The following is a 49,747-nucleotide window of genomic DNA, read 5'->3' as shown; positions in this document are numbered from 1 at the left end:
AGTTTTGCAAAAAGCATTTTTTTTATTATAGTGCGAGCGTCCCCGCTCGCGTATTCTACAAATCGCGAGCGGGGACGCTCGCACTATAAATGCAAAACTGAGATGCTCCCCAGAAAAGCCTGTCAATGGGGGGCAGGGTGCCTAACCCCTAATCCCCACAGTTTCTGGAGAAATCTACCGCAGGGCCCGGTGGTGAAAATAAACCCCGAAGCGGATAAAAATACCAAGTAGCGGTTGAAAAAATCGGAAATTGTGTTATAATTTTAGAGGTAACTATTTTACAAACCTTGTAGTTTCAGTGGCTGTTCGCGCGATGACCTCTTCACCAACCATAGCACCCGTTCGATCGAGTCAAGTTACCCGCAAACCTTATCCCAACTATCGGGTAATAGTCCTCAACGACGATTTCAACACATTTCAGCACGTTGTGGAATGTTTGACGAAATACATTCCAGGGATGACGAGCGATCGAGCTTGGAAACTCGCCAACCAAATCCACCACGAAGGCCAGGCCACCGTCTGGGTTGGCCCGCAAGAGCAAGCAGAACTTTATCATATGCAATTGAGCCGTGCGGGACTGACAATGGCTCCGCTAGAGTCAGCCTAACATTTTTTAACTGACAGTTATAATCAGTTACAATACTTACTTTGAAACTTGCCAAAATGGCAACATCACTTCATCCTCTTGATTTAGATTATGGGTAAACAAGCCTAATCTTTTACTCAAGTAGGAGAATTTTATGAATCATCCTTTTGATCTAGATATTGCTGATCTCGAAGCAATTGATTTGGATTTTGAAGAGACGCTAACTGATGAACAGGCCACCCGCATCGGAGGTGGATTAATGGCTACCACTCTAGCCATAGGTGAAGAAGGTGGGGGTGGCCCGATACAGTGTATCTCAGCTCCCTGTCCGGGAAGTGAAGGAGGAGGAGGATTTCCTCCCAAGCCTATTCCCATTGACCCTCCGCTGACCACTCTGGCTATAGGTGAAGAGGGTGGAGGATATTACACGAAAGCTTGGTTTGAAGGCGGTGGAGGCCCTCTTCATTGGTAATCTCATTCGTGCCGACAATGGTAGAGATTCTGCCTAATTCCTGAACTATTCCGATTGCTTCTGTAATAAGACTTTCAAAGATTCAGCCTCATTCGAGTGTTTTTTTTCAATATATAAAAAGTTGCAACACTCTCAAAACAAGTGATGCGACTTTTCATATTTGTAGTTGATTTTAGCACATTTTTAATTTTCAAATTTCCCATGAACATTTTAATTCTGGGTAATGATTCAGATGCTCATGCTGCTCATATAAAAGATGCTCTCACCCAAGCCGGTGCAGAAGTAGATTACTTAGATACCTATCTGTTTCCCAGACAGTTACGTCTGTCTTGGCAACCTGATACCCTAGTAGGGTGCTTGACGCTACCCGGAGGTCGCCAGTTGAATTTTCAAGATATTCACAGTGTATTTTGGCGCAATTTTTCCGGTGTTGGCGTTGCACCTTTAAAAGATGCAAATCAACAGCAAGTTGCATTGAATGATTCCATGAGTACAGTGCGATCGCTAATGCAAGCTTGTCCGGCTCGCTGGATTAATTCCTGGCAGGCATACCAGTTTCATAAAGAAAAACCCCTACAACTGAGTCTGGCAAAGCAAATAGGAGTGACGATTCCTGCAACTTTAATCAGTAACAATCCAGAGCAAGTTAGGGAATTTGTCCAATCTCAGAAAAAAGTAATTTTTAAGCCAGTTTATGGTGGCGCCCATACCAAGTTGGTGACAGAGGCACATTTAGAACCTAATCGGCTGGACTTGGCTTTGAGTATTTCTCCAATCACAATACAAGAGTATATTCCTGGCACAAACATTCGCAGTTATGTCATTGGTGAATCAGTCTATTCTGCCGAAATTCGCAGTCAAGCTTTGGATTTTCGGGAAGATTTAGAGTCCGAGCTAGTTCCGATAGATTTGCCCGAATCAGTTCACCAACAATGTTTAGCAATATTAAAGGCATTTATGCTGGATTGGACTGCTATTGATTGGCGTCTCAAGCCAAGCGGTGAGTATGTATTTTTAGAGGCCAATCCTAGTCCGATGTTCAGGCATTTTCAGCGTCAGACTGGTTTTCCGATTACACAAAAATTAGTCAATCTGTTAATGTATTAATAGGCGATTGCTATATTTGGATGTAGGACTATTGACGCTTAAAAAGAGGTATCCAGCCATTGGAATCTGACCATAAAATTGGAAGGGTATTATTAGGACAAGCGTCAGGAAATACAACGGCTGCTTGGCAATCTCCGTAACCAAGTGGATAATGTTTAGCTATGCTAGAACCATGCTTATAAGCAACATTTTTTGCTGGCTCTAAATCACGAGGGTTAGAGAATACTTTAGATCGATCGCTAAAAACTTTAGCTGACTCATCAAGAGGATCGCATATATGCACCTTGACATTAACATTAAGTTCAACAAGCTTAGCTTCCAGCCGTGTTTTAGCTTCCTGGAAACCAGACACCGAGATAAAAAATACTATTAATTTGGGATTTCTAAGAAGTTCTCCACATTCATTGGCTAACTCCTCGAAATATTGACAGGCTGATCCCCCTGTACCTATAAAATCATCAATAAACACAAGAGCTTTTATTTTTTGCATTTGTGTTTCGTCTTTTAAAGTTTTAGCAATTTTTCCTCGCTCAATAACATTACGATCATAAACTTCATTTTCATCAGAAAAAAGCTTCGCACAAGAGCCTCCACTTTTGCTGGGGTTATCTAGATAACTAACAAGTATATCCGATCTTTTCTTTTGCTTCTCTGTTTCATATTTACGTACTGAATGCCCTCCCCTAATGATAATTCCATGAGCTTCTTTCATCTTAGTTCTAAGATTATGACCATTGTAGAATTTGAGATGTTGAAGAATTTGGAACATCAACCTTTGTTCTGTATTTTCAGGAAACTGCTTTAACCAAGCTCTCACCTTATCTTCTGTAATAGGCATACTTAAATAAGAACAATCTCTCCACTTCTCTGTTAATTTGACAATTTCTTCAGAACGAACATAAGCTTCTTCCTCGTGTTTTTTTCTTAACAAAAGAGCATCTAAATCAGTAAAAGTTGTAATAATTTCATTAATTCCTTTTTCTTGTAGCCATTTTCCAAACAAAGGAACTTTATATTTATAAAAAGTATCATCTTCACTTACAATTATTTGACGACGTTCAAAATCTCGCAGTTCGGATTTCACACTAGGTTCATTTAATCCGTATTTAATAGCCTGTTCTATAACTTTTTCTTTGTTTATTTTAGGATCTCTTCGACTTATTTCAGCTAAGGCTAAAAAAACTTTTCTGCGATTCATGGAAATTTCTTCGGCGCGATCTCCTGTCTCGAATATGCCGTCTTCCCAAAAATGCAGGAAACTATTACTCGCTAGTTTACTTATAGTTATCTTAGTAGCTTCTTCCACTTCGTTTGGTGTAATATGTCCATCTCGACGATTTACGATAAGTTTAAAGAGTTCACCGCATATTTGCTTAGTGAAATAAGGATTACCACCTGTTTGTTGGTAAAGTTCATATATTGCTCGCTCCGAAATTTCAAGGTTCCACTCAGCTACTGGCTTTCTTACAAGCTCTTTAAAGTCAGATTGAGGATTTTCAAAGTAATCTATTATCAAAGGTTCAAATTTATTAAGCTTATCGCCTTGCGTGCTTATTATAAATTCCATTTTTTCGCCTCCTACTAGAAGAAAGCCAACATTTGTTTTTCCACTAATTGCTCTCAAGCTTAAAAAAAATGTATCTCCAATAGGACCTCTTTTGTAAACTTGAATTGGCAGTTCATCAAATTCATCCAAAATAAAAAGAATTTTATATTCAGGCACAATTCTTATAACTGACTCTAAAAAGCTATTCAGAGAGGCTAATGCACCATTGAACACAGGTATCTTCAATTCATAAAACCGAGAATTACTTTGTTTTATTTGTTCACATATTTTTATACCTAAATTTTCTATAGTGATTGCCGGATTTGGGTGAACGTAATCGCCACCTTCTAAATAAATTACAAGATAATTACTGGGAAATAGCCTGGTTAAGCGTGCTTTCAAAGTTTGCGCTATAGATGTTTTACCAACACGCTTTTGTCCCCTAATATAAGATGAACCTATACTTTTTGGTTTGCTTCTTGCTATTAATTTATTGAGTTGTTCGGTTCGGCCAACTAACTCCTCCTCGGTTATGGCTGGTTCTAGACTGTATGGCTCTTCTATAGCTAAACTATCCCAATCAATATTAGAACTTTGGCTTTCAAACTCCAGGCAAAATTCTTTTTTGCTTTCTGATTTATCGAAGTTTTTCCAAACCAGCTCTCCTAATAATATAGCCTGTTTTTCTGAACGAGTTACTTCACAGGGAATGGGAACTGTAATAGATATCAATTCTAAATGCCCCAAATAACGCTCTGAACTATCTACACGAATGTTATCACTTATATCTGTTAGCTTAAAACTGACATCAAATGCCTGACCTGGACCATCATTACGCACCACTAAGTTTAAATCAAATTTATTATTTTTTATTAAAAAAGGGTACTTTTTCTCGGATTGGTAAATATCTAATTCGGCAGGTTTACTAAGGGGATTATTGTGAAAGTCTTTCTCTAAAAGTTCTAAAATTTTGACGGCAAATCCACCTAAGTAATTACGGCTATATTTCGTGCCAAAATTTTGAGCCGAATCTAAATAATCGGTCATAATTTTCTTTGTTTCGGCAAAAATCTGAACTTTTTTTCCTCCTTGTTCTTCCAGGTACTGCTCTATGGATTGAAAAATTTGCGTTAACCTTGCATTCTCAACTAATTGTCTTGGAGAAAAAGGCCAAATTATAGCTTTGGATATTTTATTATTGAGTTTTTTGGGAAAATCGTTACGAAAACTTTTAATTAAATTAAGATCGTTTAAAGAATCGAGCAAATCCTTAAATTCTGCCTCTAGTTTTCGTACAATGTCTTTTAGCTTATTTTCTTTTTCATAGGTTTGAGATTTTAGCTCTATGTTAAATTGATCGTACAAATCTTTTGCAAAGACTTCATCAAAAAGCTCTATAATTTTATGTTTAATGGTAGAATCAAGTATATTCACATAACAATTTAATAGCCTTAGTAAACAAATGCCTATAAACCGTTTTTGATTAGGCAGTAAATTTTTGTAAAAAAGCTGGTCTACTAAATTCGAGTTATTTACATACTTAATATCTTGGCTTTGGAAAATTGCCTGACACAAAATAACAAACAATTCCGAATTTATAATATCTTTTGGTTGTGTTTGTTTTGTATGGCTCGAAAAAGCGTCTAACGCATCATCAATGGCTACAAGAGGTTGGCTATCTAATACTTTTTTGATTTCATCTACGCTTTTTTGAGGCATAAAACTTTCTCCGTGAAGTAGTACGTTTAACATTCTCCAGCCGATGCTTGTGCTACTTGTAATTCTTGCCTCTGCACCTCTGCCAGCTTAGCTTCATATAGTTGATTAGCATTTATTTTATCACGAGCCTTGAAGAAAATATGTTTTACTCCAAAAAAAAGACTTATGGCATTTCAAGAGCCGGATGAAGCCAAGTGGCAAGCTTTTGTAGTCGAGTTGTGTACCCTACGCCCGAACGTGATTGTCTATGTTGATGAATCAGGCATGAATAACCCAGACCAATATGATTATGCGAGTGAATCAACTCCCACAACGCTTCCATGCGCTGAAATCTGGGCGGCGCAAGGGTCGGGTAAATATGATTGCTCAGATCATCGTGCAACCAAAAATTGCTCGCCTGTTAACTGACTAAGGAATAATGACTTAATTCGATCGCCAAACTTCATCCCAAGGCCCGCCCCCAACTTCCAAACCCGATAAAGAACTTTGAGCCTCTAAGATAATTCTAGAACGCTGCTTGCCATTTTTGTCAACATTTCCCCCCAACAACTCTCGCAGTTGCAAGCGCAATTCGCCGTGCGTCGTATCCCGGCAGCAAAAAGCCAGACCTTTTTCTGTAGGAGCTCGCAGATAAGTACCAGGACTGTTTGTAGTGCCAATTAACTCAACTTCAAACTGACTGTTTCTAGCCTGCATTTTCCAGCTTCCCCAAGGTTCAATAGTCCAACTAACTTGGGAATTCCAAGGCACAAATTCGTAAAATTTGCCTCGGTAATGCAGACAAATCATTGCCACCGATTCCATCCACCACAGCACGCCCCGCTTGCCGCCGCCAGCAGTTAAAGCTAAATCCTTTTCGCCTTGAAAACAATTGCAATTAACCCAAAACCACTTTTGCGGAAAAGCACCGCCCCAGTTTTTTTCGCTGTAAGCGGGAGCATCTTTAAATTGGTAGCGTTCGCCGTTCCAATCAATCCAGCCCGTGGCTAAACCGTGCGCCATTAAAATTTGCCATCCCGGTTCAAATATGGGTAGATAAGATACCATTCCCGCCGTTGATTTCTGGATTTCTTCAGAGTTTCCCCAGCCATAAATAGGTTGAATTTCGTACTGCCAAAAACAGTGGCTGCCGCTTCCCGGATCGTGGAGATAACCTTGATTCAAAGTAGCAGTAGCTTGATAGCCTTCTTCGACGCGGCTGTCGAATACTTGCGGCTCTAAATATTCCGGTTTAATTTGTAAATCTGTTTTGCCCCAATGTCCGAAACTCAAGCTTTCTCGGTGGGCCCAAAACTTATTTACATCGGGGAATGTACGGCACAAATAGCTATCTTTCGGGCCGAGAATTTGAGCTGCACCGCCGCTGTAAGGTTGACCGCCTCTGGGGTCTTCGATGGAATACATGAAGGCAAAGGATTGTCCGTGAATGGGTAATGTTATTCGATAGTACCAGCCTTCAAAAAAGCGGCGGGAACTGCCGTCCCAGTGGTAGCCGCTGTGGGGAGTTTCAATAGTTTTGAGTTTTGAGAGTGAATTTGACATAAAATTACCAATAGCAGAAAGAAGAGTCAGTAGTCAGTAGTCAGTAGTCAGTAGTCATTAGTTAACGGTTAACAGTCAACAGTTAACAGTCAACGGCTAACAATGCCCAATCCCCAATGCCCAATGCCCAATTCCCAATTCCCAATTCCCAATTCCTAATGACTAATATGATAGGTTATTAATTATGTCTTTAGCACTTTGGCGATCGCCCTTAGCTCGTGCGCTCCACCGCAACCGCAGTCTTGCTTTTGCCCGCTACTTGCAACTAGCAACTGTTCGCGCCACCGGGCGTCCGGCTAACCGCACTGTGGTGTTTCGAGGCTTTTTAGAAGACACCAACCAGTTAAAGTTTATTACAGATATTCGGAGTCAAAAGGCAGAGGAAATTAACCTCTATCCTTGGGGGGAAATTTGCTGGTATTTCCCAAAAACTCGCGAACAATTTCGGATTGCTGGAAAGCTAGTTTTGGTAGGGGCAGATTATCCAGAGGCCCAGTTGTGCTCATCGCGCCGCACAGCTTGGCAGGAGCTTTCTGAGGCGGCTCGATCGCAATTTGCTTGGCCGCATCCGGGGGATGACAAAGCCCCGGCTAGTGCTTTTGATTCTGCTGCCCCAGATGCGATCGAGCCGCTGCCTAATTTTTGCTTGCTGTTGTTGGAACCGGAAACGGTGGATTTGTTGGAGTTGCGGGGGGAACCGCAGAACCGATCGCTTTATCGGCGCGACGGGGAGGGAAATTGGTCGGTGCGCGAGGTCAATCCTTGAAAAAGAAGTCAACCGATTTTAGATTTTAGATTTTAGATTTTAGATTGAAGAAAGCGACTCCACTGATAAATCTGGGTAGTCATTAGTCAGTGATTATTGGTTATTGGTTATTTGTTACCAATAACCTTCCAGGCCCCATTGCCAATTCCCTGTTTGGCCAATTCAAATTTTAGATGCCGCTGCCGTCGAAAAATTCTTGAATTGCTTTATCTTTTAACTTGCAGCTAGGGGTTGTAAGTAGCTGTGTTTTTTCGGCTACGGCTACATTGCTGGCTTGGTTTAAAGCTTCTGATACTGAGTGGAAATTGTGGGAATTGGCAACAGAAGTTAAGGAGACAGATGCTTGAGGAACCAAACTTTTTACTTGCTGTTCGAGGGACTCGATACGATCGAGCAAAGAGCGAATTACTACAGCTTCCGAATCCGGCAAACTGCCGTGTTCTAGGGGATTGACGCGCACTCCCGATCGATAGACGATGCGGCCGGGAATCCCTACCACTGTGCAGTCAGATGGTACGTCGCGGAGCACGACGGAACCGGCGCCGATGCGGACGTTATTGCCAATTTGCAGATTGCCGAGTACCTTGGCGCCGGCACCTACAACTACATTTTCGCCGACGGTAGGGTGACGCTTGCCGCTTTGTTTGCCAGTTCCGCCCAGGGTGACACCTTGGTAAATTAGGGCAAAATCGCCGATAATGGCTGTTTCGCCGATCACAACCCCCATACCGTGGTCGATGAATACGCTTTTGCCGATGGTTGCCCCTGGGTGGATTTCAATTCCGGTCAAAAACCGAGCCATGTGGGAAATCAAGCGGGGGATGAAGGGAAGCCCCAACACATAAAGCCAGTGTGCGAGGCGGTGCAGCACTAGGGCCTGAAGACCGGGGTAGCAAAACAAAACTTCCAGCCAGTTGCGAGCGGCAGGGTCGCGATCGAAAATTATACTGAAGTCAGCTCTAAGAGTCTTTAGCACTTTCGGAGTTACCTATTTTGGTTAAACACGCCACTTTCGATTTTACATTTTACTTGATGGCGGAAGTGAGCGGTCGATCGGGAGATTGGGTAGTGGGAGATTAAGAGAGTGGGAGATTGGGGAAATTGGGGCATGGGGCATGGGGCATGGGGCATGGGGCATGGGGCATGGGGCATGGGGCATGGGGCATGGGGCATGGGGCATGGGAACTGACAACAAATAACCAATAACTAATAACCAATAACTACTGACTACTGACTACTGACTACTGACTACTGACTATTCCTGTACTGAGATTGTATAGTTAGACTTGACTCCGGGTTCGAGAGTACCTACCCAAATCCTGTAAGATCCTGCTTGCCAGTCTGAATCAAGTATGCCAGCATCTTTATTCTGACCTATATCGTCTCCGCAGCGCACCGCATTACCGGGGCCTTGTACGAGTAAGGTTGTGTCCTTTCCTCCGCTGTTGATTTGGAGTGTGAGTTTTGAAAAGTTTTGCTGCAAAACTATGATGTGGTCGGGAGTTGGGGTGGCAAAACCCAAACATTTGTTTTTGTGGCGATCGGCGTTGGCTATGGCAGATAGAGAGTACGATCCGCCTGTGGAACCTCTCAAAACTGCTGTTGGGGCTGCAAAACCTCGCGATAAAGTTAAAGTGCCGAAATTGGCTGTTTCTGCTAAAACTGGTAGGGCGGCGATCGCCGCGATCACACCCAAGAGCGCACCGTTTTTGAAATTGGCTCCCTGATTAAACAACATGGCAATACTCCAGGCGTCACAACTTAACATCACAATTCAGAATTTACCCATCGCAGCCCCTAGCATCCAAACTGTGGAGGAAGAATAATTTTTTTTAAATTAGTTCAAAACCTCCTGGCTTCTCTTCCTTATGTCTATCAGGACAATCCCTGTACGATCGCGCTCGCTTGTGCCACTCGGATTTCTGCCACAGGCGATCGACTCATATCCGAAATTGTACGGTGTCAAGATGATAAATTTGATACTCCTAGCCTTGCTGTTGGCGATCGGTTCCCTATTGACACAGGCCTTGGTATTGTTACCTATAGGTCTATCTGGCTGGCTCCACCTCCCTAATTGGCTGAGCCTGGCCTTGATTTTTCTGGCTATTTCTTGGTGCTTGGGGGATTAGTGAGCAGCCAACACTCAGCATTCATGAGTGATGAGTTATTAATGATTAGTCAAAAGTTAATTATCCATTCCGCTTCCCCCAAGGGTCAAGGCCCGATCGCCCCCGGTCTGATGATGTATACTTCACAATTGACAATTCAAGAATCTAAAATCTAGGATTTGACATCTACCTATAGAATGATGCAACGACAAGTTTATTCGATCTCAGGATTTCACTCTTCTGACAAAAGCCTGGGGGAAACTCCTAAAAAACAGGATCGTCCGATACATCGGGCGATCGTGTTAATGCTGGTGGCAACAGGTTTGCTAGGCCTGCACGCTAGTCGGCTGGTGGAATTGCAACTGATACAAGGGAAGCAAAACCGGGAAAGAGCCGAAAACAATCGCGTTCGCCTAGTGCCCATGCCGGCGAATCGCGGACATATTGTCGATCGCCAAGGCAAGTTGCTAGCGGCAAACAATTTAGCTCGATCGGTATATTTGTGGCCGAAAGAACAAACGCCGGAAGAGTGGAAAGCGACAGCAGAAAAGTTGAGTCCGCTGGTTAAAATCCCGGTACAAGAAATTTTAAAAAAATTAAAAGAGGTCGATCCTCAATCCTACAGACCCGTGCGGCTCAAGCAAGCAATGCCACCAGAGGTGTTTGTGCCGCTAGCAGAACAGGTGGGACAAATGCGGGGAGTGGAAGTGCGGCCAGAAGCGAACCGCTACTATCCCGAAGGCAGTTTGGCGGCTCACGTGATCGGATATATTGGCGAAGCTACCGCAGCCGACTTGGAAGCTCATCCTGAATATCCGATGGGGATGATTGTCGGTCAAATGGGCATAGAAGCGAGCTCTAACCAGAAGATTGCGGGAGTGTGGGGCGATCGGCTGATCGAGGTAAATGCCCAAAATCAAGAATTGCGGCTGATGGGAGAGACACCGCCCAAACCCGGTGAGGCGGTGCAGCTAACCATAGACTTGTCCATGCAAAAAGCAGCCGAAAAAGCCCTGGGGCAGCGCCGGGGAGCAGTAGTGGCGCTGGATGTCAAAACCGGGGCGGTATTAGTTATGGCCAGCCACCCGACTTTTGACCCCAATCTGTTTACGCGAAAAATCACTAAGGATGAGTGGAAAACTCTTCAAGACCCGGAAAATCCATTTTTGAATCGGGCCATGCAAGGCTATCCCCCCGGCAGCACCTTTAAAATTGTGACTTCCGTCGCGGGCCTGGAGTCGGGCAAATTTTCGCCGGACTCAATTCTCGGTACTTCGTCTTACATTACTGTGGGGGGAATTGATTTTAACGAACACAGCGGCGGTTACGGCGACATCGGCTTTCGGGATGCTTTGGCTTTCAGCAGCAATACATTTTTTTATCAAGTGGGGATTAGTACCGGGCCTGAGCAAATTTCTAAGTGGGGACACCGCCTGGGAATTGGCAAGGATACGGATTTGAATCTTTTGGGGCTAGGCGGCGGCGATCACGGTCAAATCCCGACGCCGGAGGAGAAGGAGAAACTTTATAAAGAACCTTGGTATGCGGGTGATACGGTAACGATGTCGATCGGTCAGGGGTTGGTGTTGGTGACTCCTTTGGAGGCGGCGGTGATGGTGAGTTCGATCGCTAATGGGGGTTATCGGGTGAAGCCTCATCTGTTGACTTCTATGACCGGTACAGCGGAGACTCAACGGGTACATACGGGGATGAAACCTTCAACAATTCAGGTGGTTAAGGAAGGACTGATCGCGGTGGTTGCCCAGGGTACGGGACAGGGGATGAATGACGGTACGATTCCGCTGACGGCGGGCAAAACAGGGACTTCGGAGGTCATTGGACAGGAGGATCACTCTTTGTATGTCGCCTTCGGGCCCGCTGACAAGCCGGAAATTGCGATCGCCGTGATTGTGGAAAATGGCGGTTATGGTTCTGTTGCCGCGGCCCCGATCGCGAAAGAGGTGTTTCAAGCTTATTTTGGGCAACAGAAAAAGGTGAAGCAGTCAGTAGTTATTAGTCCTTAGTCCTTAGTCAGTAGTCAGTAGTCCTTAGTTATTGGGAATTGGGAATTGGGAATTGGGCATAGTTTCTTGTTTTTCATTCTGACTAATGACTACTGACTAAGGACTAATGACTTCTAACTAATTGAGCCGCATAAATATTGTAGCTTTGCGAATTCCTGTTATTTCTCCCGTACTTGTGACAGTGAGCGATCGCAAGTGGTCGAACAAAGGTCTTGCCGAAAGTTCAATTAACCTCAACAGCGGGATTTGTTTTTCCCAAATTGCCCTGCTGGAGGGCCAGTCTAAATAAAAATAGCCGTCGTTAGATGGCGGTAGCGGTTCAATGCTGGTTTGAAAGTCTTGATTGGCAACTAAAGAGCCTGTTTCTGCTGCTTCTAGTGCTGCGTCCATTGCTTCTACTGAAGTGGTGAAAATTTCGTATTTGCCGACGGTGGCTCGGATTCCTTTTGCCTCGGTTTCGATCGCACTTTTTCTATTATTTTCTCTCCCATAATTGGGGTTCGTTGTCAACTGCGTCCAAGCGGTAATTTTCTGGTTTCTGAGAGTGAAGCTGCCGATGCTGTATTCTTTGCTGCGGGCAATTTCATCGAGTTTGTCGATCGCCTTTTGGGAATCGGCAGAGTTTTCGGCGGCAAAAATCCAGTCGGCACCATTTGACGAATTCGGAAGCACTGCTAAAGCGTATTCTCCTTGTACCCAGTCAAATATATCCTGCGGCAGGTTGACGCCCCAAAGTTGCTGAATATCTCCCAGGGTGCGATCGACTAATTTTGAGACTTCTGGATTAGTAGAAACCGCCGATGACAAATCAGTCCAAAAATTCCTTAAATCGGTGCTGGCGACCGCGAAAGGACTCGCTGAGGGAATGTATTGCAAGGCTTGCACCGGTTCGGAGAGTGTTGGAGAAGCTGTGTTTTCTCGCGATGTCACTAAAGCAGTTTGAGCCAGCAATCCCCGTCGGTTGACTCCGACAGCAACTGCGAGGGAATTAAGAGAAACTTGGGGATTTTGCTCGGTTGCTGATTGCGGGAGATTGACAAATGCTAAAGCGATTCTGCCTTGATTTAGCTGCTGCAAAGCTTTTTGATATTCCGGGGTATTGTTGAGATTTAGGTTGGCTGATTCAACGTTATTAATTGCATCTCGAATCACAATTGGGGTATTGGAAAATAAAACAAAACTTTGGTTATTCCCAGAATTTAAATTACCGCCGATGGCTGCTGTTGCGAAGCTGGATGGCAACTTGGAAGTCGGCAGAGAAAACGGGTTAAAAGGGGAAAGCGAAGCAGATTTTTTCTGGGATATTGGTGCTTGTTTATAATTAATTTTCACGCCTTTATATATTTCCGACTGCACTGTTTTATCGCCACGAGATTGTTGGCGCCAGTAGGAGTCGATAAATTTTTGGCTGCGATCGACCTTTTGGGAGGAAACCGCCAGCAAAAACCCGGCTTGTTTGCCGTTGCTGCTGTCGCCATCGAAATCTGGCGTTGTGACTGCGAGGGTAATTTCGTCACCTATCCAAGGTTGGATATCTCGACTGTAATCGAGGCCTGTATTGCCGAGGAGACTTTTTTTGATTTGCTCAAATTCTGCGTGCGATCGACTTCTTTCTTCGGGAGTGGCAAAAACTTGTCGCAATGCTTCGAGGCGATCGGGATTTACCAGCATTGAAGCTAACAAAGGTGCTTGTTTCGAGACAAACACAGCCGCAGCCGGAGTAGTTGTCGGCCCGCCGGCGAGCAAATTCAGGGGAGTTTGAGTTGTCAGCCAGTAAAAACCACCGGCACTCAAGCCTAAGAGTGCCAAGACGCCAGCAATGAGGAAAGAAAAGAACGATCGCAGCTTCATACAACAAGGACTAATGACCACAGTCTATTATTAACTAGAGTAGCGCATGACCGTAGCTCTCGGCAGATACTTTTTGTTCAGTTCGCAAAACAAAAAGATAAACTAAAATATACTCAAGCTTTAAAACCCAAGTAAAATGCTAACAATATCAACGCCCCCCGAACAGCGAGTTTTACTGCCAAATATCAGTTGGCAGTTATATGAAAGCCTGCTAGCGGAACTGGGCAACCAACGTTCCACCAGAATTGCTTATCATCAAGGTCAATTAGAAATTATGGTGCCGCTACCGGAACATGAAAATCGCAACAGGCTGATCGATCGCTTAATTGTAACTCTCATAGAAGAACTCAATCTAGAGTACAACCCCTTTGGCTCGATGACGATCAAAAAACGCAAAAAAGCAGCGGGTAAAGAACCAGATTCCTGTTATTATATCCAGAATGAAGCACTGGTCAGAGGGAGAACAGAATTAGACTTTGCTCAAGATCCGCCGCCCGATTTAGCACTGGAAATTGATATTACCAGCAGTTCCTTAAATCAATTCGATTTATATGCAGATTTAGGCGTACCCGAAATTTGGCGGTACGATGGACGAAGCATCAAGTTTTATCAATTGCAAAATGGCGAATATGCCGAGTGCAATTTTTCGCGGGCTTTCCCGATGCTACCTACTGCAAAAGTTGAGGAATTTATCGATCGCTGTCAAACTACAGGCGCAACCACAGCAGTGCGAGAATTACGGGAATGGGTCAATCGATTTTAGATTTTAGATTTTAGATTTTAGATTTTAGAATTGAAGCATTCACCCCACGAATAAATACGTTCGGCAAGTTTCATCGGATACAGGTTTTTTATTTTTCCACGGATGAATCCGGGGGCTTGTATCCTGGATGCTTTCGGTAAAAAATCAAAAAAATCAGTAATTGTGTAGTCTACCACGGCACTCCTCGCGCATCGGAAAAATCTGCATCTAGAACCGCCCCCGGATCGAATACAGCATCAGTTAAATCAGCCTTTCTAAACGACGTTATCGACAATTTTTCTATTTGTTCAACAGCTATAAAAAATCCGATCGCAGTTAACCCCAGAATTACCCCAGAAACCAAAAATAAGACAATTCCCCTGATAGTATCTCCGCCCAAAAATGTCACAATACCGCTAGCCCCGATCGCAGCCGCAGCCCCAGCCACAGCCCCCGCCACAATTCCAGCCTCGCACCGAGTCGCAGCAATCGCCGTAGCAGCGGTTCCAGCCACCGCCGCAGCCCCCGCATCCGCCCCGGCAATCAGTCCAGTCAAAGCCCCAGCCGCCGTCACAGTCACCGCTGTCACCCCAGCCCTAGCAATCAAATTTCTCACCCGCCTGCGGCTTTGTCCAGTTCTGACACCCTGAAAATTTGCCCCCCTCAAAATCGCCCCGGTGAAATTGCAGCCTCGAATGTCGGAACCGCTGAAATTCGCCCCTGACAAGTCAAGCCCTTTAAAAGAACGGTTTCGCAAGTTTTGGTTAGCAAAATTGAGATTTCGAGGTAAAGTCATTCGATTTTAGATTTTAGATTTTAGATTTTAGATTAACCAACGCATTGCGCCTGGGTTTTTAGATTTTAGATTATAGATTTTAGATTAACCAACCGCAGGGCATTTAGAATAAAGCCTGTGGTTTATAACGAGTTTCCATGTCTCCCATCTCCGAATCCCCATTTTCCCCCGAACAAATTGCCGGTGAAAGACTCACACCTGAAGAATATGAAGAAATCGTTCAGCGTCTAGGCCGCCATCCTAATAAAGCTGAATTGGGAATGTTCGGCGTCATGTGGAGCGAACACTGCTGTTACAAAAATTCGCGGCCACTATTAAAACAGTTTCCCACAGAGGGCGATCGAATTCTCGTCGGGCCTGGAGAAAATGCCGGCGTCGTAGACTTGGGATACGGCTTGCAACTCGCCTTCAAAATTGAATCCCACAACCACCCCTCAGCAGTCGAACCTTTCCAAGGTGCGGCAACCGGTGTCGGCGGGATTCTCCGCGATATCTTCACAATGGGTGCTCGCCCGATCGCACTTTTAAATTCCCTGCGTTTCGGCAACTTAGACGATGCTAAAACTCAGAGATTGTTCAAAGGCGTAGTATCGGGAATTTCCCATTATGGAAATTGCATCGGAGTACCCACAGTTGGCGGCGAAGTTTACTTCGATCCTGCCTATTCCGGCAACCCGCTAGTTAACGTCATGGCCTTGGGTTTAATGGAAACTCAAGAAATCGTCAAATCCGGGGCATCCGGCATCGGAAATCCAGTGCTTTACGTCGGTTCAACTACCGGGCGAGATGGCATGGGAGGAGCAAGTTTTGCCAGTGCAGAATTGACAGACAAATCAATGGACGATCGCCCCGCCGTCCAAGTAGGAGATCCATTTTTAGAAAAATCCTTAATTGAAGCTTGTTTAGAAGCATTCAAAACCGGTGCAGTCGTCGCCGCCCAAGATATGGGTGCAGCGGGAATCACCTGTTCGACATCAGAAATGGCAGCCAAAGGCGGCGTCGGCATTGAATTCGATTTAGACAAAGTTCCCGTTCGAGAAAGCGGTATGGTTCCTTACGAATACCTGCTTTCGGAATCCCAAGAACGGATGTTGTTTGTTGCCCAAAAAGGACGCGAACAGGAATTAATCGATATTTTCCACCGCTGGGGATTGCACGCGGTTGTAGCGGGGACAGTTATCGAAAAGCCGATCGTCCGAATTCTATTTAAAGGCGAAATCGCTGCCGAAATTACCGCAACTGCTTTGGCAGATAACACGCCAATTTATCACCGAGAACTGTTGACAGAGCCGCCAGAATATGCTAAAAAAGCATGGGAATGGACAGCGGATTCGCTGCCACAATCCACAGTTACAGGTATCGAAATTAACGGCAATTTCCAAACTTGGAATCAGATTTTGCTGACGCTTTTAGATACTCCCACCATCGCTTCTAAACGCTGGGTTTATCGCCAATACGACCATCAAGTGCAAAACAATACAGTTGTTTTGCCGGGAGGCGCTGATGCTGCGGTTGTTAGATTGCGTCCGCTAGAACCTTGCCAATCTTCCCTTGCTGAAGGGGTAGAAGTACACCCCCTTGCTAAGGGGGATCTACTGAGAGGAAATGCCGTTTCTCTAGCTTCCGAAAGCAAACAGGAAGAAGAGGTAATTCCTCTATTTACAAAGGCACAAGGTAGGGAAACTCCAAAAGTTTCTCCCCCCCTTAGCAAGAAGGAAGCGCCCTTGGGGATGATTCCTGGAGTTGCTGCAACGGTTGATTGCAATTCTCGTTATGTTTATCTCGATCCTTATGAAGGTGCAAAAGCAGTCGTAGCGGAAGCAGCCAGAAACTTAAGCTGTGTGGGCGCTGAACCTCTGGCAGTTACGGATAATTTGAATTTTGGCAGTCCCGAAAAGCCGATCGGATATTGGCAGTTAGCGTCAGCTTGTCACGGGATTGCTGATGCTTGTCGGGAGTTGGGAACGCCTGTTACTGGCGGCAATGTTTCTCTTTACAATGAAACGGTTGATGCTGAGGGAAATCCTCAACCAATTTATCCGACTCCGGTAATCGGAATGGTGGGGTTAATTCCCGATTTGAAGAAGATTTGCGGCCAAGCTTGGCTAAAAAAAGGCGATTTAATTTATGTGCTGGGAATTGGTGAATCATCCCCAAACTCAGAAGTTTCATCTGAAAGCTCAAAAATCGAAACTTCTCCTACTTTGGGAGGTTCGGAATATTTAGCGGCAATTCACGGGATTGTAGCTGGGAAACCGCCAAGGATAGATTTTGAGTTAGAAAGAAAAGTGCAATCGGTTTGTCGCGATGGAATTCGGCAAGGTTGGGTATGTTCTGCCCATGATTGTGCGGAAGGTGGAATTGCGATCGCCCTCGCTGAATGCTGTATTTCTGGTAAACTGGGTGCGGAAATTCATCTCAGTTTCAATTCGGCAAATGTCGGCCGCTGGGATGAAATTTTGTTTGGTGAAATGGGCAACTGCATTGTAGTTTCAGTCGCCCCGAAAAATCAAGGGATTTGGGAGTCTTACCTGCAAGAACATTTGACTAAAATGTGGCATAAAATCGGTTTAGTTGGCGGGGCTGAATCAGCTTTGCGGGTGTTGAGTGCTGACAATCAAGTGTTAATTGAGGTTGGGATGGGTGATATGGGCGATCGATTCTATAATGCGATCGAGCGTCGGATTGCATCTGCCTGACAACCTGAAGTTTCGCTCCCCCTAAATCCCCCTTAAAAAGGGGAGTAGGGGCTGACTTTGAATACTCTTGTCCCCCCCTTCTTAAGGGGGGCTAGGGGGGATCTCCGGGTTTAAAACACACCCTAGAGCCCCGACTTCTTACAAAATTCACGATTCTTAGAAAAACCTATAACAGAAATCGGGGTTCTTAGACACTATACAATATAAACAGTATCATTCATAAAATAAATGATTTGCTGTATCAACCCCAACTGCCCCAATCCTCAAAACCCTGACGGGCAAACATATTGCATCAGTTGTGGCCTGGAACTCGTACCCATCCTGCGAAATCGTTTCCGCATGATCAAACTCCTCGGTCAAGGTGGCTTCGGCAGAACCTATTTAGCAGAAGATATTGATAGACTAAATCAACCCTGTGTCGTTAAACAATTAGCACCCGATGTCCAGGGAACTTGGGCGATTAACAAAGCGGTAGAATTATTTCAGCTAGAAGCTAGACAACTGCAACAGCTAGGACAACATCCCCAAATTCCCTCACTAGATGCCTATTTTGAAGACAACAAATATTTGTATCTCGTACAGCAGTTTGTGGATGGGGATAATTTGTTGACGCTTTTCCAAAATCAGGGAATTTTGCAACAAAGCCAAGTTAAGCAACTATTACTCGAACTTCTACCTGTTCTCAAGTTTATTCACGAACAAAAAATTATTCACCGAGATATCAAGCCTGAGAATATTATGCGCCGTCGCAGCGACGGTTTGTTAATGCTGATTGATTTCGGAGTTTCCAAACAGTTGTCGGGAACAGTGATATCGCGCCAGGGAACGCAAATTGGTTCGCATGGTTATGCACCGCTTGAACAAATGAAAGGGGGTGAAGCTTATGCAGCAAGCGATTTATTTAGCTTGGGGGCGACTGCTTTTCATCTACTGACAGGGCTATATCCTTTTGATTTGTGGGTGGATCAAGGTTATAGTTGGACGGCCAATTGGCAGGAACATTTGAAAAGCCCCATAGAAAAGGGATTGGAAGTGATTTTATCTAAGTTGTTGGCAAAAGATATCCAGCAGCGCTATCAATCAGCCGAGGAAGTTTTAATAGATTTTCAACATCACTCAAGACAAACTCCCCCACCGACACCAACTCCCGCGCCGACTTTAAAAAGGTTTGACTTTGACCCGGTGACAGTTGAGGTGCGGGGTAACATAAGTAGCCGTCAACGCCGTCAAGCACAATTTTTTAGTGAAAATTTAGGTAGCGGTGCAATCTTAGACATGGTAGCAATTCCTGGTGGCAGTTTCGTGATGGGTTCCCCCAATACCGAAGCAGGGCGAAGTAACAATGAAGGGCCGCAGCGTACTGTTAATATCTCTCCTTTTTTTATGGGTAAATATCCCATTAATCAAGAACAGTGGGAAGTAGTGATGGGGAATAACCCTTCTGATATCAAAGGTTTGAAACGTCCTGTAGAACAAGTAAGCTGGAATAATGCTCTGGAATTCTGCCAGAAAATTTCTCAAAAAACTGGCAAGATTTATCGCTTACCTTCGGAAGCCGAATGGGAATATGCTTGTCGCGCCGGAACTACAACGCCTTTCTATTTTGGTGACACGATTACGCCGAATTTAGTTAATTATAATGGCAATTATCCCTACGGTGCTGCGCCGAAGGGACTTTACCGCGAAAAAACAACGGATGTGGGGCGTTTTCCACCTAATGCCTTTGGTTTATACGATATGCACGGGACTGTTTGGGAATGGTGCAGCGATAAATGGCATGGTAATTATAACGGCGCACCGACTGACGGAAGTTCTTGGGAAACTGGAACAGATAATAACCGAGTGCTGCGTAGTGGTTCATGGAACTGCAATGCCTTCTATTGCCGTAGTGCCTATCGTGGCAGGCATTCGGCGATCCATCGCAGCAAGCACCTCGGTTTTCGTGTGGCGGTAGCTTCGGTTTCTTCCTCGTCCTAGTTTCCGCGTAGTAGTGGTAGGGTGCGTCGCATTGAACAATCTACAAATCAAATCGACAATCTCGCAGCGACGCACCACACAATAGTAAGGTGCGTCGCATTAAAAATCTGCAAATTGCCTAGAAAATTTCACAGCGACGCACCCTACAAATTAGGCTAATTTTTTCAATCGCCCTATCAATCGTCGATTCAATGGCCCAGTCAATCTATACAATATAAACAATATCATTCCTAAAATAAATGATTTGCTGCATCAATCCCGACTGCCCCAACCCTCAGAACCCCGACGGGCAAACATATTGCATCAGTTGTGGCCTTGAACTCGTACCCATCCTGCGAAATCGCTTCCGCATGATCAAACTCCTCGGTCAAGGTGGCTTCGGCAGAACCTATTTAGCAGAAGATATTGATAGACTAAATCAACCCTGTGTCGTTAAACAATTAGCACCCGATGTCCAGGGAACTTGGGCGATTAACAAAGCGGTAGAATTATTTCAGCTAGAAGCTAGACAACTGCAACAGCTAGGACAACATCCCCAAATTCCATCACTAGATGCCTACTTTGAAGACAACAAATATTTGTATCTCGTACAACAGTTTGTGGATGGGGATAATTTGTTGACGCTTTTCCAAAATCAGGGAATTTGGCAAGAAAGCCAAGTTAAGCAACTATTACTAGAACTTCTACCTGTTCTCAAGTTTATTCACGAACAAAAAATCATTCACCGAGATATTAAGCCTGAGAATATTATGCGCCGTCGCAGCGACGGTTTGTTAATGTTGATTGATTTTGGAGTTTCCAAACAGTTGTCGGGAACAGTGATATCGCGACAGGGAACGCAAATTGGTTCGCATGGTTATGCACCGCTTGAACAAATGCAAGGGGGTGAAGCTTATGCAGCCAGCGATTTGTTTAGCTTGGGGGCGACGGCTTTTCATCTACTGACGGGGGTACATCCTTATGGTTTGTGGACGGAGCACGGTTATAGCTGGACTGGAAATTGGCAGCAACATTTGAAAAATCCCATAGACAAGGGGTTGGAATTGATTTTATCTAAGTTGTTGGCAAAAGATATCCAGCAGCGCTATCAATCAGCAGAGGAAGTTTTAATAGATTTTCAAGGTCAGTCAAGACCAACTCCCGCACCGATACCAAATCCCACAATTCCTGTGATTCCACAGCACTCTTTGCCGTTACGAACTAACACAACAAGGCGAGGTTTCTTGCAATTAGCGGGTTTTGCTGGGGGAGGATTTGCATTAGCTGTGCTGGGTCAAAGTTTGTTGAACAACAAAACTTCTTCATCTTCACCAAATCTTCCACCTTCATCCAACAAGGCGACCCCATCTCCTAAATCATCAGCTCAAAAATCCTCTCCAAAAACTACAGCAAAAAGTTCATCGCCAAAACCATCTCCACAATCTGTAGCAGAAAGTCCATCGCCAAAACCATCTCCCAAACCCGCACCAGAAACTCCACAAACTAAGCCATTTTCCAATGCTTTAAAAAGCTTTACTTTTGAAACAGTGACAGTCAACTCAACGGGGCAAATTGCCAACCGCCGTCAAGGAAAAGCACAGGCTTTTATAGAAAATATGGGGAATGGTATTACTCTAGACATGGTAGCAATTCCTGGGGGCACTTTCGTGATGGGTTCGCCCGATACGGAAGCCGGACGAAGTAGCTATGAAGGGCCGCAGCGTACCGTGAATATCCCTGCTTTTTTTATGGGTAAATATGAGATAACTCAAGAACAATACCAAGCGGTGATGGGAAATAACCCTTCTGAGTTCAAAGGTGCGAAACTTCCTGTCGAAAAAGTAAGCTGGAATGACGCTGTGGAATTCTGCAAGCGGCTTTCTAAAAAAACAGGCAAGACTTATCGCTTACCTTCACAAGCGGAATGGGAATATGCTTGTCGCGCCGGAACTAAAACACCTTTCTATTTTGGCGAAACTATTACCCCGGATTTAGTGAATTATAATGGCAATAATCCCTACGCTGGGGCATCGAAGGGACTTTACCGCAAACAAACAACTGATGTCGGGAATTTTTCACCCAATGCTTTTGGACTTTATGATATGCACGGAAATGTGTGGGAATGGTGCAGTCATCTCGACAACGATCGAAGCGATCGCCGGGTGCGGTGTGGCGGTTCCTGGAAGGACTCTGCGGTGAATTGTCGCAGTGCGTATCGTCTTAGCAATTTGGCGGGCGATCGTTACTCGGACATCGGTTTTCGCGTGGCTTTGGTTTCCGCGTAGTCTCCAGTTTCCGTTGCTGTGCTGTAGTCTCCCGCGAGGACTTTTCTTTTAAGGCTTGGCGGTTTCAACCTGGTTTATAAATATAGTCCTTGACGCATCAAAACCTTCATAACCCGGTTTTTTGCGGTTTGTAGCGCGTCTTCTGGGCAAAAAAAACCGGTTTCTGACTACCTGTGCATAAGTCCTATAATAGTTAAAATAGGCCAAGGTCACACATCAGGAAGGATAAAAAATATGACCATCAATCTTCCTCTTCCCGATTCAATTGAAAATTTTATTAACGAACAAGTGGCAATCGGAGGTTACAGTAATGCAGCGGAATACATCTTGCACCTAATTCGCCAAGAACAAGCAAGATCCGCGCGGGTTGAGTCGTTATTGTTGGCTGGTTTGGATAGTGGCAATTCTATAGAGATTAACGATGATTGGTGGGAGCAAAAACGCGCTCAGTTGGTGCAGAAACTTGACCGACAGCAGCAATGAATGTAGCATCTCAGCAGTTGCCTAATTTAACGGCAAAAACTAAGTCAGAAGCCCTAGTGATTATAGCAGATAGCGGCTTTGTATTCAAAACTAAAACAGAGGGTGGATATGAAACATTCGAGCATCCTGATGGTAGTTTAATTCATATTAGACCCGCTGGTGAAATTGTCCGAACCCGGCCTAAAATTAAAAACGATCGCGGTAAAAGTTACCGCCGCCGATACGACCAGTTTGGCAATCAGATTCAATTCATGCCAGGTTCAAACACCCACAGTACCGGAGAAAATATAATTATATGACTCTTACAGCCGTGAAGCGTAGCTATCCCGTAGGGAATCGCCCTTTAAAACATTTTTGCATAGAAGACTTGAAAAGTGCCGACCTTGCAGGCATTACTCTAATCCCCCAACCTTTAACCTTGCGCTTAGACTTTACATTCGGAACCGGGATTTATGACACTTCCATCGAATTCTATCAACTCGTTCATCAGGTAATCTCTCAACCAGTCAACTCCGACTCCCAAGAGTCTTGCTTCTGGGTGGGTAACGCAGAATTAAGACAATTGACAGAAGATAAGAGTCAAATTTTATCTACTTTGTCCTATCCTTTTCAAAATCAAGCCGGTTTGGTTGAGACAGGTTCTTCGTCCCTTTTCTACTTTCGACTGGAAGGGGATATTTGTATCGAAGTAGTTTGCGGTAGTTACAAAATTTTTCAAGAATTGGAATCGGCGGTTGAAACCGCGTCTACAAAAACGAAAACCTGATGGTGCGCGGGTTGAAGCTGTAGGGTGCGTCGCCATCTACCATAAGTAAGAGCGCAAATCTCATAGCGACGCACCCTACAAAATACGACATTACTTAATACTCGATCGCGCCAAAAATGACATTACATGGCCGCACAGATTCCCATGATGATATAGTAGGTCAATTCCCTGAAAAAGTCAAGCTCGATCGCCCTTAAATCCTAATATTTCAAAAAGCCCGTGAAGCAATTTTATAATTTATTTACCATTGCACGATCGCCTATTTCTTCGTCCCCCTCTGCTGGGACGAGAGTTTGACTCTTAAGCGATTTCAAGAGACTGTTGGCGAATTTAAAAATGGTTTCACCCCTTACCCCCTAAAAATAGTGGCTCTAGACTAAATATTTAATTGACCATATAGTTATTAACTACCAAGAGCGAACCCCAATGCTGCATTCCAGATGTGAGGGGTAACACCCTCGGCGAATTAGCCAACAGTATTTTTCAATCGCCGAATCCCTCGCCCGCCCTTAATCAAGGTTAATATAGGATTTGGCGGCGATCGATACTACAATGCCATTAAACGCCGCATCGCTTCTGTCTGAAATGCTACACGATTTGGAAATAATGACAGATCCGTGGCAAGATTAAGGGAATGTTAAGTTATGCGACGCCTTCGCAAACAAGATTTCCCGCTGAAACTGTCCCCCTAACCCACCTTCCCCATTAGGAACCCACCCATCTATGATTCCCAACCATTCCTTCGCGGCTGACGAGCATTCTAGCAAACCCGACAAGCCCGAGGAAGCTTGTGGCGTTTTTGGTATCTACGCACCGGGTGAAGATGTAGCCAAGTTGACCTACTTCGGTTTGTATGCCTTGCAGCACCGGGGTCAGGAATCCGCAGGGATTGCCACCTTTGACGGTGAAAAAGTCCACCTGCACAAAGATATGGGACTGGTTTCCCAAGTCTTCAACGAATCGAGTTTAGGTCACTTGCCCGGTAACTTAGCCGTAGGCCACACTCGCTACTCTACTACCGGCTCGTCGCGCGTGGTCAACGCTCAGCCTGTGGTTGTCGAAACTCGTTTGGGAAGTCTGGCTTTAGCACATAACGGGAATCTTGTCAATACCAAAGAATTGCGGGAAGAATTGATGTCTCGCAACTGCGACTTTGTGAGCACGACGGATTCAGAGGCGATCGCAGTGGCGATCGGTTCCGAGGTAGACAAGGGCAAAGACTGGCTGGAAGCAGCGATCAGCGCGTTTGCTATGTGCCAAGGAGCCTTTAGTTTGACGATCGCCACCCCCAAAGGCGTGATGGGAGTCCGCGACCCCCAGGGCGTCCGCCCGTTGGTAATTGGCATCCTCCCCACAACTCCGGTACGATACGTTTTAGCATCGGAAACTTGTGGCTTGGATATTATCGGTGCTGAATTTTTGCGGGACGTAGAACCCGGGGAATTAGTTTGGATTACAGAGGAAGGTATGGCTTCCTTCCACTGGAGTCAGCAGCAGAAGCGCAAACTTTGCATCTTTGAAATGATCTATTTTGCTCGACCCGACAGCCAGATGGAAGGTGAAAGTTTGTACAGCTACCGACTGCGGATCGGGCGTTTGTTGGCAGCAGAATCTCCGGCTGATGCTGATATAGTCATAGGCGTTCCCGATTCTGGAATCCCGGCGGCGATCGGCTTTTCTCAAGCTTCCGGCATTCCTTACGCCGAAGGATTGATTAAAAACCGCTACGTGGGGCGCACTTTTATTCAACCGACTCAGACAATGCGGGAATCAGGAATCCGCATGAAACTCAACCCTCTCAAAGATGTCTTGGAAGGAAAGCGGGTAATTATTATCGATGATTCGATCGTGCGCGGTACTACCAGTCGCAAAATCGTCAAAGCCTTGCGGGATGCGGGTGCAACCGCAGTTCACATGAGAATTTCTTCGCCGCCGGTGACACATCCTTGTTTTTACGGGATCGACACCGACAATCAAGATCAGTTGATTGCTGCTACTAAGTCAGTCGCAGAAATTGGCGCCCAAATTGGGGTAGATTCTTTGGCTTTCTTGAGTTGGGATGGAATGCTGAAGGCGACTAACGAAGACCCGATGAGTTTTTGTTCGGCCTGTTTCACCGGTGATTATCCGATCGACGTTCCAGAAATGGTAAAACGGTCTAAGCTCATATTAGAAAAAGCTGGAACCTAGAAAATCAAAAAGCGAGAAAGCGATCGCCCGTCACTTTCCGCAATTTATGGATTTTCAAGTTTTTCTGGTAAGTCATTGCCAGAATGTGTGTAGAAATGTTACATTAACTTAGCTTTAGCAATTCTTGCAGAATTGGTGAACTGTAGTGAACAGTCGCTTGGGTATCACTTGTGTGAAACCCAACCCTCGGATTGGAGATTTGAGATTGGAGATTTGAGATTTGTGCTTGAATCTAAAATCGCCAATCTAAAATAGATGGTTTTTCCTTACACTCTCGTTCACAATTCCTGCTCGAAACGCTGTATGCTACCTGCAGACTGGAGGTAGTTCCTCCAGATGTACACTCTCAGATTGAAGTCGCATTTCGCACCAACAACGGGCACATGAGATTTTTTCAGATAACAGGGTCGATCGCACTAATTTTTCCCACACAAGTATTCCACAAGCCAACTTGCTTGAGAATCGCGGACGGGCTATTCATGCGAACTAAAGAACTTTAGAAACCCTTGCAGAGTAAAAAATATGGCTCCTTGCAGGTTGAATGTTACCTCACCTGCATAGGGATACAAGCCCCCGACTCATGTCCGGGAGAGCCAAAAAATTTAGATCTTAGTTTAAGCCCCCAAATTAATCTGTGGAGTGAATCTAAAATCTAAAATCTAAAATCTAAAATCGATTGACTGTTACAAGGCGGAATGCGGTTTCTCAAGTCAGCTTAAATCGGAAACTTCGTGCAATCAAATACTGTTCTCAATCCCGCGAGCAATCAAGGCTCATCCTCTCGTACAACAGAGTTACCTTTTACTCTTGCTGATATCAAGGCAGCCATTCCAGCCCACTGTTTTGAGCCATCGGCATGGAAATCTCTGGCTTATTTCTTTTTAGATATTGGCATCATCGCAGGTTTGTATGCGATCGCCTACACCCTCGATTCCTGGCTCTTTTATCCAATCTTTTGGTTGATGCAGGGAACCATGTTTTGGGCATTGTTTGTAGTGGGCCACGACTGCGGACACGGTTCATTTTCTAAGAGCAAATGGCTCAACAACCTGATCGGACACCTCTCCCACGCTCCAATTCTCGTGCCCTTCCACGGTTGGCGGATTAGTCACAGAACCCACCACGCAAATACAGGCAGCTTAGATAACGATGAAAGCTGGTATCCGGTGTCGGAGAGCAAATACAATCAAATGCCTTGGTACGAAAAGCTAGGACGCTTTTATTTGATGTTATTTGCCTATCCAATTTATCTATTTCGCCGATCGCCCGATCGAACTGGTTCTCACTTCATGCCCGGTAGCCCGATTTTCCGTCCGTCCGAAAAATGGGATGTGTTGACAAGTTCCGCATCCTTGGTACTGATGGTAGGCTTTTTAGGCGCGCTAACCTATCAGTTTGGTTGGCTGTTTTTACTCAAGTTCTACTTGGTTCCCTATGTAGTGTTCGTGATGTGGCTGGATTTGGTAACATTCCTGCACCACACAGAAGCCGATATTCCTTGGTATCGTGGTAATGATTGGTCTTTCTTAAAAGGTGCATTGTCTACGATCGATCGCGACTACGGAATCATCAATTCCATCCATCACGACATCGGCACCCACGTAGCCCACCACATTTTCTCGACAATGCCGCACTATCACTTGAAGGAAGCAACGGAAGCCATCAAGCCAGTGTTGGGCGATTATTATCGCAAGTCAACAGATCCAATTTGGAAGAGCTTTATTCGCTCTTACTGGGATTGTCATTTTGTCTCCGATACCGGTTCTGGAGTTTACTACGAATCGCCTAACAGTCGGCGATCGGCTGAAGTTAAGTAGTTTAAATTAACAAGAGAATACGTAAAAACTCGGCTTCTTAAAGAAACCGGGTTTTTCTTTTTTGCGCGTGTTTGATAATAAGGATCGTCAATTAAATAATTTCCCTTTTTTCTTGTGGGATGGGCGTCCCGCCCGTCTATCGGGGACGGGCGGGACGCCCATCCCACAACAAACAGGAAAAGTGGATTTTATTTAATTCTCATCCCTAAGATGTTCCACATCTGGAGGGGTGACAAGCCGCCCCAAACCCAGAGTTCTCTTCTTTGTGTAACAGGCCGGAAAGCCTGTTACGAAAAAATATATCAGCCACTGGTTTGTACCCCAAACATCCGGGATAGCCGACAGTTTTTAAATTTAAGACTGCGATTTTTCCAAAGCTTGTATTACTACTTCAGCCTTTGCAGTCCAACCAATAATACCGCCTTGGGCGCGAATCATATCGATCGCACTCTGTTTAAATTCTGGAAAGTAGCTAGCTGTAGCATCCTCAACGAGTAAACATTCAAACCCCCGATCGTTAGCCTCACGCATAGTTGTTTGAACGCAAACCTCAGTCGTGACTCCAGTAAAAATTAGGTGAGTAATCGCTTTTTCACGAAGTATTAATTCCAAATTAGTGTGATAAAAAGCCCCCTTGCCTGGTTTATTAATTACTATTTCATCCGGCATAGGTGTCAACTCTGAGATAATTGAATTGCCAGGTTCACCCAAAATTAAAATTCGTCCCATTGGGCCTCGATCGCCAATTTTTAGTTCGCTTTGACCCCGCTTTTGCTTAGATGGAGGACAATCAGAAAGGTCAGGTTGATGACCTTCAATAGTGTGAACAATAGGGAGATGGCGATCGCGAAATGCCTCTAACAACTGCTTTACCGTTGGTACGATCACCTGTAATTGGCTGACATCATTGCCTAAAGCTTCACCAAATCCCCCAAGCTCCAAAAAATCTCGCTGCATATCGATGATAACCAAAGCCACCCCGCCAGAGACTGGCAGTTCATAATCATAAGGTTGGGCAGATATTAAGACCATAACGAGATAGGTTTTTCCCAAATTACTAGGACTATGCAGCCAGCTTGGCTGACAACACTGTGGTTACTGTTAGGGGGGTTAATAACAAAAGTTCCGGCTTGGTGTTCGCCATTCTGGTCAGTTTGCGATCCAGTTAGTACATAAATATGTTCAAAACCAGTATGCGTGTGCTTTGGGACACTCGCTCCCGGCTCATACCGCAGTAGAGCAGTAGCCGATCCACTTTCGTTGTCACCATAAAGTCGGTAGATTTCAACCCCATCACGAAATGGTTGCCAAGCCAACTCATTCTGCCACGTCGCGATATTAGGTAAATCCTTAAGGATAAAAGCTTGGTTCAGTAGTTCAGTCATAGGTATTCCCAAATTGATTAGTGTCCTGCCATACTCTTACCTATCTGAACAAAATCTGCATCTGCGATCGCACTTTCATAAGTAAAATTCCCGCCACTGATTACCAAAACCCGATCGGACAACTTCAGCAGTTCATCTAAATCTTCGCTCACCAATAACACAGCTACACCTCGGTTGCGAGCCTCAATAATCTGACCGTGAATATACTCCACAGCAGAAAAATCAAGACCAAAGCAAGGATTCGCGGCAATTAGTAACTTAATATGTTCGGCGGAGAGTTCGCGCGCTAGCACTGTGCGCTGTACATTTCCCCCCGACAGATTGCCGATAGGCGTATCTGGCGAAGGCGTTTTAATTTTGAAAGTATTAATTAAGCTCTTAGCCGCCTGCCTAATTTCTTTCAGGATGAGTAAGATACTCGCTTTAGCTTGGGGAGGGCGGTCAAACGTCCGCAGGGCTAAATTTTCTGCCACACTCATGTGTGGCACACAAGCATTATGAAGGGGTTCTTCGGGTAGTGCGAAAACCTGATGTTTAAACATCTCGGCTCGTGTTGCCCTATAAACTTCGCCATTAACCAGCACATCTCCACCTGTAGCAGAACGCTGACCAGCCAACACCTCCACCAATTCCCGCTGACCATTGCCAGAGATACCTGCAATCCCAACGATTTCGCCGCTGTGAACTGTGAGATTTACTCCTGTCAATACCTCCAGACCGTTGTCTTTATTAGCATAAAGGTCTTTAACCTCAAGGATAGGAATAGTCGTTGGGGGGGCTGTCTTTTCAACTTGTTTTGGCTCACGCCTTTCACCCATCATCATTTCCGACATATCCGAGACAGTCAGATCCTTTACCAAACCCTGACCTGCAAACTTTCCTTTACGCAGCACCGTGATGCTATCGCAAAACGCCATCACTTCCCGGAATTTGTGGCTGATAATTAACACGCTTAATCTTCCAGCAGTAACTTCGGCGCGCAGTAAACCTAAAACCTCATCCGCTTCCTGCGGAGTAAGCACAGAAGTAGGTTCATCCAGAATCAAGATCCGACTCTGAAGATATATCTGTTTAAGAATTTCTAGCTTTTGTTTTTCCCCCGCAGCTAATTGAAAGACCGGAGTATCTAGAGGAACTTGGAAAGGAGCAGTTTTCATAAAAGCCTTTAACAGCTCGTACTCGGCTTTCCAATTAATCAAATTGGGGCTATCAAAGCGGGACAAAACCAGATTTTCGGCTACAGTCATCGCAGGCACAGAGGTGAAGTGCTGGTAAACCATACCAATGCCATACTTATGAGCATCGCGAGGACTTGCGATCGTGGTTTCCTGCTTATCAATCAAAACTTGGCCTGAAGTAGGAGTATAGAAACCCATGACACATTTAACAAGGGTACTTTTGCCTGCTCCGTTCTCGCCCAGCAAAGCATGAAACGTCCCTGGTTTTAGCGTCATCGAGAAATTATCAAGTGCAGTCATCGTGCCAAACCGCTTAGTCATGTTAACCACCTCTAGTTCTGGTGGTTGAATAAAGTTTTGAATTTGGAATTTTGAGTCGTGAATTTCCAGTGCTAATTTTCGATCTATAGAATCAGTTACTTCCGTCATGTTTTTGTCTCCTTTGTAAAGTTTTCAGCTTATCGGCTACTTATGAGATTTAAATTTTTAGTGAGAGCGTCGGGCTCATTTCAATCTTTGAAGTATTAATCTCACGTAGTAATATTTGCCTTCTTATCTGCGTTTATCTGTTTTCATCGGCGGTTAAGATTTAACCGCTGATTCCTACCGATAAAGTTTCACATCACTCTTAAACTCCCGTTCCTATATAACATAATATAACTTGAGTTTTTCCTCAAAATTCATCATTCAAAGCTTTGATAAATGCTTCTGAATCAGCAACCGTTCCAAACACTCCTCCCTGCATCTGGATCATCTTAAGTGCCGCCAAATGATTGCCATAATCTGTTGCGCCCGTACAGTCAGATAAAAGCAAACATTCATAACCGCGATCGTTTGCATCTCGCATTGTGGTATGGACGCAGACATCGGTTGTAATGCCAGCCAAAACAATATTTTGAATGCCTTTGCGTTTCAGTAACAGATCTAGATCCGTAGCATAAAACGAACCTTTTCCAGGCTTGTCAATCACCGCTTCACCAGGCAAAGGCGCGAGTTCTGGAATGATTTCCCACCCTGCTTCACCTCGAACGAGAATTCTACCGCAGGGGCCGGGATCGCCAATTCCGGCGTTAATTTGGCGCGATCGCCACTGCTTGTTTTCTGGTAAATCTGCTAAGTCGGGGCGGTGTCCTTCGCGGGTGTGCATGATATGGAAGTGCTTCGCCCGTGCCACTTCTAAGACTTGCTTGATTGGCTCAATAGGAGCGCGAGTCAGTGACAAGTCGTAGCCCATCTTATCAACATATCCACCAATGCCGCAGAAATCAATTTGCATATCAATTATCAGCAGCACCGTATTTTCTGGGCGCAAATCGCCATTGTAAGGATAAGGATATGGTTCAGCTTCTACAAAACGTCCCATGTTTATCTCCCTTGCGATAAATTCTTGTTTTACGTGTTAGTTCCTAAAGATCCAGGCGCGCCTGTCAAAGTTCGTTTCGGCGAACAAGTAATAATCATGATCGCCAGCGTCAGGATGTAGGGCGAAGCATTGAATAAGTAGTAATAGGAATCGACCCCTACTGATTGCAAAGCAGGGCCGATCGCCTGTGCTCCCCCAAATAGCAACGAGGCGTATAAGCACTGAACTGGATTCCAACGGGCGAAAATTACCAGCGCTACCGCCATGAGTCCTTGACCGCTAGAGATGCGTTCTGTCCAACTACCGGGATAGTAAAGGGATAAATAAGCACCACCAATTCCAGCTAAGAAACTGCCCGCGATAATGCAGAGCATACGAACTTTATTAATGGAGATTCCCATTGCTTTGGCAGCATCGGGACTATCCCCAACTGCACGAATAAATAACCCCCAGCGAGTTGATTTAAAGAACCACTGCATTAGAGGGGCGATCGCTACACCTAACAAAAATAGGGGACAAATTTGTAGCGCTGATTGTACTGGAGGCAGATGACTCCAAGCACCCAGAGGTAAACTAGGCAACTGGGTGGCACTTGGTTGAATAAAAGGTTTGCCAAAAAAGAAAGCAATGCCGCTACCAAAAATAATCATAGCGATGCCTACGGCAATGTCGTTTACTTTTGGTTGTATGCACAGCCAAGCGTGGATACAACCTAGTACCATGCCCGCTAGACCAGCGGCTAAAACACCTAACCAAGGCGATCCAGTCTGATAAGAAATAGCATAGGCACTCATCGCACCGGTTAACAGTGTTCCTTCTAACCCCAAATTAATCTTGCCGCTTTTTTCAGTTAGGCATTCGCCCAAACTGACGAACAAAAATGGAGCGCTACCCCGCAAAGTTCCTGCTAAAATACCTAAAGGTACTCCCCACCAACCTAATACTTCTGCTGCCATTGTTGATTCCTCCGATTTGAGATTTTGGCTTAACGTATTGCTTAGTTATACCGATTTTTTATGAGGCCCCGTAGAATCCGATCCCCCCTAGCCCCCCTTAATAAGGGGGGGACAAGATTCCGCTCAAAGTCCCCGCAACGATTCGGGGGATGCGAGGGGGATCGAGATATGTGCAACTTCACATTAAATTGGTATTAGACAGTGGCTATTGATGGCTGCTCGCTAGAAGGTGGCTGCTGAGGGCGATCGGTTGACTGTTCTTTGAAAAATGGCAAACGTCCGTAGAGCGATTCGCTATACAGAACTACCAAAAAGACCAAACCTTGGAACACTAAAACCGTTGCATCGGGAAGTCCATGTGCCCGTTGCAAGATGCCACCACTAGCCAGAATGCCGCCAAGCAGAATTGCCACAATAGTCGCAGCAAGAGGGTTGTGTCGAGCAATGAATGCGACTAAGATACCGCTGTAGCCATAGTTAGCATTAAGTGATTCGTTAGCTCGACCATGCACGGCTGCGACTTCCACCATGCCTGCCAAACCCGCACAAGAGCCAGCTAAGAAACAGATTGCCATTGTCAACTTGCCGACAGGAAGTCCGGCAATTCGAGCAGCGCGGATGTTACCTCCTGCTGTCCGCGCTGCAAAGCCAAATGTAGTACGCTGGATCAGGAAGTAGGCGATCGCACAAGCAACCAACCCATAAATTAGACCGTAGTGAACGCGGGTTCCTGGAATATTTCCTAACATATTCACATCAGGAATCGGGTAACTAGAAATTTTATTGACACTGCTGGGGTCACGCATCACGCCGCCGACTAAATGATTCAGCAGGGCGATCGCAATATAGTTCAACAACAAGCTGCTAATTGTCTCATTCACTGCCCGGTAATAGCGCAAAGCTCCCACTGCACCAATCCACAGACCTCCACAGACAATTCCTGCCAGCGCCATTGCAATTTGGACTAACGTCGGCGGTGCAGAAGATAAAGCCAGTCCAGTGGCTACAGCCCCCAGACCCCCAACTACTAAAGCGCCTTCGTTGCCGATAATCACCAACCCCAAACGGGCAGGCAAAGCCGTGCACAAGGAACTCAACATCAACGGTGCAGCCCTGATCAGGGTGTTTTGGAATGAATGCCAACTGCCAAATGCTGCTTTGTAGATTGAGGCATAGACAGCAAAGGGATTAGATCCAGCCGCAGCACAAAAAATTCCAAACAATACCAATGAGAAGACGATGGCGGCGATCGGGATACAAACCGCTTCCAAAGTTGTACGCCAGTTTTGACGGTTAATCATCATCAGAATAAAAGATGAATTACTAAGAAAATGATGAGTGTTGAATTAAAAACTTGCTTGTATAGCAGTTGCCGACGGGCGTGAAATACTTTCTTAGCGAAAGGAAGGGGTATGTAGGTGCAAACCTGCTCGCCCCTACTAAGCTAATCAGCGTTTAAGTTGTCCGCTATACAATTTTGAATGCACATCAGCTAATTAACTCGTAACTTTGCCGATGACGCCTGATGCCAGCCAATTCATCTTTTCTAGTTCTGCGTCTTGCTGCTTGTAATCCTTGCCTTGAGCAATCACAACTTTCCCGGTGTTATCTTTTATTTCCCCCTTATAAATGACCATGCTGCCATCAAGAAACTTACTCTTAGCAGCATCAGCATCCTTTTTCGCTTCGGCAGTTACGGCGCTACCGTAGGGCGACAGCTTCAAAAAACCATCCTTCAAACCACCACGTACTAAATGGGGAATGCCTCCGTTCATTAGCGTCTTGCCAGCATTCAGCATTTCAGCATACTTAGAATAGACATTCGTCCAGTCCCACTCGGCACCTGTTAAATATCCTTTGGGCGCAAGTTGGGCTTGACTCGCATGGTAGCCAGTACAGAAAATGCCTCGTTTCTCAGCCGTTTCTATCACCACTTTGGGGCTATCTACGTGACAGGTAATTACATCAACACCCTGGTCAGCCATACTATTAGCAGCATCAGCTTCTTTAACAGGCAAAGACCAATCTCCTGTAAAAATCACCTGAGTTGTAACTTCTGGCTTAATGCTACGTGCCCCTAATGTAAAGCTATTGATATTGCGTAATACTTGCGGTATGGGTTTAGCAGCAATAAATCCTAATTTTCCGGTTTTAGAGGCGTGGGCGGCAACAATGCCTGCTACATACTCACCCTCATCAATGTAGCCAAAATAGCTGCCAACGTTATTTGGATGCTTCCCTTCCTGATAAAGTCCACCGCAGTGCAAGAATTGTACCTCCGGGTAATCCTTTGCCAGTTTCAGAATATGCGGGTCAAAGTACCCGAAGGAGGTAGGGAACAGAACCGTTGCCCCATCCTGTTCAATCATGTTCCTCATGGTTTCTTGTACCGATGTAGTTTCAGGAACATTTGCTTCCTCTACGGTTTTTACCCAGGCTAATTTTGAAACCCCAGCGTTCCCTTCGGCTTGGGCTTGATTGTAGCCGTAGTCATCTTTTGGGCCAACATAAATAAATCCCATCACAATTGGCTTATCTTTGCCAGCCGAGTTTGCTTGAACCTCTTTAGCAGGACTACATCCAGTCCAAAGGCGCGATGTGACTGCAAACGCTGTAGTAGATAAAATCCCACGAATTACTTGACGCCGAGGTATAAACAATGACTTTTTGGTACTCATTCTCTATGTTCTCACTAAAAGTTTTTAAGAGGAATTCATAGCTAAGCTTTAACGCTGATACTTGCTGATAATTGCTAAATATATTCACGCTAAATTTCTCAGCTTTTAGTCGATCTATTCAACAATGAGATTAAATGCGTTAATAACTATTTACATTCACATCACATCGTGAATTTAATGAAAAAGATACATGGTAAACCAAAACTAATTCTAATATAAAATTAGTTTTTGCTGGAAAGGTTGTTTTAGGAAAGTCGAATCCCCTAAAAATTAATGATGTTTATCTTATACCAATTACTTTTAGTGGTAAGTTTTTTTATAAAAACTTAATAATATTCGCCAAATTGTCTCCCAAAAAGTTCGCTATAAACAAAATTAAACAATAATGTTCACCACAAACAAAAAAGAATTTTTGAGTTCTGGCACGCAACTAGCTTTTCAGTCTTGGAGGCAACTTAAAAATAAGTCGAGGTTGAATCAAAAACAATAAAAATCGATCTTATAAAAGCAGAAAAACTGTCCTTGATTTCTAATAACAGTCAATAATCCGAGCAAGTTTTATGAGGACTGAAGTCTTCACTACCAACTCTATAACGGTTCTTGTACCGGAGATGTTGCATCATTCTCAATAAGCTTTTTATGAACAGGCTTTTCGGCCTGTTCCACAAAGACTGAATTTTCTTGTGGAACAGGCCGGAAAGCCTGTTATTGAGAATGGTGCTCTTCGGTGAGTTGTACCGGAGTTGACACTCCCCAGCTATCAGGCGTGGGGATTCTTAATTCATCGACTGACCTTTAAGCGCTATGTCCTTTCGGCACTTCTTAAACCTTTCAACCGTACAAAATACCAATTGACGAGTTCAACTCACAGCAACCCCAGAGGGTCTATCTCCAAAAGCGTACTAGGATATTTACCTAGAGTTCGGGTATGCCCTACCCTACTTAACAAGACTAAATAGTTTGTTTCTCTGGTTAAAGGAACTGTGTTAAGCCCCTAGCTGTTTATAGAGTTTTCGCCACTGTTTTTATGCACGATGGCGCAGGAGTTTAACCTTGACTACTCTAGTCTACTAGAAATTTCCTGACTTTTAGGAAGGGATTTAAGAAATTAAAGCCGTCCTAGAAGGACAGGGTTTTAGACCCAATTTCCTTGATAATATTACAGATTGCCTTTAAGCCCGATCGCCGTAACAATAGTCCACGCATCCACCAACAGCAACAGCAGCGTACATCCCAGCAAAATAAGATACATCCAAGGCTGCGACAAAGGGCGGACATCTCTAGTATCAATGCCTGTTTTTGCTTCCACCAAACCGACTAATTTACCAAATCCAGCCACCCGCATTGGCAACAAATAACCTTCACCCGAATGACTCAAAAAATAGTAAACTAAACCTCCTTGACCGGTCGATCGAGGTTTGAGAGCTTTTACCTCAGTCCAAGGTAGGGACCAACCCTTGCGAAAAAAACGCGGAAACCAGTTGGGATATCTGACTTCAATCCCTTCCTCGCTCAAAATTACCCTTTCACTGAGCACGCCGTACAGGCCCACAGCCCCGACAACAATTCCTGCCCAGAGTGCGGCGGGAGGAACGGCTGCTTTCGTTACTTCCGACAAAAACGGCAAGGGAATTGTCAGGGCTGTGTACAAGCTCAACAGCGTGATTCTAATTAGGGGAGAAAGCCGGAATACCGCCGGCTCAAATACTGGGGCCGAAGATGGGGAAGAAGCAATAGGTTGTGCTGACATGGCTGAAATTCGAGAAGCTGTTTCATGATATTTTTGCACAGTTGTCGATCCCGCCAACAAAACTCAGAGAAATACGAAAAACCGGACAATCTTTGCAGTTGTGAGTTTTGATCTAAAATTCATTTCAGAAACTTTGATTCTTAAGTGTTGAGTTTTTACCACTTTGCTGAAGTTGGAATTTTGAGCGCGGAGTTATCAATTAACTGACAATTATATAACTCAAAACTCACAACTGGGATTAATCAACGGCGGTTAGCGCTGGTACAGTCAAAGGTTCTGAGATTTCTCTGGATTTGGGGCGGCCGGCCATGATTGTTCGATCGCCCTGAACTGCCTCTGGGGATCTGCTAGGATTGACGTTTGAATAGGGGCCTTCGTTAATCTGCAAGCGATCGCAAGGAATTTTATCCGACAAAATTGCACTAGCCATCATCCCGGTGTGAATTTCCAATGCTGCAGCGCGCATCGCTTCAAACACTAAGCGCTGTCCGGGAAACACCACTCGTTCAAAGTACCAGTTAGGAATGTTGGCGATGCGAGCAATCTGAATCTGACTGGTGGCGTTGACGTAGCAGCACAGAATCTTGCTGTCGGTGTCTGAGGGTACGGGGTCAAGAATTTGAGCCATAACTGCTGAGGGAGCCTTACCTAAAAGTTTTAGTTATCTTCTCAGGCTAACACTAGGTGATCCCGCCTACTGTAAAGCCGACTACCAACTCCCTAATACATGAGAGACCGATCGAACTTAAATTAAAATCTAACCGGATAAATATCTGCTTTTTGACTCCTAGCTGGGATTTTCATTCAAAATACGCTGTATTGACTTAAAAATTAGCTTTTTTATGCTGCTCTCGCCGATCGACACCAACAAGCTCGGCTTTTAGCCAGTTTAAAAAAATTTAAGAATATTTAATGTCAAATTGCGAAAATTAGACATATTGTAAAGTTATATTAAAAGAATATTAACATAGCTGAAAAAGTTCCACTTTAGGATATGGCAATCATGGAAAACCGAGAAAACCGAGTCCTGTACGTTCGCCTCCCTTGCAATCCGATTTTCCCGATCGGAGTTGTCTATCTTTCGGATCACGTACACAAGCTGTTTCCCGATGTCGAACAACGCATTTTCGATTTAGGTGCCGTACCCCCCCTGGATTTCGCTAAAGCTTTAGATGCCAGCATAGACGAGTTTAAGCCGACTCTGCTGGTTTTCTCTTGGCGGGACATTCAAATTTACGCGCCCGTGGGTGGCAGAGGTGGCAACCCGTTGCAAAATGCCTTCGAGTTTTACTACGCCAAAAATCCGCTGATCAAGTTCCGGGGAGCACTCGGAGGACTGCGTTTAGCAGCGTCTTACTACACCGAACTCTGGCGCAATTTGGGACTGATCAAGCGCGGATTGAAGCGGGCCCGGAAATACCGCCCCGAAGCTCGTGCAGTGGTCGGCGGCGGTGCTGTGAGCGTGTTTTACGAGCAGTTGGGACGCAGTTTGCCTACGGGAACTGTGGTTTCGGTGGGGGAAGGCGAAGCTTTGCTGGAGAAGTTGATTAAGGGCGAAGATTTGGCCGAGGAAAGGTGTTATGTGGTGGGAGAAACTGTGCCGCGGGAGAGGCTAATTCACGAAAAGCCAGCCAACATCGAGAAAAGTGCTTGCGATTATAACTACATCGAAACCATTTGGCCGGAATTTTCCTATTATCTACAAGATATGGACTTCTACGTGGGAGTGCAAACCAAGCGCGGCTGTCCTCACAATTGCTGTTACTGCATTTATACGGTGATTGAAGGGAAACAAGTGCGGATCAATCCGGCGGATGAGGTGGTGGCGGAGATTCGGCAATTGTACGATCGAGGTATCCGAAATTTCTGGTTTACCGACGCTCAATTTATCCCCGCACGCAAATTCATCGATGATGCAGTTGAATTATTGCAAAAAATCATCGCCGCCGGCATGGACGACATACACTGGGCCGCTTACATCCGTGCGGACAATCTCACACCCGAGTTGTGCGATTTGATGGTAAAAACGGGGATGAATTACTTTGAAATCGGCATCACCAGCGGTTCCCAGGAACTGGTTCGGAAAATGCGGATGGGCTACAACTTGCGAGTAGTTTTAGAGAATTGCCGCGATTTAAAAGCAGCCGGTTACAACGATGTGGTTTCCGTTAATTACTCGTTTAACGTCATTGACGAAACCTTTGAAACTATCCGGCAAACTATTGCTTATCACCGAGAATTAGAGCGAATTTTTGGACCCGATAAAGTAGAACCAGCTATTTTCTTTATCGGGTTGCAGCCGCACACTATTTTAGAAGAATACGCCTTTAAAAAGGATATTCTGCAACCGGGTTACGATCCGATGAGTTTGATGCCTTGGACAGCGCGAAAGTTGCTGTGGAATCCCGAACCTTTGGGTTCGTTTTTCGGGCAAATTTGTTTAGAAGCTTGGCAGCGTAATTCCAATGATTTCGGCCGCGAAGTGATGGCAATTTTGGAGGAAAAACTCGGCTGTGCGGATTTGGAAGAGGCATTAACCGCGCCGGTGGAAATCAAAGACAAACAGTTGGCAGCCGTTAATTAATTACCAGGTTCGCAGTCAGGACGACCGTCCTTGAAAAAAGGGGAAATGGAAGAAAAAATGTGTTTTCTGTTTCCCTTTTTATTATTCAATAAATAGGTAAGTGCAAATAAACATTACCGTGTAATATCAAATCCGCCCTTAATCGTCCTGTATTCATCTCTCTGTTCTCTGACTCTGCGTTCTCTGCGTTCTCTGCGGTTTAATCATTCCAATGCAACCGGAATTGATATAACAGAGTCAGTTCGCGACATGGGGGCGCTTATTCCCGGCTTCTAGGAAAATAAAAGGTTTAGTAACGAGAAATAGATGAATAAACCCGGTTTCTCAAATCGGCGTGAACAACTCATAAAATCTTAAAAATGTCATAAATACAAGAGATTGCTTTCCTGCGATCGCATTGACATACTTATGTATTTTCACTGGTGTAGGGTGCACAGTTCGCACCTTACTTAAACCGACGGTGTACCGTGTTCCGTGCACCTCTCACCTCTGATATTAAATATTATTAATATCCAGCAAAGATCGCTTAAGATGTAATTATATAGTTAAAACCAGGAGTGACCAGATGTTTTATAAAGATAGAGTTAAGGGCATTAAAGGAGTAGGTCTAGTTATGGCGGGGATTAGTGCGATAGGCTTTTTGACCGCCTCAGCAGAAGCAACTGCACTAAATCAACCGATTGACCCAGTTCGGGCGATCGCACCCAACACTTTGGGCAATAATCAACCGCTGCAAATTGCTCAAGTTGAGGGATGTCCGAGGGCCGAAATGGTGCAATTTTTCGCAACGCCCAACTTTTCTATATACATTTGCAAAACCCAGGAAGGGGACATTTTTTACCGCGGCCTCAGCAAGATAAATGGCACCCAAATCAATGTCATGCAAGTAACTACAGGTGACGACGGAACTTATGAAGCGACTAACGGTAATATTATCTACTCGATTAACCCCCAACGCCTGCAAGTCCGCCAGAATGGTAAGGTAATTTTGACCGAAGCTGTCATTAAGTAGCACTCACTGTTATTCAACGATCGCTCTGATTAATTTAGGGTACATTTTATTAGCTGAACTCAAACAAATTGCAGATTCTTTCAAATTTAGGCATAATTATAAGAATAAAAGTCTGTATTATCAAAAAAGCTATCGGATTATGCCTTACAGTCAATTCACAATTACTAGAGCTAAAAAAGACTTTCAGTTAACTATCGTGGAGGGAACTCGGTTTTTTCCGGAGGTAGAATCAATTAATCCCAGTCCGAGATTGAGTAGCGAATTAGAAGATTTGCCTTGGACGATCGCAGTTGGTTCAGAAAAAGCCAGATCGGAAGCCATTGTCTACCCAGTTTTGCAAGAAGTCCGGCGCTTGATGAACCGCCAAATCAGTTTATTTTCGGGACGGGAATTCAATGTTGACCCCAGTTGCGAGCTCACCGGATACGTCGATTTTTTAATTAGCCGATCGCCCGAACAGCTTACCGTAGAAGCACCCGCGATCGTAGTTGTGGAAGCAAAAAAAGCCGATCTGAACGAAGGTATCGGTCAATGTATTGCTGAAATGGTAGCGGCACAGCGCTTTAACGAAGCAGCAGAACACCCGATCGCCACTATTTACGGTTGTATCAGCAGCGGCACTCAATGGCGTTTTCTCAAGCTTTCAGGAACAACAGTGACGATCGACCTTACCGATTATCCGCTGCTTCCGGTGGAAACCATTTTAGGATTCTTGGTGTGGATGGTTCAACAAGATTAGCTAGATTTAACTGATCCAGTAAAAAATAGGATTTCCCACGAAACCCAAAGTTTTTAGAACTTGCTTGAAAACCTCGCTGTCAACTGTCAACTGTCAACTGTTTGTTCAAATATCTTTCAATTAGGACGATCGCCACAATATCGTCCACTGGCCTCGGTGGCGTCCGCATTCCCTTCGGAATCAAGCGCGAAAGTCCCGTCGGAGGGTACATTTGCCAGTAGCGTTCCCTCGCTTCTAAACTGCTGTACCTCTCGTCAACCTGAACAATTTTTATCAAAGGCGACAAACTCTGCGTCAGTTTTTGTTTCCAACTCTTAGAAGTCGTTTGATCTCCGAGTACCAATAACTCAATGGGAAACTGTTCGCACAAAGATTGAATAGTAGATATCGCTGCTTCCGACAGCACAACTTGATGGTAGCAGACGTTCTTATCTCTACCCATTACAGCTATGCCGCATTTGTCTTTACCGGGATCGAAACCTAAAATCATATTTATGAGTTCTGTGTTAATAAGTTTGTAGTTGCGATCGATCGCCTGCCAACTCAATCGCCAACCTATATCTAATCTGATACTTGCATTCTTGAATGTCTCAAAATCTTTGCGGGCGATCGTACTTATTTTGCTTGACTTTTTTGTGGGATTGACATATTATATCATCATGGGAATCCGTGCGGCCATATAATGCCTAAAATCAGAAACCGGGTTTTTGCCATAATCTTTACTTCCAGTTTTAATTTATCGAAAAAACCCGGTTTCTTTGACCCCCCGCACAAAAAAACCGGTTTCTCTCACCCCTGTGCAGGCGGTGCGTCGCTATGAGATTATCGATTTGATTTGCAAATTGCTGATGGCGACGCACCCTACTATTTTGAATCGGGTGCAAAGATGAGTGCAAAAAAAAAATTAAAGCGCGCTGACGCACGCAAAGGGAAAAAGGGAAACAGGATAAAGGGCAAAGAAGAGTCCTCACAGGGAAGAGGAGAAAACCGGAATCCGCAGCAAAGCAGCAACGCGAAAACCCAAATTCCTGTTCGAGTCGCCCCCAAGATTAGTGTAGGATCGGTTGGCAGCACGGCAATCGACCGCATCGTAGTCCCACGAACCTCCACGACGCACTTTATTAGGAGAACCGCTTGTGTCCCAAGCGCTGCCGAAAGAGGGTGCGCCATTGTAGTTATCATGCCAGTAATCCTGACACAATTCCCAAACATTGCCGTGCATATCGTACAAGCCAAACCCATTTGGGGGAAAACTTCCCACCGAAGTAGTTTCTCGGCGGTCAAGTCCTTTCGGCGCCGAAGCGTAAGGATAATAGCCCTGATAATTAACTAAATCTGGAGTAATAGTTTCCCCGAAGTGAAAAGCTGTTGTCGTACCGGCCCGACAAGCATATTCCCATTCCGCCTCACTCGGCAAGTTATAGTTTTTCCCTGTTTTCTCGGACAACTTCTGACAGAAAGATACCACACCCCCCCAACTTACTTGTTCTACAGGCCGTTTCGCACCTGTAAATTTCGATGGGTTATGTCCCGTCACTGCTTGCCACTGTTCTTGAGTGATGGGGTATTTTCCTAAATAAAAAGTTGGTACAGTTACTTGATGCTGCGGACGTTCGTGATGCCGGCTACCTGCCTCTGTTGCTGGCGAACCCATCATAAATGTGCCTCCGGGAATGTAAACCATTTCGAGCACAACTCCATTACCTAAGTCTTCTCTGAGGTAATGAGCAGAAGACTTTCTACGACTGTTTTCTTTTCCATAGGCATCGACTGTGATGACATCAAATTCAAATACAGGGAGATAGTCTTGAAACGGAGGTTTAGTCTTTAAGTCATCTCTATCTTTCAGGAGTAAATAGGCCGCGAATTTCACCTGCATCGATTCATCGTGCAATGCTTGAATTATCAAATCTAAACCTGCTTCTCCATATTTCAGTGCTTCAGAGAGGGCGGCGATTCTCACTTCGACAATGGGTGAGACTAAGCGGCTTTTAACACCGGGTATGCCTCCGAGTACCGCAGCATTGACAGGCATTGAATTTTGACCGCCAAGGACGGCATCGTATTCTCTGGGTTGATTTTGATTCTCTGACATTACACCGCACGCTCCTGCATTTTAATTGAGCAAAATTTTGTTCTGTGATGTCAATATCTCAGGGATCGATTCTTATTTTCTCTCTTTGCGCTCTTAGCGGTGCGGTGCGTCGCTGTGAGATTGTTGGTGGTGCTTCCCGATTTTTGGTGGTGCTTCCCGATTTTTGGTGGCGACGCACCCTACTAATTGGGTATGGTGCGTCGCTGTGAGATTGTTGGTGGTGCTTCCCGATTTTTGGTGGCGACGCACCATACGATTGCTATATATATGGCGGCACGGATTCCCATGATTAAATGATATGTCAAGGGGGCGAAAATGTCAAGCAAAATTGTAATTCGATCGCGCAAAATTTTTGCAATAATTCGATATATCGATCGCACTTATTATTTAACTTTCAAATCTTCTGGGCCCGGTGGTTGTTGTCCGGTGCGGAAAACAACGGCTCCGTTTTCACGAGCCACTAAATCTATTTTAAGTGGGCCGGCGATGTAAGTGACATCTGCGGCGATCGCCTGAACGTCCAGCGGTTTCTCGTACTGCTGCAATCGCTCGATAAAACCAGCTAAAGTTTCAACCCGATTGTCGGCCACTTGAACTCTACCGCCGACAACACCGATCAGGCGAGCGCGAAATTGACAAGCTTCTATCAATTGCAGCAACTGCTGCCGCACCTGTTCGTCGGTTAAAGTCACCGGATCGACAGCAACCCCTGCAATCACATCTCCAGCGCGGAACACAACTCGATTGATTTCTGCTTCTGCAAATACCTTAATTACCTTTTCTTCCCGCAGGTAATTAGCGCCGGCGACAATCCGCACCACGTAGTCTTGACCGTCTTTAATCTGACTAATTAGTTGATCGATTTCTGCTTTAGTAATTTGAATAACCTGGTCTCTAACCTTCTTATTTTCCGGCTGCATCAGTCCGACGGTGGTTTTATTTGCTTCTTGCAAAAGTCGATCGATCGCGCGACTTGCCATACCGGGTTCAATAATGCGAACCACGCCAGCAGCTAAAATTTGACCGCGCCTGATGGCAACTGTACCCTCGCGGATTGCCTGAAAATCGCGTTCCAAAATTTGCACTTGCTGCTGCAAGACAGTTTGTTGCTGTTCGAGTTGAGCTTGTTGCTGTGCCAAGGTTTCTAGGAGTGCTTCCCTCTCGGCAATTACTTTGTCGCGCTCGATAATGGTTCGATCGCGCTCGGCCAGATTTTGCACCCGCTGAGCAATTTCCTTGTCTCGCTGGGCAATTAGTTCGTTGCGATCGACAATTTCTGCGTCTCGTCTGGCAATTTCTCTCTCTCGCTTGGCAATTTCTCGATCGCGCTGGGCAATTTGAGTTTTTACCTGCTCGATTAACTGTTGGCGTTCCTCTTGCAGTTGGGCGATTTCCGCTCCTAAAGTCGTTTTTTGACCAGAAACTGTTTTCAATTGGTTCTCGGTGCGATCGAGCTGAGCTTGTGTATTCGATCGGGCCGTTTGAACCAGTTTCAATTGTTCTTCGGTGCGGGATTTAGCCGCTTCCACACTGCTGAGCTGTTCTTCTGTCTGAGATTTAGCCGCTTCTACCTGACTTAACTGCTCTTCAGTTTTAGACTTGGCTGCTTGCACGCTGTTGAGCTGGGCCCGCAGCGAGTTTAATTTTGTTTGCGTCCGAGCTTGCTCAGCATTAGCTGCTTGGAGGGATTGATTAATTTGCTCTAAATTGGCTCTAGCTTGCGCTTGAGCGGCTCTGGCTTGAGCTAATTCAGTTTCAACTCGATTTTTTTCTTGAGTGGCCTGGTTGATTTCTCGGCGGGCGTTGTTGAGCCTTTTTTGAATCTCGTCTATTCTAAAAACTCCCGTTCGCAGCGGCTTGCTAGTAGCAAACAAAATGCCCAGAGTCAGTGCTGACAGGATGCTGCCGGCCATTACTGTCACAACAACAGCAGTATCGCGGGGGCGAAGTTTGAACAAACTCAATCTTGCCTTGCCGACTTTCGTCCCAAGGCGATCGCTGACAGTGGCGATCACACCCCCCAACACTAAAATTACAAATACCAGGATGTATCCAGCAGTCATTCCGATTTTAGATTTTGGATTTTGGATTTTGGATTGAATCTAAAATCCAAAATCCAAAATCCTATACTTTCTCGGCATCAAGTGAATTGCTGGCTTAAAGCCACCGGGTTGTGGACTGTGATCTTTTTCTTGTGGATCGAGATCATGGTTTCTTGTCTGAGATCCCCGAGCAAACGAGTCACAGTTACCCGTGTCGAGCCGATCGCTTCGGCGATCGCCTGGTGGGACAGCTTCAAATCTATCGTAATCCCCTCTGTACCGGGCACGCCAAAATCCCGGCACAGAATCAGCAAAAAGCTGACGAGTCTCGAACCCATATCTCGGTGGGCCAGGGTTTCGATCATCATCTCGGTTTGCAAAATCCGAGACGACAGTCCCCGCAGCATCACCATCGATAGTTCCGGGTCTTCCTTGAGCGCTTTCTCGACTTGTTCGATCGGCAGCGAGATCAATTCCACCGGCGTAAAGGCTACCGCGTGGTAAAACCTGTCCGATCGGTGTCCCGTAATCAGAGACAGCACCCCAAATACGCTATTTTCGCGCAGGAGGGCGACTGTAATTTCTTCCCCTGCTTCGTAAACCCTGGAGAGCTTCACAGCACCTCTAATGAGAACGTAGACGCGCTCAGCCGGGTCTCCAGGGAAAAAAATTGTCTTGCCCCGTTCAAAGGTTTCCACAATGGGTGGAAACGCCCCGCCGCTGATTTGGCGGAACACGGCTGCTAGCGGTCTATCATGCGTCACGACTAGATCCTTTGTACTAATCAATACTTTATAACTTGCCGATTAACCTTATTGAGTAAATATACTGTCCAACCTCCAATATCCTGGGATTCTGTTACTTCCATCTAATATTAAGGTAAACACACGCTGTATGATTAAATCTAGCCCTTCTCTTAACTTTTTCAATTCCGCCCCCATGTAGCTCCACAGCCAAATTAATATCAATTGTGTCTCAATTGTGTCTCAATTGTGTCTGAATCAGTTAAATCTGAATCAGTTGTGTCTAAACTGGCGGGGTTGTCAGATATAGCCAACGAGAACGGTGCAAGTTGCTTTTAGATAAACTACAGATGATAGATTTGACCGGAAAAAATGCTCTTGTTACGGGCATTGCCAACAATCGCTCGATCGCCTGGGGCATCGCTCAGCAGCTCCACAAAGCTGGGGCAAACCTCGGCATAACTTATTTGAAGGACGAGAAAGGCAAGCACGAGCGCAAAGTCGCTGAACTGGTGGAACCGCTCAATCCCAGTCTGTATTTGCCCTGCAATGTCCAAGACGAGAGCGAAATTGAGTCTACTTTTCAAACCATCGCCGACAAGTGGGGCAAGTTAGATGTCCTGATCCACTGTCTGGCTTTTGCCGGCAAGGACGAACTTTCGGGAGATTTCACCAACACCTCGCGCCAAGGTTTCTCCAATGCTTTGGATATTAGCGCTTACTCGCTGGTGCGGCTTTGTGCTGCTGCTAAACCCCTGATGGCCGAGGGCGGCAGTATTGTGACGCTGACTTACTTGGGTGGCGTCCGGGTAGTTCCTAATTATAATGTGATGGGAATTGCTAAGGCGGCTTTGGAAATGAATGTTCGTTATCTGGCTGCTGAACTGGGCCCGTTAAATATTCGGGTAAATGCGATTTCTTCTGGCCCGATTCGGACTCTGGCTTCGTCAGCAGTTGGCGGTATTCTGGACATGATCCACCACGTTGAGGAAGTGGCCCCGCTGCGGCGGACGGTGACTCAGCAGGAAGTGGGAAATGCTGCGGCTTTTCTGTGCAGCAATCTCGCTAGCGGAATTACGGGTCAAATTTTGTATGTCGATGCCGGTTACGAAATCATGGGAATGTAACAGTTGTCGAGAATTTTGAGTTATGTAGGGGCGGGTTTAGACAATAAACTTTAACTTTAACAAGTAAGTTTTATCTCGCATCTTCTTGCACCATTTTCAAGAACCTGTAGGGGCGGGTTCACCAAAAACTTTCTCCCGTGACAGACAGGTTAAATAAACCCGCCCCACCCACCAAAAATCCCTTGATTGACATTGGTGTCTGATGTCAGTTGCATGGAGAACCAGCCCCTCGCTTGAGACTCAACACTAAAAAAATCCCGTTCTCAAATTACTAATTATCAATAACTAATGAATGACCAATTGCGAATTATGGAAATAATCGATCGCCCTTCTCTACCTCCTGCAAATTCAGTTCAACCAGCTAGGGCCGCCTTGGTGAAACGCACGACACTGGAAACGGATGTCACGGCCAGCCTCAATCTCGACGGTGTGGGAACTTGCAAGGCGTCTACGGGGATTCCGTTTTTAGACCATATGTTGCACCAGATTGCTTCTCACGGATTGATCGATTTGGACGTGCAGGCGATCGGGGATTTGGAGATTGACGACCACCACACGAACGAAGATGTGGGAATTACCTTGGGCCAAGCCCTAGCAAAGGCTGTCGGGGATCGATCGGGCATTTCTCGCTTCGGGCATTTCATCGCACCTTTGGATGAAGCTTTAATTGAAGTAGTGCTAGACTTTTCGGGACGGCCTCACTTAAGTTACAATTTGCAGATTCCCAACCAGCGGATCGGCACTTACGATACCGAATTAGTGAAAGAGTTTTTTTCGGCGGTGGTGAACCACACTCAGATGACACTGCACATTCGACAGTTGCAGGGCGGAAATTCTCATCACATTGTGGAAGCGGCGTTTAAGGCATTTGCGCGAGCTCTGCGGATGGCGGTAGAAATCGATCCGCGGCGCGCCAGTCGGATTCCGAGTTCTAAAGGAGTTTTGTAGTATGTGGTTTGTAGTAGCGTTTGGGCGCTACTACGAACCTGGTACTTTCAGTTATTATCGCCCTATAATTAAAGCTATGAAAGCTAACCAAACAAATTTAGTTGAAACTAATAACATATCCAATAAAGGTAGTTACAATATCTATCCTTCACTCGATGAGAAAGAAGCCAGAGAAACGGCACCAATCTCAGATTTTTCCGACAAAATTTTTGAAGGTGACTGTCGTAATATATTGCCTCTGTTACCAGCACATTGCGTCGATCTAATTATTACATCTCCTCCCTATGCAGACAAGCGAAGTAAAACCTATAGCGGCATGAAAGCTGATGATTATGTCACTTGGTTTTTACCTATAGCTGAAGAGTTGCAGCGGGTTCTCAAACCCACAGGCTCGTTTATTCTCAATATTAAAGAACCTGTTGTCAATGGGGAGCGACACACTTTTGTGATTGAAATAATATTAGCTTTACGAAAACAAGGCTGGCTTTGGGTGGAAGAGTATTGCTGGCACAAAAAGAACTGTTTCCCTGGAAAATGGCCAAATCGTTTCCGAGATTCATGGGAACGCTGCTTGCATTTCACCCTGAACAAACAATTTGCTATGTATCAAGAAGCTGTGATGGTACCTATGGGCGATTGGAAAAATAAGAGGTTGACCAAATTGAGCGAGACAGACAAGCAGCGGGACAATTCCAAAGTTGGCAGTGGCTTTGGTAAAAATGTTTCTAATTGGGTCGATCGCGAACTAGCTTACCCCACAAATGTTTTGCATTTAGCAACAGAATGCAGCAATCGGGGACACAGCGCTGCCTTTCCAGTTGAATTGCCAAAATGGTTTATTAAATTGTTCACGGAATATAATAATGTAGTTTTAGATCCATTTATGGGATCGGGTACAACTGCTGTCGCTTGTCAAGAATTAAATCGTCGATTTATAGGAATTGAATTGAATGGAGAATACTGCACTCTTGCTCAAGATCGTTTGCACTCCGCAACTCAACTAACTTTATGGGAGAAAGGCAGTGAATACTCCATCAATCAGCCCTGATGAGCTAGAAGCTCTGATTAAACAACAACTAGAAATGTTTTATGACCGTCGCATTCAAACGCTTTCAAACTTAGATTTGTGGAATACCTTACGACGAAAGAATCCATATTTGTTTCGTGCTATCGGTATGCAGGACGCCTCGGAAATTGTGAAGGAATTACTTCAAGCATATATGTCTTCATCAGATGAAGGTATATTTGGTCACGTATTTTTTGAGCCAATTGCCAAAGCTGTCGGTGGAGGCGTGGCAGCAACTGATGTTGGAATGGATGTCGTTATTGAAACGCCTGAAGCTTACACTGTAGTTCAAGTTAAGTCTGGCCCAAACTGGGGAAATGCAGACCAGAAACGTAAATTGAAAGAGAACTTTGAAAATGCTCGCGCTATGTTTATTAGCAGAAAAATCAAGAAACAGTTTAGGGCATTACTAGGACAATGTTATGGACGCGCAACCAGTGAACCGAGTGATAAGCGACTTTATGCAGTCCGGTCTGGTCAGTCATTCTGGGAAGAAATTACAGGAGATCCTGAATTCTATCTTAAACTGATCCGATTGATGAAAGATTATCGGGAGCATAACACTTATGCAGTCAGTATAAATACTCAGGAAATTGAGGTCATAATTAGTGGATAATTAAAGATGT

General features: G+C 45.1%; 44 protein-coding genes. 24 read left to right on the top strand and 20 right to left on the bottom strand.

Annotation, left to right across the window (positions count from 1 at the left end; translation table 11 throughout):
• The first annotated feature begins 313 nt into the window (after positions 1-313).
• From clpS to QUB24_RS25690, 3 genes are all read left to right on the top strand, one after another.
• Entirely contained in the window at positions 314-607 is a 294-nt protein-coding gene (gene clpS, locus QUB24_RS25700; RefSeq protein WP_015178834.1) for an ATP-dependent Clp protease adapter ClpS, read from the top strand.
• A gap of 133 nt (positions 608-740) precedes the next feature.
• Entirely contained in the window at positions 741-1,058 is a 318-nt protein-coding gene (locus tag QUB24_RS25695) for a hypothetical protein (RefSeq protein WP_333156453.1), read from the top strand.
• Between the two features lie 201 nt (positions 1,059-1,259).
• Entirely contained in the window at positions 1,260-2,165 is a 906-nt protein-coding gene (locus QUB24_RS25690) for a hypothetical protein (RefSeq protein ID WP_333156452.1), read from the top strand.
• A 28-nt stretch (positions 2,166-2,193) separates the two neighbouring features.
• Here the strand turns inward: QUB24_RS25690 and QUB24_RS25685 are convergent, their stop codons facing one another.
• Positions 2,194-5,430 carry an ATP-binding protein gene (locus QUB24_RS25685; protein ID WP_333156451.1) on the bottom strand — a complete coding sequence of 1,079 codons (3,237 nt, stop codon included), beginning with the start codon at positions 5,428-5,430 and terminating at the stop codon, positions 2,194-2,196.
• 165 nt (positions 5,431-5,595) lie between these two features.
• On the opposite strand from QUB24_RS25685, the gene QUB24_RS25680 reads away from it, so the two are divergent.
• Positions 5,596-5,838, top strand: a complete 243-nt coding sequence (locus tag QUB24_RS25680) for a hypothetical protein (protein ID WP_333156450.1) — start codon at positions 5,596-5,598, stop codon at positions 5,836-5,838.
• A 15-nt stretch (positions 5,839-5,853) separates the two neighbouring features.
• On the opposite strand, the gene QUB24_RS25675 is transcribed toward QUB24_RS25680, so the two are convergent.
• Entirely contained in the window at positions 5,854-6,972 is a 1,119-nt protein-coding gene (locus tag QUB24_RS25675) for a tocopherol cyclase family protein (RefSeq protein ID WP_333156449.1), read from the bottom strand.
• A 184-nt stretch (positions 6,973-7,156) separates the two neighbouring features.
• On the opposite strand from QUB24_RS25675, the gene QUB24_RS25670 reads away from it, so the two are divergent.
• On the top strand, positions 7,157-7,738 hold the full coding sequence (locus QUB24_RS25670) for an Npun_F5749 family FMN-dependent PPOX-type flavoprotein (RefSeq protein ID WP_333156448.1): 582 nt from the start codon (positions 7,157-7,159) through the stop codon (positions 7,736-7,738).
• Between the two features lie 169 nt (positions 7,739-7,907).
• On the opposite strand, the gene cysE is transcribed toward QUB24_RS25670, so the two are convergent.
• Positions 7,908-8,714, bottom strand: coding sequence for a serine O-acetyltransferase (gene cysE / locus QUB24_RS25665; RefSeq protein WP_333156447.1), 807 nt, complete (start codon positions 8,712-8,714; stop codon positions 7,908-7,910).
• A gap of 279 nt (positions 8,715-8,993) precedes the next feature.
• Positions 8,994-9,476 (bottom strand): hypothetical protein, encoded by a 483-nt coding sequence (locus QUB24_RS25660; protein WP_333156446.1) that lies wholly within the window; start codon positions 9,474-9,476, stop codon positions 8,994-8,996.
• 130 nt (positions 9,477-9,606) lie between these two features.
• Between QUB24_RS25660 and QUB24_RS25655 the strand changes: the two genes are divergently transcribed.
• Genes QUB24_RS25655 through mrdA form a run of 3 tightly spaced genes read left to right on the top strand, consistent with a single transcriptional unit; the run spans position 9,607 to position 11,870 of the window.
• Entirely contained in the window at positions 9,607-9,867 is a 261-nt protein-coding gene (locus QUB24_RS25655) for a hypothetical protein (protein WP_333156444.1), read from the top strand.
• 23 nt (positions 9,868-9,890) lie between these two features.
• Positions 9,891-10,022, top strand: coding sequence for a hypothetical protein (locus QUB24_RS25650; RefSeq protein ID WP_333156442.1), 132 nt, complete (start codon positions 9,891-9,893; stop codon positions 10,020-10,022).
• 21 nt (positions 10,023-10,043) lie between these two features.
• Positions 10,044-11,870, top strand: a complete 1,827-nt coding sequence (gene mrdA, locus QUB24_RS25645; RefSeq protein ID WP_333156440.1) for a penicillin-binding protein 2 — start codon at positions 10,044-10,046, stop codon at positions 11,868-11,870.
• A 117-nt stretch (positions 11,871-11,987) separates the two neighbouring features.
• Here the strand turns inward: mrdA and QUB24_RS25640 are convergent, their stop codons facing one another.
• Complete coding sequence (locus tag QUB24_RS25640; RefSeq protein WP_333156438.1) at positions 11,988-13,742, bottom strand: DUF3352 domain-containing protein; 1,755 nt, start codon at positions 13,740-13,742, stop codon at positions 11,988-11,990.
• Positions 13,743-13,857: 115 nt separating this feature from the next.
• Between QUB24_RS25640 and QUB24_RS25635 the strand changes: the two genes are divergently transcribed.
• Positions 13,858-14,484, top strand: coding sequence for a Uma2 family endonuclease (locus QUB24_RS25635; protein ID WP_333156436.1), 627 nt, complete (start codon positions 13,858-13,860; stop codon positions 14,482-14,484).
• Positions 14,485-14,653: 169 nt separating this feature from the next.
• Here the strand turns inward: QUB24_RS25635 and QUB24_RS25630 are convergent, their stop codons facing one another.
• Positions 14,654-15,259: a pentapeptide repeat-containing protein gene (locus QUB24_RS25630; protein WP_333156434.1), complete on the bottom strand. Its 606-nt coding sequence runs from the start codon at positions 15,257-15,259 to the stop codon at positions 14,654-14,656.
• A gap of 137 nt (positions 15,260-15,396) precedes the next feature.
• Here QUB24_RS25630 and purL point away from each other — a divergent pair, with 137 nt between their 5' ends.
• From purL to QUB24_RS25590, 8 genes are all read left to right on the top strand, one after another.
• Complete coding sequence (gene purL, locus QUB24_RS25625; RefSeq protein WP_333156432.1) at positions 15,397-17,958, top strand: phosphoribosylformylglycinamidine synthase subunit PurL; 2,562 nt, start codon at positions 15,397-15,399, stop codon at positions 17,956-17,958.
• 228 nt (positions 17,959-18,186) lie between these two features.
• Positions 18,187-19,935 carry a bifunctional serine/threonine-protein kinase/formylglycine-generating enzyme family protein gene (locus QUB24_RS25620; RefSeq protein ID WP_333156430.1) on the top strand — a complete coding sequence of 583 codons (1,749 nt, stop codon included), beginning with the start codon at positions 18,187-18,189 and terminating at the stop codon, positions 19,933-19,935.
• A gap of 239 nt (positions 19,936-20,174) precedes the next feature.
• Positions 20,175-22,199, top strand: coding sequence for a bifunctional serine/threonine-protein kinase/formylglycine-generating enzyme family protein (locus tag QUB24_RS25615; RefSeq protein ID WP_333156428.1), 2,025 nt, complete (start codon positions 20,175-20,177; stop codon positions 22,197-22,199).
• A 234-nt stretch (positions 22,200-22,433) separates the two neighbouring features.
• The gene (locus QUB24_RS25610; RefSeq protein WP_333156426.1) at positions 22,434-22,682 is read left to right on the top strand and encodes a type II toxin-antitoxin system ParD family antitoxin; all 249 of its coding nucleotides are present in this window, start codon (positions 22,434-22,436) and stop codon (positions 22,680-22,682) included.
• Positions 22,679-22,981, top strand: a complete 303-nt coding sequence (locus QUB24_RS25605) for a hypothetical protein (RefSeq protein WP_333156425.1) — start codon at positions 22,679-22,681, stop codon at positions 22,979-22,981. Before QUB24_RS25610 ends, QUB24_RS25605 begins: the two co-directional genes overlap by 4 nt.
• A complete protein-coding gene (locus tag QUB24_RS25600) occupies positions 22,978-23,448 on the top strand; it encodes a hypothetical protein (RefSeq protein ID WP_333156423.1) in 471 nt (156 codons plus the stop codon). The genes QUB24_RS25605 and QUB24_RS25600 overlap by 4 nt, the downstream gene beginning before the upstream one ends.
• Positions 23,449-24,171: 723 nt before the next feature.
• Positions 24,172-25,638, top strand: a complete 1,467-nt coding sequence (gene purF / locus QUB24_RS25595; RefSeq protein ID WP_333156422.1) for an amidophosphoribosyltransferase — start codon at positions 24,172-24,174, stop codon at positions 25,636-25,638.
• A gap of 731 nt (positions 25,639-26,369) precedes the next feature.
• Positions 26,370-27,455: a DUF3474 domain-containing protein gene (locus QUB24_RS25590; protein WP_333156420.1), complete on the top strand. Its 1,086-nt coding sequence runs from the start codon at positions 26,370-26,372 to the stop codon at positions 27,453-27,455.
• Positions 27,456-27,809: 354 nt separating this feature from the next.
• Here QUB24_RS25590 and QUB24_RS25585 read toward each other — a convergent pair whose 3' ends face one another.
• The 9 genes from QUB24_RS25585 to QUB24_RS25545 all read right to left on the bottom strand — a co-directional run bounded on the left by QUB24_RS25585 (position 27,810) and on the right by QUB24_RS25545 (position 37,393).
• Positions 27,810-28,487 (bottom strand): cysteine hydrolase, encoded by a 678-nt coding sequence (locus QUB24_RS25585; protein WP_333156418.1) that lies wholly within the window; start codon positions 28,485-28,487, stop codon positions 27,810-27,812.
• Positions 28,478-28,840: a cupin domain-containing protein gene (locus tag QUB24_RS25580; protein WP_333156416.1), complete on the bottom strand. Its 363-nt coding sequence runs from the start codon at positions 28,838-28,840 to the stop codon at positions 28,478-28,480. Before QUB24_RS25580 ends, QUB24_RS25585 begins: the two co-directional genes overlap by 10 nt.
• Before the next feature lie 17 nt (positions 28,841-28,857).
• Entirely contained in the window at positions 28,858-30,447 is a 1,590-nt protein-coding gene (locus tag QUB24_RS25575; protein ID WP_333156414.1) for an ABC transporter ATP-binding protein, read from the bottom strand.
• A gap of 244 nt (positions 30,448-30,691) precedes the next feature.
• On the bottom strand, positions 30,692-31,381 hold the full coding sequence (biuH, locus tag QUB24_RS25570; protein WP_190735225.1) for a biuret amidohydrolase: 690 nt from the start codon (positions 31,379-31,381) through the stop codon (positions 30,692-30,694).
• Between the two features lie 29 nt (positions 31,382-31,410).
• Entirely contained in the window at positions 31,411-32,337 is a 927-nt protein-coding gene (locus QUB24_RS25565; protein ID WP_333156411.1) for an ABC transporter permease, read from the bottom strand.
• 194 nt (positions 32,338-32,531) lie between these two features.
• Complete coding sequence (locus QUB24_RS25560) at positions 32,532-33,641, bottom strand: ABC transporter permease (protein ID WP_333156409.1); 1,110 nt, start codon at positions 33,639-33,641, stop codon at positions 32,532-32,534.
• A 192-nt stretch (positions 33,642-33,833) separates the two neighbouring features.
• On the bottom strand, positions 33,834-35,015 hold the full coding sequence (locus tag QUB24_RS25555; protein WP_333156407.1) for a BMP family ABC transporter substrate-binding protein: 1,182 nt from the start codon (positions 35,013-35,015) through the stop codon (positions 33,834-33,836).
• Between the two features lie 1,159 nt (positions 35,016-36,174).
• Positions 36,175-36,765, bottom strand: a complete 591-nt coding sequence (locus tag QUB24_RS25550; RefSeq protein WP_333156405.1) for a hypothetical protein — start codon at positions 36,763-36,765, stop codon at positions 36,175-36,177.
• Between the two features lie 238 nt (positions 36,766-37,003).
• Positions 37,004-37,393 carry a DUF1830 domain-containing protein gene (locus tag QUB24_RS25545; protein WP_333156403.1) on the bottom strand — a complete coding sequence of 130 codons (390 nt, stop codon included), beginning with the start codon at positions 37,391-37,393 and terminating at the stop codon, positions 37,004-37,006.
• Between the two features lie 375 nt (positions 37,394-37,768).
• Here QUB24_RS25545 and QUB24_RS25540 point away from each other — a divergent pair, with 375 nt between their 5' ends.
• The 3 genes from QUB24_RS25540 (at position 37,769) to QUB24_RS25530 (ending at position 41,100) form a co-directional block, all read left to right on the top strand.
• Complete coding sequence (locus QUB24_RS25540) at positions 37,769-39,349, top strand: photosystem II high light acclimation radical SAM protein (RefSeq protein ID WP_333156401.1); 1,581 nt, start codon at positions 37,769-37,771, stop codon at positions 39,347-39,349.
• 565 nt (positions 39,350-39,914) lie between these two features.
• Positions 39,915-40,361 carry a hypothetical protein gene (locus tag QUB24_RS25535; RefSeq protein WP_333156400.1) on the top strand — a complete coding sequence of 149 codons (447 nt, stop codon included), beginning with the start codon at positions 39,915-39,917 and terminating at the stop codon, positions 40,359-40,361.
• A gap of 139 nt (positions 40,362-40,500) precedes the next feature.
• Positions 40,501-41,100: a hypothetical protein gene (locus QUB24_RS25530; protein ID WP_333101970.1), complete on the top strand. Its 600-nt coding sequence runs from the start codon at positions 40,501-40,503 to the stop codon at positions 41,098-41,100.
• 79 nt (positions 41,101-41,179) lie between these two features.
• Here QUB24_RS25530 and ruvX read toward each other — a convergent pair whose 3' ends face one another.
• The 5 genes from ruvX to ntcA all read right to left on the bottom strand — a co-directional run bounded on the left by ruvX (position 41,180) and on the right by ntcA (position 46,001).
• Positions 41,180-41,590: a Holliday junction resolvase RuvX gene (gene ruvX, locus QUB24_RS25525; protein WP_333156455.1), complete on the bottom strand. Its 411-nt coding sequence runs from the start codon at positions 41,588-41,590 to the stop codon at positions 41,180-41,182.
• A 477-nt stretch (positions 41,591-42,067) separates the two neighbouring features.
• Positions 42,068-43,195: a formylglycine-generating enzyme family protein gene (locus QUB24_RS25520; protein WP_333156397.1), complete on the bottom strand. Its 1,128-nt coding sequence runs from the start codon at positions 43,193-43,195 to the stop codon at positions 42,068-42,070.
• 93 nt (positions 43,196-43,288) lie between these two features.
• The gene (locus QUB24_RS25515; RefSeq protein ID WP_333156395.1) at positions 43,289-43,447 is read right to left on the bottom strand and encodes a hypothetical protein; all 159 of its coding nucleotides are present in this window, start codon (positions 43,445-43,447) and stop codon (positions 43,289-43,291) included.
• Between the two features lie 131 nt (positions 43,448-43,578).
• The gene (locus QUB24_RS25510; protein WP_333156393.1) at positions 43,579-45,258 is read right to left on the bottom strand and encodes a DUF3084 domain-containing protein; all 1,680 of its coding nucleotides are present in this window, start codon (positions 45,256-45,258) and stop codon (positions 43,579-43,581) included.
• 77 nt (positions 45,259-45,335) lie between these two features.
• A complete protein-coding gene (gene ntcA, locus QUB24_RS25505) occupies positions 45,336-46,001 on the bottom strand; it encodes a global nitrogen regulator NtcA (protein ID WP_006634020.1) in 666 nt (221 codons plus the stop codon).
• 329 nt (positions 46,002-46,330) lie between these two features.
• Here ntcA and fabI point away from each other — a divergent pair, with 329 nt between their 5' ends.
• From fabI to QUB24_RS25485, 4 genes are all read left to right on the top strand, one after another.
• A complete protein-coding gene (fabI, locus tag QUB24_RS25500) occupies positions 46,331-47,107 on the top strand; it encodes an enoyl-ACP reductase FabI (RefSeq protein WP_333052503.1) in 777 nt (258 codons plus the stop codon).
• Between the two features lie 309 nt (positions 47,108-47,416).
• Complete coding sequence (gene hisB, locus QUB24_RS25495; protein WP_333156454.1) at positions 47,417-48,055, top strand: imidazoleglycerol-phosphate dehydratase HisB; 639 nt, start codon at positions 47,417-47,419, stop codon at positions 48,053-48,055.
• Between the two features lies 1 nt (position 48,056).
• Positions 48,057-49,103: a site-specific DNA-methyltransferase gene (locus QUB24_RS25490; RefSeq protein WP_333156392.1), complete on the top strand. Its 1,047-nt coding sequence runs from the start codon at positions 48,057-48,059 to the stop codon at positions 49,101-49,103.
• A complete protein-coding gene (locus tag QUB24_RS25485) occupies positions 49,078-49,737 on the top strand; it encodes a PmeII family type II restriction endonuclease (protein WP_333156391.1) in 660 nt (219 codons plus the stop codon). Before QUB24_RS25490 ends, QUB24_RS25485 begins: the two co-directional genes overlap by 26 nt.
• Positions 49,738-49,747 lie beyond the last annotated feature (10 nt).

It is taken from the genome of Microcoleus sp. B9-D4, from assembly GCF_036705105.1.
Lineage (GTDB): Bacteria > Cyanobacteriota > Cyanobacteriia > Cyanobacteriales > Microcoleaceae > Microcoleus.
The sequence above is the reverse complement of the archived record's forward strand: the minus strand, read 5'-3'. Positions and strand labels throughout refer to the sequence as shown.

Excerpts from the sequence above, each read along its gene's own strand:
- clpS (WP_015178834.1), top strand. The coding sequence starts at position 314 with ATGACCTCTTCACCAACCATAGCACCCGTTCGATCGAGTCAAGTTACC.
- QUB24_RS25695 (WP_333156453.1), top strand. The coding sequence starts at position 741 with ATGAATCATCCTTTTGATCTAGATATTGCTGATCTCGAAGCAATTGAT.
- QUB24_RS25690 (WP_333156452.1), top strand. The coding sequence starts at position 1,260 with ATGAACATTTTAATTCTGGGTAATGATTCAGATGCTCATGCTGCTCAT.
- QUB24_RS25685 (WP_333156451.1), bottom strand. The coding sequence starts at position 5,430 with ATGCCTCAAAAAAGCGTAGATGAAATCAAAAAAGTATTAGATAGCCAA.
- QUB24_RS25680 (WP_333156450.1), top strand. The coding sequence starts at position 5,596 with ATGGCATTTCAAGAGCCGGATGAAGCCAAGTGGCAAGCTTTTGTAGTC.
- QUB24_RS25675 (WP_333156449.1), bottom strand. The coding sequence starts at position 6,972 with ATGTCAAATTCACTCTCAAAACTCAAAACTATTGAAACTCCCCACAGC.
- QUB24_RS25670 (WP_333156448.1), top strand. The coding sequence starts at position 7,157 with ATGTCTTTAGCACTTTGGCGATCGCCCTTAGCTCGTGCGCTCCACCGC.
- QUB24_RS25660 (WP_333156446.1), bottom strand. The coding sequence starts at position 9,476 with ATGTTGTTTAATCAGGGAGCCAATTTCAAAAACGGTGCGCTCTTGGGT.
- QUB24_RS25655 (WP_333156444.1), top strand. The coding sequence starts at position 9,607 with ATGTCTATCAGGACAATCCCTGTACGATCGCGCTCGCTTGTGCCACTC.
- QUB24_RS25650 (WP_333156442.1), top strand. The coding sequence starts at position 9,891 with ATGAGTGATGAGTTATTAATGATTAGTCAAAAGTTAATTATCCATTCC.
- mrdA (WP_333156440.1), top strand. The coding sequence starts at position 10,044 with ATGATGCAACGACAAGTTTATTCGATCTCAGGATTTCACTCTTCTGAC.
- QUB24_RS25635 (WP_333156436.1), top strand. The coding sequence starts at position 13,858 with ATGCTAACAATATCAACGCCCCCCGAACAGCGAGTTTTACTGCCAAAT.
- QUB24_RS25630 (WP_333156434.1), bottom strand. The coding sequence starts at position 15,259 with ATGACTTTACCTCGAAATCTCAATTTTGCTAACCAAAACTTGCGAAAC.
- purL (WP_333156432.1), top strand. The coding sequence starts at position 15,397 with ATGTCTCCCATCTCCGAATCCCCATTTTCCCCCGAACAAATTGCCGGT.
- QUB24_RS25620 (WP_333156430.1), top strand. The coding sequence starts at position 18,187 with ATGATTTGCTGTATCAACCCCAACTGCCCCAATCCTCAAAACCCTGAC.
- QUB24_RS25615 (WP_333156428.1), top strand. The coding sequence starts at position 20,175 with ATGATTTGCTGCATCAATCCCGACTGCCCCAACCCTCAGAACCCCGAC.
- QUB24_RS25610 (WP_333156426.1), top strand. The coding sequence starts at position 22,434 with ATGACCATCAATCTTCCTCTTCCCGATTCAATTGAAAATTTTATTAAC.
- QUB24_RS25605 (WP_333156425.1), top strand. The coding sequence starts at position 22,679 with ATGAATGTAGCATCTCAGCAGTTGCCTAATTTAACGGCAAAAACTAAG.
- QUB24_RS25600 (WP_333156423.1), top strand. The coding sequence starts at position 22,978 with ATGACTCTTACAGCCGTGAAGCGTAGCTATCCCGTAGGGAATCGCCCT.
- purF (WP_333156422.1), top strand. The coding sequence starts at position 24,172 with ATGATTCCCAACCATTCCTTCGCGGCTGACGAGCATTCTAGCAAACCC.
- QUB24_RS25585 (WP_333156418.1), bottom strand. The coding sequence starts at position 28,487 with ATGGTCTTAATATCTGCCCAACCTTATGATTATGAACTGCCAGTCTCT.
- QUB24_RS25580 (WP_333156416.1), bottom strand. The coding sequence starts at position 28,840 with ATGACTGAACTACTGAACCAAGCTTTTATCCTTAAGGATTTACCTAAT.
- QUB24_RS25575 (WP_333156414.1), bottom strand. The coding sequence starts at position 30,447 with ATGACGGAAGTAACTGATTCTATAGATCGAAAATTAGCACTGGAAATT.
- biuH (WP_190735225.1), bottom strand. The coding sequence starts at position 31,381 with ATGGGACGTTTTGTAGAAGCTGAACCATATCCTTATCCTTACAATGGC.
- QUB24_RS25565 (WP_333156411.1), bottom strand. The coding sequence starts at position 32,337 with ATGGCAGCAGAAGTATTAGGTTGGTGGGGAGTACCTTTAGGTATTTTA.
- QUB24_RS25560 (WP_333156409.1), bottom strand. The coding sequence starts at position 33,641 with ATGATGATTAACCGTCAAAACTGGCGTACAACTTTGGAAGCGGTTTGT.
- QUB24_RS25555 (WP_333156407.1), bottom strand. The coding sequence starts at position 35,015 with ATGAGTACCAAAAAGTCATTGTTTATACCTCGGCGTCAAGTAATTCGT.
- QUB24_RS25550 (WP_333156405.1), bottom strand. The coding sequence starts at position 36,765 with ATGTCAGCACAACCTATTGCTTCTTCCCCATCTTCGGCCCCAGTATTT.
- QUB24_RS25545 (WP_333156403.1), bottom strand. The coding sequence starts at position 37,393 with ATGGCTCAAATTCTTGACCCCGTACCCTCAGACACCGACAGCAAGATT.
- QUB24_RS25540 (WP_333156401.1), top strand. The coding sequence starts at position 37,769 with ATGGAAAACCGAGAAAACCGAGTCCTGTACGTTCGCCTCCCTTGCAAT.
- QUB24_RS25535 (WP_333156400.1), top strand. The coding sequence starts at position 39,915 with ATGTTTTATAAAGATAGAGTTAAGGGCATTAAAGGAGTAGGTCTAGTT.
- QUB24_RS25530 (WP_333101970.1), top strand. The coding sequence starts at position 40,501 with ATGCCTTACAGTCAATTCACAATTACTAGAGCTAAAAAAGACTTTCAG.
- ruvX (WP_333156455.1), bottom strand. The coding sequence starts at position 41,590 with ATGATTTTAGGTTTCGATCCCGGTAAAGACAAATGCGGCATAGCTGTA.
- QUB24_RS25520 (WP_333156397.1), bottom strand. The coding sequence starts at position 43,195 with ATGTCAGAGAATCAAAATCAACCCAGAGAATACGATGCCGTCCTTGGC.
- QUB24_RS25515 (WP_333156395.1), bottom strand. The coding sequence starts at position 43,447 with ATGGTGCGTCGCCACCAAAAATCGGGAAGCACCACCAACAATCTCACA.
- QUB24_RS25510 (WP_333156393.1), bottom strand. The coding sequence starts at position 45,258 with ATGACTGCTGGATACATCCTGGTATTTGTAATTTTAGTGTTGGGGGGT.
- fabI (WP_333052503.1), top strand. The coding sequence starts at position 46,331 with ATGATAGATTTGACCGGAAAAAATGCTCTTGTTACGGGCATTGCCAAC.
- hisB (WP_333156454.1), top strand. The coding sequence starts at position 47,417 with ATGGAAATAATCGATCGCCCTTCTCTACCTCCTGCAAATTCAGTTCAA.
- QUB24_RS25490 (WP_333156392.1), top strand. The coding sequence starts at position 48,057 with ATGTGGTTTGTAGTAGCGTTTGGGCGCTACTACGAACCTGGTACTTTC.